Here is a 57,056-nt window from a genome sequence, read left to right on the forward strand (position 1 = left end):
GCGATATTAACTTCGTGGTTTTCTAGACGATTACGCACCAACACTATCGAGCTAAGATATTGTTGTAGCTGTTCTTGTTGCTGACTAATGTTTTGGATGTAATGCGCAGCGAGGGGGTCGTCACTAGGTTTCAGTAACTTTTTCCCTGAAGCAAGCTGCTCTTGGTTGTGGTGAACCTTATTCTCTTGACGACGCAGATCATTTTGTACGGACTGATAGTTATGGAAACTAGAAATTCGGGTTAGCACTTATCTCTTCTCCTTACCTCAGTTGTAAAATGGTATTGAAGGTATCGTTCGCCGCTTGCATCACACGTGATGAAGCCATGTACGCTTGTTGAAACTTCATCATGTTGGCCGCTTCTTCATCGAGGTTAACGCCAGAAATAGAAGCAACGCGCTCTTGCGCCGCTTCATGCTCTAAACGAGCGACGGAGGCTAAACGGTTTGCTGTAGAAGATTTCAGTCCAACTTCAGTATTGAGGTTATGATAAACATCGATCAAGGTACTAGATTTTCCATCCATCATCTTGTCTGTTTGGATCTTCTGCATTTTTCTCAAGTTGCCGTTACCACCTTCAGAAGGCACCAAGTTTGCGGTGAATTTATCATTCATCAGTGCGCCTTCGGTCAACTCAAACACGGTTGCATCGCCGTTTTTATACAGCGGATGGCTTTTCGGCACTGAGATTTCAATCATCGGGTTATCTTTATCTAACGGGTATGAGTATTTGTCCGATAGTAAATTACCCTTGTTATCCGTGATCTTTAACCACGGCTTATCATGCTTCTCGTCGGCTGGTTGTACGGTAACCTCAAACTCTTTAACATCCCCCGCCTCACGAATTTTAAACTTGGCGTTACCTTGTGCAAAAGTGGTTGAGGCTTCATAACTTTGTGCGGCAATAGCTTTTGCATCATTGGTTTCCATCTTTATGATGGCTGCACCACTTCTCGTTGGGCGGAGCAATACGCGCTCACCGGCGGCAAGGCCTTCACCGATTTGCACTTTCATACCATCCAGAACAAACGAAGAATCTGATTGATCAATGTTCAACGACATTTGCTCACCTTTCGGTGTTGTCACGCTATACTGGTCGCCATCATAACGTAGCGAATATTCACCACCTTTGATCGCTGAAATATCATCAATGTAAACCGCAACATCAGCTTGAGAGTCAGGCGCAGCAAAAACTCGAGATTTTGCCACCAGCTCAGAGTTCACGTCGGTAAATACGTCTTTACCTATCTTACCGTTAAGATCCAGACCTTGAGATTGCAGCTGATTAATTTTGTAGGAGAAACCCGTCGCTAAACGGCCCATTTCATCTTGCAGTTGTGGAATGTGTTTGTCGCGCATTTCAAGTAAAGCGCCGATTTTGCCATCCATATCATCAGACTTGATCGCTTTAATGCCATTTCCTTCCACCATTGCTAATCGTCTTTGATGAACATCCGGATAGCCATCGATCATTTTGAGCTGGCTTGCTTCCGTGCCAGAAACAAGTGTGTGTCCATTGCCGATATGAACATTAAACCCTTCTGCATTTTTGCGTGGGGTTACGGTAACTTTGGTGTACTCTGACAGCTCAGTAACCAGCTTTTCATGCTGATCCATCAGGTCATTATGTGGACCGGGAGTACGCATCATCAGTCGATGAATATCGCGAATTTCCAACGCAAGTTGGTTAACGCGCTCAATGCCCATATCCAATTTTTTATTGGTGACATCAGATTGCAGTCGAACGGTTTCATGGAAATCATTTAATGTATCAGAGAAGATTTTCGCCTTTTCCAATACCACTTTTCGTGCCCCTAAATCGTTCGGGGTATCTGCCATGGTTTTTACCGCATCGAACCACTCATTCAGGTTCTCGGGAATTTTCTTCGATGCCACAGAGCTCAACATGCTAGAGAGCATATCAAGATTGTCTTGGATATCCGTTTTGTTGGCATTGTTGGTCGACGACAGGTTCAGTTCATTCACGGCAAACTGATCCCACGAGCGGCGAACATTTTCCACATGCACACCCATGCCGTAGGTAGAACCACCAAACATGCGCGGATCATTCGTGCCTTGGATAACAGACTGACGGCTATAACCCTCTGTATTAACATTAGAAATGTTATGACCAGTGGTGTTTAATTGTCTCTGAGCAGTAAGCACACTTTGAGTACCTACATTCAGAAGATCTGACGCCATACATGCCCCCAAAAACGAAATATAAATCGGCAAAACCGATCACCTAGACACGTTAAAAGCAAAAGATGTGCCAAGTGATAGAAAGGCGTAGATATTCAGATAAAGTGAAGGCTTGCACTATGGCAAGCCTTCGAGAACGTCATAAATTGGCGCAGAGACATTACATACTTTCGATTTTATCCTTCACCTGCAGGACTTTATCTGCGTAGTTCGGATCGGTCGCGTAACCCGCACTGTGGATACCGCGAATAAACGACTCTGAATTCCCGCGTTGCTGCAATGCTGTCTCGTAACGTGGGTTGTCATTCAAAAATCGTACAAAGTCATTAAAGCTGTCTTCGTAACTTGAGTAGGAGCGAAACGCTGCCGTCTCTTTCACTGGCGTGTTATCGTGGAACTCTAAAGTTTGAGTCGTCACTTTGTCACCCTGCCAGCTTCGATCTGCTTTGATATTAAATAAGTTGTTGCTGCTGCCACGCGCGTTCTTCACCACCTTTTGCCCCCACCCCGTTTCCAAAGCGGCTTGCGCAAGTAGCAGAGATGGCTCGACTCCTAGGGCTTTCGCAGCTTTCTCCGCGTATGGCTTCATCGAGTTAACAAAGGATTCTGGTGAATCGAATCGAGTGGGTTCATTGCTTGGTCGAGATAGTTGACCAGATTCAATCAAGCGCTGTTCAATCTCGCGCGCTTTTTTCGGGTCAACACGACGATATTCCGCAGCATTGTTTGCCGCATCACGCATAGCCGTTTCTTTTTTGTCGTTCCCTTGCCCAGCCGTTAATTGCTTAACAATCATATCGGCCAGTCCCATTGAACCAGACGAACTCAATTCACTCGCCATCTGTTCATCCAACATTTGTCGGTAGAACTTCTCGTTTTGGCTGTTCATCATGTTGGACTCAAAGCCCTCATTGGCTTCACGCATGGATTTCAACATCATGGAGGTGAAGATCGATTCGAACTGACGAGCAGCCGCATGCAATGCTTCTTGCTCGCCATCTTTTCCCTCTTTCACTGCTTTTTGACGCAGAGTATCCAGAGAACTGATGTCATGGATAAAACCAATGTCGTTAGGATTGTTCATTATACCTACCTCCTAACCATTAAATGATGATCAACTGGCCTTCAATGGCACCAGCTTGCTTCAATGCTTGTAAAATTGCCATCAAGTCCGAAGGCGCAGCCCCGACTTGGTTCACGGCACGGACCAAATCATCCAACGTTAAGCCTGGCTCGAACTTAAACATCTTGCCCTGCTCTTCGCTGACTTCGATATCCGAGTCTGGTACGACAACGGTTTGCCCACCAGAAAAGCCGTTAGGTTGGCTAACATTCAGGTTTTCTTTGATCGCAACCGTCATGCCGCCGTGCGTTACTGCTGCTGGTTTAAGACGCACATGCTTACCAACTACGATGGTACCCGTGCGAGAGTTAACGATGATTTTGGCTGCGCCATCTGCTGGGTCGAATTCTAGGTTTTCAATTGCCGATAAGAACGCCACACGCTGGCTGACGTCACGAGGAGCACGCACGCGCACTGATGTCGCGTCAACAGCGCTCGCCATTTGTGGGCCAAGGAAGTTGTTTACCGCATCCGCCATACGTTGAGCCGTTGTGAAGTCTGACTCAAGCAAGTTGAACGTGATGTAATCACCACGACCAAATGGGTTTGGAATTTCTCGCTCTACTGTCGCACCACTAGAGATAAGACCAACGGTTGGATTGTTACCTACGATTTTAGAACCGTCAGCGCCTTCAGCACTGAAGCCGCTCACTACTAAGTTACCTTGAGCAACCGCGTAAACTTGACCGTCGAGACCTTTGAGGAACGTTTGCAGCAAGGTGCCACCACGCAAACTTTTAGCACTTCCGATGGAAGAGACAGTCACGTCCACTTGCTGACCCGGTTTAGAGAAAGGCGGCAATTCTGCCGTAACCATGACTGCGGCAACGTTTTTAATTTTTGGCTTTGTGCCCGGCGGCATCTGAATGCCGAAGTTTTGCAGCATGGCGGCGAAACTTTGCTCTGTAAACGGGTTCGCTTCACCCGTACCAGGTAAGCCTGAAACCAAACCATAACCCACGAGTTGGTTGCTTCGTACACCTGCCACTTGCGCGACGTCTTTGATACGTGCGGCTTGGGCTACGGTAGAAAACAGAGCAACGCTCATCAGTACTAAAAGGAGTTTTTTCATGCTTACTTATCTCTTGCAGTCAAATTGCCGTCAGCACGGCGTGTTATAGCGCTACATTAAAGAATCGTGCCAAGAAGCCTGGCTCTTGCATATCTTGTTGCAAACCAGTGCCAGAGTACTGAATTCTTGCGTTAGAAACGCGATTTGATGCAATGGTGTTGTCGAAATTAATATCATCCGGACGAATAGTGCCACTTAAACGTATGTACTCATCACCCGTATTTAGCGTCATCCACTTCTCACCGCGGATCACGAGGTTGCCGTTTGCCAGTACTTCGATCACCTCAACAGTGATGTAACCACTGATGCTGTTGCTCTGCTTTGCAGAAGAGTCACCTGCAAATGAGTTGGAGTTGTTTAAGTCATAAGAGAAATTATATTTTCCGCCAATTTTCAGCTCTTCTCCGCCCACTTGAAGCGGGTCCATTTGCGCTTCATTGGTTTTCGATAAATCGGCATTTGCGCTTTTCGTCGCACTGGTTGTCTCATCAAGTGTTACGGTAATAATGTCGCCAATACCACGTGGTTTAGAATCGTCGTAGAGATCGGTAATGTGCTCGGCGCTAAACAACGAACCTGTTGCAGCAGCGTAATGCTCAGGTTTGTTTTTCGGATGAATTGGAGCCCAAGCAGGGTCGCCAGCAACCGGATCGCTTCTACCACGTAAAGTATCTACAATACCGCTGCTCTCTTCTTTCGATTTATCACCTTCTACTGCGTCGACCACAGTGGTTGCTTGTGTCACTTCATCCGTTTCAATCGGTTCCAACATGGCACAGCCCGACATCGTAGCAATCAAAGCGAGTAGGCAAATACGTTTCATCGTGAGCTCCTCAAATCTTGCTCTTAATCGTTACAATTGCTGGTTAACGAAGCTCATCATCTTATCGACTGACGAGATCACTTTTGAGTTCATTTCGTAAACGCGCTGGGCTTCGATCATGTTGACCAACTCTTCTGTTACATTCACGTTGGACGCTTCCAGCATGGATTGACGAATTTCCCCCAAACCGTCCAAACCGGGAACACCCTCTTGTGGATCGCCACTGGCCCCCGTTGGTAAGTAAAGGTTCTGACCAATTGGCTCTAGGCCACCCGGGTTAACAAAATCTGTAATGGTTAACTGACCAACGACTTGGTTGTCTTGCTGACCTCGGACGCGAACCGACACTTCACCATCCGTACCGACAGTAATAGAAATCGCATCTTCTGGAATCACAATTTCAGGCTCTACAGGGTAGCCAGAACCCGACGTGACTAACGTGCCTTCACCATTGAGCGTGAACTGACCGTTACGGGTATAACCGATGTTGCCGTCCGGCAATGTCACTTGGAAAAAACCGTCGCCTTCCACCATCATGTCCAATGCGTTAGTCGTTGTCTGTGCATTGCCGTGCGTGTGCACTTTTTGCGTCGCAACCACTTTAGAACCCGCACCTAACATCAAACCACTTGGCAGTTCCGTGTTCTGAGATGACTGGCCGCCAGGTTGGTTGATGTTCTGATAGAACAAATCTTCGAATACTGCACGGCTCTTTTTGTAGCCGACAGTAGAAGCGTTCGCCAAGTTGTTCGAAATCGTGGCAATGTTGGTTTGTTGGGCGTCTAGACCTGTTTTACTTACCCATAGTGCTGGATGCATAGTGAACCTCTAACTCTGTTAACTCATACGAAGCAGTGAATCTGAAGATTTATCCATTTCTTCAGCTGTGCTCATCATCTTGACTTGCATTTCAAACTGACGTTGTAAGTCAATCAATGCGGTCATTTCACCTACGGCATTCACGTTACTGCCTTCTATCGCTCCCGTCTGGAGACTAACAGTCGCGTCTGCTTCGTAAGGTTGGTTTGGAGTTTTATGGCGAAATAAGCCATTGGTGTCTTTAAACAAGCTTTGATCATTAGGCTTAACAAGCTTAATGCGATCAACCGCTTGGAATTCTTCTGCCGGGGCACCTTGAGGAAGTACAGAGATGGTGCCATCCCGACCGATTTCAATTTTGGAGAGAGGAATAGGCAAAGTAATCGGCGCGTCGTTTTCACCCAGCACCAAATGACCACTTGCGTTCGTAAGCATGCCATTTTGATCGACTTTTAGGTTGCCGTTACGGGTCAACCCTTCTTTCCCTGTATGATCGAGTACCGATATCCAACCGCTGCCTTCAATCGTCACATCCAGATCACGCCCTGTTGTAATCACGCTACCTTGAGCAAAGTTATGCCCTGGACGCTCTGTCATGCTGAACACACGTGAAGGATGGCCTTCACCATAAGCCTGCATTGAGCGAGCCTGTGCTAAATCAGCCCGAAATCCGGTCGTGCTTACGTTAGCCAAGTTATTAGCGCGCAATTGTAGTGCCTGCATATTTTGCTTGGCGCCACTCATTGCGAGAAACAGTGCGCGATCCATAAATTACTCCAAAAAATCTCTCTGTACACGGAGTAAAAGCAATAGTTATGCCAAAACAAAAATGGACTTATAAATCAATACTTTGAATTAACAATCAACAATTAAAAGAGGTCAATAGGGGCAGAAAACTGTAACGAGAGGCAAGGTTTTGATCCATACGGCGGCAACAGCGGCAAATCGTAGGTCAAAGCATGCTTAGCCTGAGTGAGGTGTATTCAGGCTAAGCATCAGATGAATGTCATGATGAAAGTGAACAAAGCGGTAATTACTAAGAAGCAACCACACGCCATTGCTTACTCAAGCAGAGTATCGAATGACCCAGCTAGTGCTCTAGCGGATCTGTAAGATATTCTGTTGTAGTTGGTTGTGTACTTCTAGCGAACGTGAGTTTGCTTGGAAGTTACGCTGAGCAGAGATCAGGTCCACCAACTCCTGAGTCATATCAATGTTTGATTGCTCTAGCATACCGTTGTTGATAGTACCGAAAGAGCCTTTGTTTGATTCACCCCAGATCTTGTCACCAGAGAACTGCGTTGAATCCCATTGAGTGCCGCCTTTCTTATCCAGACCTTGCTCGTTTGGAACACGTACGAGAGCAACACGACCCAATGTAACGTTTTCACCGTTTGAGTAAGTCCCCAATACGCTGCCGTTTTCATCGAAGTCAACTTTGGTTAGGAAGCCCGTTGTTGCACCGTCTTCGTCAAACTTAGTCAGTTCGAACGGAGCCGCAAACTGTGTTGCTGAGCCTAAGCCGAAGTTAAGCGTCTGCGCAGGATCGGCACCATTCATATCGACTGGTGTCGTGTTCGTCGCCGGATCACCCAGAGCCACAGAAGTGATTGGCTGACCATTGTTCAAGCTCGCCAACGTACCATCGTTGTTGAACTTCATGGTATGCCCCACATGACCTGTTGGCGTTTGCGCATCACCAGCCGCAACATTTAAAGGCTTTTCACCTTCTTTATCTGTCACGGTGTAGTAAGTGTTCCATGTATTTGGCTGAGTCTGATCTTTCAAGTAATACGTCGTTAGCTTGTAAGACTGACCCATCGAGTCATAAATTGTCGAAGAGGTTGAACGGTTGTATGTATCTGGGTCTGAAAAATCAAACTGCGTTGGATCTTTCAAATCGCCGTTCGCTGGCAAGTTCACACCCACTTCAATGTTTGCTGTTTGTTTTGGCTTACCAAATTCAGCAGGAATATTGATGGGTTGTGGCTCGTATGAAGAAACCTCACCAGAGCTTGGGTCCACTTGGTAACCTAACAAGAACTCGTCGTTCGCGGTCACCATGTAGTTTTCTTTATTTAAGTGAAATGCACCATTACGTGTCAGTTCATTCTGTTGTGGAGTTAGACGCTCTTTCGCTACAGCGAAAAAACCTGTCCCCGAAACACGCAAATCCATTGGGTTGTTGGTGTAAATGCTAGAGCCTTCATGGAACTGCTGTGCCACTTGGCTTGCTTGCGCACCACCACCCGGTGTGGTTTTTGCGTTAGTAAATAAAGAGTTAGAGTAGACATCAGCAAACTCAGCACGGGACTCTTTAAAGCCGTAAGTGTTGGCGTTCGCAATGTTGTTACTGGTGGTGTTCAAATCCAGTTGGGCGGCGGACAAACCGCTTAAAGATACATATGACATTCCAAAATCTCCTAATCTAGCGAGCTATGACTACGCTTTGCCGACTTCCAATACTTCTGCAAGTCGAACTGGCGATTCAAAACCAGCCAGATTGAGTAATACGTTTCCGTCACCTTTGCCAAGCAATACGCTGTTTACGTTGGCGTATGTCGATACTGGGAACTCTTGCGACTCCCCTTCAACTAAGCCAGACGCTTTCACTTTGTATTTGCCAGCTGGCAGTGGATTTCCGCTTTCATCTTTACCGTCCCAAAGCACACGCGTGTCGCCGGCTGGTTTCGCCCCTACCTCAAAGGTACGAACCAGTTGGCCAGCTTCATCCTCTACACGAACAAACAGATTATCGATAGATTGTGAAAGCTTAACCATTGCCGCCATTGGTGCGTCGTCCTGCTTCACACCTGCTGCTCCTGGGACCAATACGTCACGCCCTACCAAAGAGGAAGCTTGTAACGCTTGATTTGATGTCATTGACGAATTCAAACTCTCAAACTGAGTGTTCATCTTGCCAATGCCATCAACGGTCGCAAATGAAGCCATTTGCGCAATCATCTGGTCATTACTTACCGGCTTAAAAGGGTCTTGCTGAGACAGTTGCTTCGTGAGCAATGATAAGAAGTCTTCCTGTTTTAGGTCCTGCTTACCCGTGCTCTCTTCCGCTTTCTTGTTACTCTCTTGTAGACTTTTAAGCTGGTCGATATAGGACAAGCCGCTTTGACCAACGTTGTTAATTCCGGCCATACGCTACCCCCTTATCCTTATTGACCCATCTGCAGCGTACGCAGCAGCATTTGTTTACTAGAATCAGCGACCTGTACATTAGTTTGGTATGCACGAGAAGCTGAAATCATGTTTGCCATTTCTTCCATTACATTGACGTTAGGCTTGTAAATGTAGCCTTCTTCGTTTGCAAGGGGATGGTCTGGGTTGTACTCCGCACTCAGCGGTTTATCACTTTCTACAATACCCATCACTTTCACTGGCACCGTATCACCGCCACGCATGGCGTTACTTAACTCTGCACCAAACACTGCATGACGCGCTTTGTAAGTGTCTTTCGCAGAGCTGCTGACACTGTCGGCGTTCGCCAAGTTGCTTGAGGTAGTATTCAGACGAACGGATTCAGCGCTCATTGCGGAACCTGTCACATTGAAAACGTTAAATAAGCTCATCTAAATTATTCCCCTTTGATTGCTTTGGTTAAGTTCTTGAATTTGCTGCCTAGAAAGTCGAGTGATGCTTGGTGTCTGATTTGGTTTTGCATAAACAAGTTACGCTCTAAATCCAAGTCTACCGTGTTGCCATCTCCCGTATCTGGTTGCGTAGGAAGACGATATAACTTGTCCCCAACCAACGTTGTAGTGGCAGGAATATGCCGACCATCTGTGCGACTAAGACCAATGCTTGCCCCAGATGTTGCCGCTTGCAATTCCTTCGCAAAGTCTAAACCTCTTGCTTTGTAACCAGGCGTGTTTGCTTGTGCGATATTGGTGGAAATCACCTCTGCATTGCGCTCACGTACGCCCACCGTGTGCTGGTGGATGCCTAGTGCATTGTCAAAAGATATAGCCATGTTTGCCTCTACAATTAAGAACTGACCGTGATTGATAACCAAAAAGCAATTAGCATGCCAAAACCTAAAGCATTACACCAACCTAGTGGTTACCGTGAATTGAAATAGCAATAAGTGAGCCAAAGTAACTGGAATGTCATGTCGTATCACTTTGTTCACTTAATAAAGATACACCGTGTTGAGGGCACAAGGCAAAAACGCGCTTCAACTAATTGAGTGATACATGAAACGCTCGGCGCAGAAAGGTAACAAGTAAATTACCACCTTCTAAAGAAGGTGGCTTTGTGTGAGCCCCCTAAAAGGGGGCCTTTGTTTAGTCCAGCGCCAATTGCTGCTGCTCTACTCGCTCTTGCTTCTCTTGATGTCTTACATATCGGCGTATTATTTCTTCATTGATTCCAACACTATCGACAAAATAGCCTCTTTGCCAAAAGTGATTACCCCAAAGCCTGTTCTTCCTAAGGTGAGGAAACTTGCTAAATAGCTTTAAGGCTATTTTGCCTTTCAATACCCCCATCAACTTGGATATCGAAAGCTTTGGTGGGACCTTTACAACTAAATGTACGTGGTCAACTTGTACGTTTAGCTCTACGACTTCACATCCAAGTTGATTACAGTAAACATAAATACATCGATAAACTTCTTTACCTATATTGTTCTTCAAGATCCTAAATCGATACTTTGGCGTCCACACTATATGGTATTGACAACGCCAAAATACGTGGGAAGCTTGATTGTATCTACTCATGTTATTTGTCCTCTTTGACTTCTGGAAAAATCAAAGACGCATTTAGCATGAGTAGTTTTACAGGCAAAGCCGAAACGGATGATAACCACCTACTGAAGTAGGTGGTTTAGGGCTGAAAACAAAAAAGCCTGACACGAAGTCAGGCTTTTCTATCAATGAAGAGATACCGCTATTTAAGCTTGTAAATGATGCCAGGATTACAGCGCACCATTTCAAATTTATCAGTCAGACCAGTTAGCGACTCTGATGCCCCTAACAGCAAGTAGCCACCAGGGTTTAAACTGCTCGCCATTTGGTTAAGCACTTTAGATTTCATTTCTGGAGAAAAGTAAATCAATACGTTACGACAGAAAATGATGTCGAACTTACCCATCAGTGCGTAACTGTCCATCAAGTTTTGTGGACGAAAGTTCACCAAACGCTTGACGTTATCTTTGACTTTCATGCGACCACCGTCCGCATTTTCAAAGAAGTTGCGACGACGTTCTGGTGAAAGCCCGCGACCCAAAGCCAAGTTGTCGTACACCCCTGCACGACACATCTCGAGCATACTTGCCGAAATATCTGTGGCTGTAATGGACACGTTTGGTAACAAGCCCGGCTTGCGCTGTTGCGTTTCCAGGATCGTCATTGCAATAGAATACGGTTCTTGGCCCGATGAACTGGCAGCAGACCAGATCTTAATTGGGCGCTTACTTGCCGCTACTTCTGGCAATAATTTGTCAGCTAAAACCGTGAACGGATAAGTATCTCGAAACCACAAGGTTTCGTTAGTCGTCATCGCATCCACAGCGGCGACTCGTAATTCTCGATTACGCCCTGTAACAACATCACGTAGCAAATCTGATAACGATGCGAGCTTAAACTTCGTCACTAAAGGACTCAGTCGGCTACGCACGAGGTATTGCTTGCTATCACCTAACACGATGCCACATTGCGATTCTAGAAAACGGCTAAAGTCACGATACTCTTGATCACTGATTGTAATAGCAGTCATTAATGTCTCTTTTATTGTGTTAATGCAGATTTAACCGCGTTACCCAACTCATCTGGGTTAAATTTCGCAATGAAGGTGTTGGCACCTACACGCTCAACCATAGCTTGGTTGAATACACCACTTAATGAAGAATGGAGGATAACATAAAGGTCTTTCAAATCGGCATGTCTGCGAATTTCAGCCGTTAAGGTATAGCCGTCCATTTCTGGCATTTCAATATCGGAAATAACCAACGAAATTTGATCGTAGATATTGCCTTCTTGAGCCATTTCAATCAACTTATTGTACGCTTCTTTGCCGTCTTTGACAGATACGACCTCAAAACCGATGGATGTAATCGCACGCTCTACCTGTTTACGCGCGACCGTCGAGTCATCAGCAATCAGTATGCGGCGTACAATAGGCTTTTCTTGTTCTGCTTGTGCGATTTCTTCACCAATAGCGGAATCCATCGTTTCATCAACTGGCGCAATTTCTGCCAGGATTTTTTCAACGTCAAGGATTTCAACCAGCTCATTGTCAATGTTTGTCACGGCAGTCAAGTAGTGCGCTTTACCTGCGCCGTCTGGCGGTGGCAAAATCGCTTCCCAATGCATATTGATAATACGCTCAACCGATGATACCAAAAATGCTTGGATCGTACGGTTAAATTCTGCAATAACAACAAAACATTTATCTAAATCAGTGGTTGGGCGACCACCAATTGCCAGGCTCAAATCAATAACGGACACGGTATGGCCGCGGATATGAGCGATACCTTTAACCAGAGGGTGTAGATTTGGCATTGAAGTCAGCTTAGGGCACTGTAGTACTTCTTTCACTTTGAATACGTTAATGCCGTAGCGCTGTCGGCCCATCAGTCGAAAGGTCAATAATTCCAATCGGTTCTGACCGACGAGTTGCGTACGCTGATTCACCGAGTCAAGAATCCCCGTCATATGCTCATCTCCATCTCAAACTTTTTGTTTTTAAATGATACTCTACCACTGGCAAGCACGATACCAGGGAGACAGTATGGCGTATTTCACTTTCACTTCGACACCATTGACTATGACAATATGTAGAGCGCTAATTACAAAGTACGCTAAGTCTATCGGCATTTTGCTCAGTATGTTTAGCTTTTTTGTTCATTCAGCTTCAGATAATCAGATCGAGCAAATAAAAACAGCAGCAGAACAACATATTCTTGCTACGGTTGATCAGCCTGATGGTGGCGAGCTATCTGTTAATGCGGCAGAGATCGACTCGAGAATAAAAGCAACGGATTGCCCTGTTCCGTTAGATACATCTGCCTCTTCCACCAGCAGCACGAGAAGTAACATCAATGTGTTAGTGGAATGCCAACCGGATGACTGGAAAGTCTATGTCCCTGTGAGGATCTCGGTATCAGTACCAATGATCGTCGCTACACGAACACTAGGGAGAGGAGAAATCGTCAGCGCATCGGATGTTACCACTTCCATGATCGAGCTACAGCGCTTTCGTAAAGATGGATTTTCTAGCTACGATCAAGTGGTTGGGGCAAAGCTAAAGCGTAATGTTCGTTTAGGCGATGTCGTAGAGAGAAATGATGTTTGTGTGGTATGCCGAAATGAAAAGGTCATTATCAAAGCGGTGAATTCTGGCATGACGATCACAACGCAAGGCACAGCATTGCAGGATGGTTCAGCTGGCGATCAAGTAAGAGTGAAAAATGATAAGTCACAACGTATAATAGAAGGCATAGTGACTGACATTGCGGAAATCACTGTTAATTTTTAATACCCACTGGTAGCGTGTTTAAACTGATCAATAAAAATGCAAAAAATGACTAAAGTTATTTTTGCGCTGGTCGATAGTCTGGATACCAGTATTACGATACAAGGCAAAGGTTAAACATGGCAGGTATAGATAATATACGTTCAGGGCAAATGATGACGACAACAAGTCGCGCACCTGCACGTAACGATTCCAATGCTACCAGCACGACAGAATCAAAAAAGGCGCCAGCGCAACAAGACGCAGTATCACTCAGCCAGCAAAGTAAAGCCGTCAGTAAACTCCAGAAGGATATGGCAGCTTCTCCGGCATATGACAGCGCCAAAGTTGCAGCAATCAAAGAAGCTATCACAAACGGTTCATACAAAGTCGATCCTGAAAAATTGGCTGACAACATGATTAAGTTTGAAAACGAATTGCAAGGCAAAAGCTAACTGACTTAGGCCGAAGGTAAGTATTTTATGGCAGCATTAGTCGATCTCGTTAATTTCCAGCTAGAAAATGCTAAGGCACTTTCCGCTGTTTTACGCCAAGAAACACAAGCAATCACGGCGCGTGTCTCTACCGAGATTGAGAACATTGCCAAACAGAAGATGACGCTCATTGATCAGCTCAGAACAACTGATCAGCGAATCGCCTCTCACCCGCACGTCAATCAACTTACTGAAGATGAGCACCTAAGTCAGGTTGTTGCTCAGATCCAATCGATCGTCCTCGACTGTCAACAAGTTAACCAAGTAAATGGCGAATCGCTTAGTCGCGCACAGCTGAGCTTCAATAAACTCAACAACATGCTCCAGCGAACTCATGGCAAAGTTGGCATGACCTACAATGCGGGCGGAAAAACCCACACCATCTCGACGCTTGGCACCAATATAAAAGCTTAAACGTCACTCCTACCCTCAATTCCCGCGCTCACGTAGATATAAAAAAGCGACTCATTGTTACCAATCAGCCGCTCAAAAAGATTATCTGTCTAGTGAAATGGTTTAAAACAAAGTTTGCTGACGCTTCTCAGGCACTTGCTGAACTTCTCCATAATCACGTAGCTTATCCATCTTACGGATATCCAGACGCAGCTCAGTCACATAACTGTCTTCAACAAGATAACTACGCACAACTTCTGCACCACGAATTACACCATCGACGGCACCAGTGGTGCTTTCAATACCCAAACGCTGGTCTTGCAGCTCTGCACGTCCACTAACACGCATGCCATAAACTTGCTCTGCTAGCTCACGATAAGCATCAATTTTTGATGCGCGCATTGCTCGTACACGCTTTTCTTCTACTGTGCGGCCTGTTTGCTCACTGACGCTGGCGTAACCCACCGCCACTAAGATTTCATCTTGACGCATCTGTTGTAATGGCTGACACCCCACCAATATCAGTGTGGCAACAATAAATAATAACTTCTTCATGCTTCTATCCTATGGACGGAGAATCACAGTGTACGGCTGACGAATGGTAGGGTCAGAACGAATCAACACACCATCTTGTGTGCGGATGCTATTTAACGTATCTAAGTCACGCCCAATACGGTCAGCCGGAAGGAAACCTTGCGCTGTCGCTACAACTACACGGCTTTGCATGCCAACCACGCGTGCATTGACAAGCACTCCGCCCTCTTGGCGCAGCATTGTTCCGGTCAGTACATACTGAATTTGCTGCTCTTGAGCTAAATCTTGCCAATCACGACTTAAAGCAAAATCGCCCTGCTGCGTCACTTGAATAGAGCCCGTAGTTTTGAAATCAACCACTTTAAACCCTCGGCGCTGAAACTGATGGATAAAACCTTCAGAGACCGAGTTACCTAACCAGTTTGTTGCATCCATATTTTGTAGATCAACAAACGAGGTAATCGCAATCGGTGTCCGCGCTGATACTGCCACATTAGAAACCATCAGGTCTTCTGTCATGCTCTCAATGAAAAAGTCCATCGTATGACGCGGACTATCCATCAGCATGAACTGGCTTCCCGAGTACGGTTCTTTACCATTGTAAATCGGTGAGTACGCGCACGATGTCAGAAGCGTCATCATCGATGCGGCGACAAGCCACTTTTTCATGGTTTGATTCTCCAGATAATCTTAGGTGATACCGTTCTTTATTAATTCCTTTCCAAGAAAGTGAATATTGGAACAGTCTTTGCTTTTCTTTGTTTGCCTAACGAAGAAAAACCCACCAAACTTCACTGAATTTGTTAAAGCAATATTTATACCCGAACGGTTGTAACCAATGAAAAAAATATTAAACAGTCTGTTTTCAATCACTTTAGTGATGCTTGTGCCTTTTAAGGTAATGGCATCTTGGTATGAAGTCACAGGCGTTGCCACCATCGTTTCTTCAGAAGAGACGGCAAGGCTCCATGCGTTGGAAGACGCGCTGTTCAAAGCCGTCAATTTTTCGGGCGCAGATATTGGCAGTATTAGCAACTTGATGCCGCTATTAGAAGAAAGCCGCAACGAATACCAGTTTACCAATCATGAAGTCCGTTACATTTTGGTCGAGTCTGAACGCAAACGTCGCGGTAAAGTCGAGGTAAAAATCCGCGTTGATATTTATCCATCGGCAACGGGTTGCCACACCGATCAATACAAAAAGACAATGCTGGTCGGCAATATTGAGGTCGCATCACCACAACAAGCAGTGATGGGACAAATTTATCAAGTTGGTGACGATTTTAGCCACGTAGTGAACCGTCAACTTGATCAAACCTCACGCAGCTTTGTGTCTGTTGGTACAACGGACTACTCAATAAGCAGCAACTATCCTGCTCGCACTCAAATGATCGCGCAAGACAATGGCGCACAATACATCATTGGAGGGGTCATTACCGATCTCACTGCAACGGTCGAATCTCAACTATTGCAAGATGACATCATCAATCGTCAGTTTGCGTTAGAAATGAAAGTATTTGATGGTAAAACTGGCCATGAAATCTTCAACAAAGCCTACCGTGAGGTCGCGCGTTGGCCATTTGCTAAGACGAGTCAAGTGGACACTCGTAGTGCACGTTTTTGGGCATCGACCTATGGCGAGATGATGCTTCGCGTTAGTCGCAATATTATGTTGGATCTGGAGTCGGAGCTGTCTTGCAAAATTACATTGCCAGAGGTTGTGGCAGTCTTCGGTAATACCGTAACGATGGATCTCGGCCGTATGCACGGCGTAAAAGAGGGAGACAAATTGCAGCTTTGGCACACCGCGTCGTTTATCGACCAAAATGGATTGCCAAGAAACAAAGTCTCGCAAAGCGAAATTACATTAACGGTATCACGCATATACGAACACGAAGCGGAACTGACGATTGATCAGCCAAATTTAGCGTCTAGCGTTCAAATTGGCGACGTAATGAACAAGATCCTATAAAAGCAAACATTAAGTCTTGAGATATGCTCACTTTTGAATATCATAGGCAGCGCATCTTATTTTATTATACCAATGACCGTAGCGAATCGTTCAACGTGATGCTGATACAGATCTGGTAGATTGCTAGATTTGAACTCAGTAAAACAGTGCAATGAACTGCAACTATTGGTATTACGCCCCCATGGCACAGCTGGATAGCGCAGTCCCCTCCTAAGGGACAGGTCGTAGGTTCGAATCCTACTGGGGGCGCCATATCATAGCCTTAGCTCCCACTTGAGCTAAGGCTTTTTTGTATCTTCAATTTCAAGCCTCGCACTGCTCCCCCTAGTACATCGTGTTAGGTAATCTTCCCAGTAATCAATATGATCGGATCAGGTGTTTCGGTTACGGGATAAAGTCTTCTACTGATCTGACTTCTTCCCCTTGAAATCATTTCAACAAGCCCTATTTACAGTTTTGTATTTTATTACTTTAATTATCTATGAGTTTTGCTTACCCTTTTAGCTATTAATAAAATTATTAGTTAGCACTATGTCTAAGAGCAATTTAATAACTAACACTGGACACCGCTTTATTTCTAAAGGCAAGACAGCCTTTAAGATACATATCCATACCCCCGAGGATACGGTACTACACCGCTCGGTAGGATTTGTTCGTATTGGAGAAAAGAAAGGCTTACAAAAAGCCATTAAGCTGAGAAACGAGTTAGGCCGGCAAATGTGGGGCAAATTCTGGCGACGTCTTTTGAAAGACCCTTACCTAATGACTAGGCTTCCACATAGCGTTGAGCCTAAAATCGTTCACAAGCCTAACCCTACTCTTGAAAACCCTGACAACCGAGATACGTGTTACATCGCCAAGTGGCGAGAGTTCAATGATGACGGCGAGTATAAATATAAAACGGTGGTTCGCTCTATTAGTAAGTACGGCAAACTTGCCGCCTACATGCAAACCAAAAAAGCGTTGTTAGAAGCACATAAAGATAACTTGGAGATCCTGACATTTATGGGGCGTTTAAACAGCATTGATCTTAAGTAATACCTAGCCACTTTGAACATTTCAGTCAGTTTTTAAAGAGAAATAAAAAGCCCCAAAGAGCGAACTCTTTGGGGCTTTCAGCTTCAGTCTTCTATACTACGGTCGAATAGGAGCTTATTGCTGAACTTGGTATTCAAATTCTGGAACAACGACTTCTACGCGACGGTTTTGTTGACGACCTTCACGAGTGTCGTTTGAAGCGATTGGGTTGTTTTCACCTTCGCCACGAGCTTGGATACGTGATGAATCAATACCTTTTTCAACGAGTGCGTTAGCAACAGACTCAGCACGTTTTTCAGAAACTTTTAGGTTGTAAGCTGCTGGACCAGACGTATCTGTGTAACCTACAACTTCAACGTTCGCTTGTGGGTGCTCGTTTAGGAAAGCAACTAGGTTATCAAGTTTTGCAGCGCTCTCTGGTTTTAGAGTTGTGCTGTTTAGATCGAAGCTACCTGTACCAATTGTTTGAGTTTCGAATGTTTTCGTAACTACAACTGGCTCTTCTACCACTTCTTCTACAACCACTTCTTCAACAACAACTGGCTCTTCTACGATTACTGGCTCATCGTTGCCGCCGAATTTGAAAGAAACACCTAGTGTTGCAGTGTTACCTGTCGCACGAGTTACATCGTTGCTGATGTCAGTCAGTGTTTGGTATTCCGCACGAGCTGTTACGTTTTGGCTTAGGTTGAATTCAAGACCAGCTGCGCCTAGGTAAGAGTAATCATCTTTGCCATCAAACATTACGTAAGCGCCACCCACTTTACCGTAAAGTGCGATGTCTTCAGTGATTGGTAGGCTAAATTTAGGAGCAAGAGTGATTGCTTCTACGTGGCCACCGAAAGAAGTTTGGTTAAAATCACCGATGTTGTCGAAACCCGCTTCTACTGCGAAGTATTTATTCATTTCGTAACCAACAAAAGCGCCAAGAGTAGAATCGTCTTTGTCACAAGCCTGGCCCGCTACACACGCGTCTTCCATCCATGACTTACCCATCTTACCACCAACGTATACTTCTGCTTGTGCTGCTGAAGCCATAAGTAGAGACGCTGAAATTACCGCTGCTAATTTTTTCATTATTGATTCCTCTAAAGAAGTTCTTTTGTTAGATGCCGAAATGCGCCGTCTGACTGACGTTGTATTTCAATTCTTTTTATTCATTCCTTGAGTGAGATACTTAGTCAGCTTCTTTTTATGCACATGCATTTTTTTTATGGAAGCAACTTACGTATATTTCCTGTTCAGTGATACATATCGCCATCTCGGTATCGCTGACGGGATGAACTATAACGCTAAGAAATCGCGAGAAAAATCCCAATTCTGTCAATTTATTGTCATCAAAAATCTCGACAACATGTGATCTTAAGCAAAAAAATCCCCACGCAATCACCACGCAATCACCACGCAAACGTTTGCTTTGTTTTTTGAAACAAAATAGCTAAAGCAAAGGTTTTTCTTAAAAATGAGACAAACAAAATGGAACTTTAAGGAATATGGATAAAAATCAATCAGATATTTGATATATAATCGCTCGTTTTTTATTCATGCCAACGATATTTGGATTAAAAAATCTTATCCATATTGAGGTAAATTACAGGTGAAACCATCTCTTCATTCACCAATATGAGAGAAAGTTTCTCGTTATCTAAATTGAAGATACAAAAAAGCCGCGGTTGCTCACCGCGGCTTTGTGACTATTTATTCAAAAGAACGTTCAGTTCAAAGCAATTATGCGTTTGCTTCACGCTCAGCAATGAACTCAAGCGCCATCTTAATGCGAGCAATACAACGCTCTTTTCCAACCAGCTCCATTACTGCATCGACAGAAGGAGACTGACCCCCGCCTGTTACAGCAACACGTAATGGCATACCGATTTTGCCCATGCCGATTTCCAACTCTTCACATACTGCTGCGATAACGCCATCTTTGATGTTCGCTGTCGTCCACTCAGTTAGTGCTTCCACTTTCGCTAATGCAAGTTCTAGAGGCTCTTTAGCCACGCCACGTAGGTGTTTCTTCGCTGCGCCCGCTTCAAACTCAGAGAAATCTTCATAGAAGTAACGGATTTGCTCAGCTAGCTCAACTAGTGTGTTGCAACGCTCACCCACTAGCTTGATCACGTCAGTGATAGCAGGACCATTCGTTACGTCTAGTTTTTGTTGATCTAGATGCCATTGTAGATGCTCAGCAACGTACGCAGGGTCTGAGTTCTTGATGTAGTGGTTGTTCAACCATTGCAGTTTGTCAGTGTTAAAAGCAGACGCTGACTTAGATACTGCGTTTAGGCTAAATAGATTGATCATCTCTTCTTGAGAGAAGATTTCTTGGTCCCCATGAGACCAACCAAGGCGCACTAGGTAGTTGTTTAGTGCCGCAGGCAGGTAGCCCATATCGCGGTATTGCATGACTGATACAGCGCCGTGACGTTTAGACAGTTTCGCGCCGTCATCACCCAGGATCATTGCACAGTGTGCAAATGTAGGTACTGGCGCACCTAGTGCTTCGTAGATGTTGATTTGACGAGGCGTGTTGTTGATGTGGTCTTCGCCACGAACAACGTGAGTGATACCCATGTCCCAGTCATCCACTACTACACAGAAGTTGTAAGTAGGTGAACCGTCAGTACGACGAATGATTAGGTCATCCATTTGATCGTTGCGGATTTCAATGCGACCACGGATTTGATCATCAAATACTACGCTACCTTCTTTCGGGTTACGGAAACGGATAACACATGGATCGCCATCTTTTGCCGCTTCGTTTGCTGCTTTGATTTTTGGATGGTTAGCATCGTAGCGAGGCATTTCTTTATTTGCTTCTTGCTCTGCACGGATTTCATCTAGCAGCTCTTTGGACGCGTAACATTTGTAAGCTTTGTCTTCAGCAAGAAGCTTATCAACCATTTCGTTGTAACGGTCAAAACGTTGAGTTTGGTAGTAAGGACCTTCATCCCACTCCAAGCCTAGCCATTCCATGCCTTCAAGAATTGCATCAACCGCTTCCTGAGAGTTACGCTCAAGGTCTGTATCTTCGATACGTAGAACGAATTCACCACCTTGGTTTTTAGCGTATAGCCAAGAGTAAAGTGCAGTACGCGCACCACCAACGTGTAGATAGCCAGTTGGGCTAGGAGCAAAACGAGTTTTAACCGTCATTTGAGTTCCTTAGGGGTAATGAGCAACGAGAGATCTCTCGTTGTAATGTCAAGGATAAAAGTGGCGACATTTTACCACCGTAAGTCAATTCTACAATCGGTTTGACAACAGAAATAAAAACAGGGCAGAACCAAAAAGGCACAGCCCTGCTATTTACTGTTAAAGCACGAGACGAAATTACTTCAGGTTACGCATTGCCCATTGCATAAATTCTTGCTGCTCTTCACGGCTCAATTCATTAAACGATGCTTTGATTGTTTTGGTTTCCGCTGGAGAAGACGCAATGCTTGCCTTAGTCGATTCTTTATTCATTGCGTTATTATAGTCGGCAACTTCTCGTTCGTAATCACGAAAACCTTGCAAACCACCTTTACGAAGTTGAACCATAGAGAATGCCACTTCTTTTCCGTTTTTGTCTTTCAATACCACTTTAGGATCGAGTTCGAAGGCTCTCGCCTCTTCAATAGTACGGAATGTTTGATAAGCCAGAGAAAGCTCGGTGTCTTTTTCTGCATCAAACTCTAATACCAGCGGCTGCGAATCGAATTTACGGCGCTTTCCATCTTCAAATACGATTTGTCCAACCGTTACCGCTAATTGGTTTTCCCCATCCTTTAACTCGATGCTGTTATTCTTGGATATCCACTCAGGGTAGACGAACTCGCCGTTGAGAACGCGAGGAACTAATTCAGATTGCAGAGTGAGTTGAGCAGCAAAAGCTGGCGCCGAAAGCATTGCGCAAAGTCCGAGAAGTGTCGTTGTTTTTTTCATCATGGTTTCTCACTTTATACCAATTTAGATAAGCCTCTAAAACTTACAGGCCAGTCATTTCAAAGGCTTATTTGAATAAGTATCAAGATAAAAAGGGCGTTTCCGCCCTTTTAGCTGCTTCTTTAGTTAGAAGTAGTATTCAACACCTACAGAGAACTCGTCGTAGTCAGCAGACTTCCAACGTGCTTCTGTTGGTTTATCTAATTGAGACGCACCGTCGCCAAAGTCTAGAGTACGAGCACGTACGTACAGCACTGCCGATGGGTCTACGAAATACATAACTTGTGCTGATAACACATCGTCCGCTGTATCGTTAATTTTCTTACCATCACGCTCTAGATCAAAGTTAGCGGCGTAAGCCAGTTTGTATTGCCAATCACCCGTGGTGTACATGATAGCGGCAGACATTGCATCTTGCTTTTCACTCACACCATTGCTTGCGTCCGCCTCCATGTATTTGTATTGGGCGAAGAAAGAGATCCCGTTATCAAACCAGCCTTGTGCCCCTACCAAGTACGTGTTGTTTTCCCACGTTTGGCTTTCCATCTTGATATTACGGTTACCTTCATATGCCGCATCTAACTGGATAGGACCAATTTTGTAGTGTGCTGCGATACCACCCCAGTAGTCATCCCCTTCACCTAGACCTGCTTTATCACCTGCACCAGCTGCGATATCTAGGGAGAATTTGTCAGCAAACATTGGAGAGTCCCAGCGGATAGTGTTTGATTGACGGTCTTGGTACTTGGCGCCACCAATAGCACCACCCCAGTCGTATACATCGCCCAGGCCAGGGTTAGATGCTGGCCAGTCAACCAATTCGTACATAGGTGTCAAAACGCGACCCAGGCGAATTTGCCCCCAAGATGCACGTTCAAAACCGACGAATGTGTCACGTTCACCAAGACCTGCGCCCTCGCCACCAAAGCTAGGGTCTACATAACCGCCTTCGATTTGCCAAATAAAAGTAGGGTCGAAGTTAGCAAATTGTTTCTTACCACGGAAACCGATACGAGATTCGTTGTTTAGCTGCATGCCACCCAAGTCATCGTCCGTTGCTTTGCTGCCAGAATCGTAATCGCGGTACGCGGCCTGCATCGCGATGATCCCGTAAACTTCATAAGAAAATGAATCTTTGGTTAGAAACTCTTTTGCTGCGTCACTGTTTGCACCATCAGCAAATGCAGCACCACTGAACATCATGCCGGTAATTGCCGTGGCAAGTAGGCTTTTCTTTAGGTAAGACATTATAAACCCCTATATTTTTAGTTTTTTCCATTTTCAAATTCACTAACTAGGACATGGCAGGAACTTGAAACAGTGTTTGGACGGGGCAAATATGACAAACTTTTTTCGCACTAAAAAACTTTCCCTACAGCAATCTGAGCGACTTCAAAATGAGAAGTTCAAAAATAAAATAAATCAATAAAAAACAATTATTTAACATCAACTATAAAAAATAAAAAACGTTAAAAGTACGTTTTGACACTGAACTGACATTGAGAGCATCTAAAAAACGTGAGCGACTTCATTCATCTTTTAGGTGTTTTAACGGAACTTTATATTCAAAGAGAAAAAACCTTGAGATCACTCGCAAGTAAAATGACCGTGCACTTGTGGGATTCGAGAGATTTTGACGAAATTGTTGTGAGTAGCAAATGGGTATTGACCTTACCCTTGCAGGAAGGTTTAAGCTCATAGCATCACTACTATTGAGGTGCAGATTATGTATCAGTTAGTTATACCTTTATCAGGGCTCAACTGCATGGGCTGTGCGAGAAAAGTTGAGAAGGCTTTACATGCAAATCACGATGTGGAGATCCTCAATTTGTCCCCGACGCAAGTAGAGGTCAAAACCGAGTCTTCTCTTAAAGAGCTCGTCTCGTCGATTGAATCTCTTGGTTACCAAGCAGGAAATCACTACGAACTAAACCTTTCAGGCTTAAGCTGTGGCGGTTGCGTCAAAAAACTTTCATCTTTATTAGAATCTAATCAAGACGTTATTTCTTTTGAGGCTTCAACAACGCACTTAGAGATTCGTACCCTCCTCTCCGAGCAACAAGTGATCGACTTAATAGCAACACTCGGCTATACCGCCAACCTTGATTCTGTTGAAGTAGAGAACGAAAGCTCACCAGAGACCGAACAGGTAGAACAGCAAAGCAATATTAAAGATACGCAGGTGCCACCAGCGAGTATTCAATTGCAAATGCTGATTCAAGGCATGACGTGTGCGAGTTGCGTATCTTCAGTAGAGAAAGCACTTACTAACGTAGAAGGCGTTGAGAAAGCACAGGTCAACCTTGCAGAACAAAGCGCACTAGTATTCGCAAGCCAAGACTCTGATGACCTCCTTAACGCAATTGTTGAATCGGTAAAACAAGCCGGTTACCAAGCAGAGATCCTACAAGACGCCGCAACCCAACAAGAAAAACAAGCGCAGCAACAACGTCAGCAACAAAAACGCTTTAAACTGGATGCTATTGCTGGCCTTGTCGTCGGTGCTCCCTTAATGATTTGGGGCGTTGCTGGCGGCAATATGATGATTCGCAACACCAACGACCAATTAGCTTGGGGCGCGATCGGTATCGTATGTTTACTCCTTCTTGCCACAGCAGGGAAACACTTCTTCAGTAACGCTTGGTTAGCGACTACTCACAAGCGAGCCACCATGGACACGTTAGTCGCGCTCGGTACTGGCGCAGCGTGGTTCTATTCGATGCTTGTGGTGATTTTCCCAGACTGGTTCCCTCTTGCTTCACGCCACGTGTACTTTGAAGCGAGTGCAATGATCATCGGCTTAATTTCTCTTGGTCACTATATAGAAGCAAAAGCCAAAGCAAACACAACACGCTCATTGCAAGCTCTGATTAACCTGCAACCTCAACAAGCTACGGTAATCACGAAACAAGGCGATCAACAAATCGCGGTTGAGCAAATCACGCTAGGCATGAAACTGCGTATCAAACCAGGCGAGAAAGTGCCTGTTGATGGTGTTGTGATTCAAGGTGAATCATACATTGATGAGTCGATGCTCACTGGTGAACCAGTACCAGTATTAAAAGCGCAAGAGGCTCAAGTGTCTGCCGGGACATTAAATACCGATGGTGGATTAGTCATTGAGGCAACGGGCATTGGCGCAAATACCATGCTGGCTCGTATCATCCGCATGGTGCGCACAGCGCAAAGCAGTAAGCCTGCCATCGCGAAACTGGCAGACCAGATTTCATCGGTGTTTGTCCCTGTCGTTGTTGGCATAGCAATACTGGCCGCGCTCGTTTGGTTTGCCGTTGGCCCAGAGCCAAAAGCGAGTTATATGCTGGTGGTCACCACAACCGTCCTGATCATCGCCTGCCCTTGCGCTCTAGGCTTAGCAACCCCACTTTCTGTCACGGTGGGGGTGGGTAAAGCCGCAGAGCTCGGCATTCTGATCAAAGACGCCGATGCCCTGCAATTGGCAAGCAAAGTCGACACGGTTGTATTCGACAAAACTGGCACGCTTACCCAAGGTAAACCTAGCGTTCAGCAAGTGTTTACTCACGCCACCAGCCAAGAAGATCTATTGGATTTAGCGTATGCGGCAGAGCGTCAGTCTGAGCACCCACTGGCAAAAGCGGTATGTGATTACGCCAAACGACACGACGCAAAGGATGTCTCATTAGACAAGTTTGAGAACGTTCGCGGGCGCGGCATTTGGGCGACGTATCAAGATAAACCGCTACTCATTGGTTCGCTTCAATTTATGCAAGCAGAGAACGTCGAGACCAGCGCACTAAAACCTGCCATCGATGAATGCGCAAAAAATGCGTGGACTCCGGTAGCTGTGGCATTGAACGGCGAACTGATCGGTCTGATCGCCATTGCCGACCCGATCAAATCAGATGCGAAGCAAGCGCTCTCTGCATTAAAATCGCAAGGCATCAAAACGGTAATGCTGACGGGCGATAACCAACACGTTGCCAATGCTATCGGCCAAGAACTTGGTATTGATGAAGTGATTGCCCAAGTAATGCCAGATGAGAAAGCTCAGCACATTGAGCAACTTCAATCTCAAGGACATGTCGTGGCAATGGTGGGGGATGGCATTAACGACGCCCCTGCTCTCGCGTTATCCAACCTAGGTATTGCCATGGGTAGCGGCAGTGATGTCGCCATTGAAAGTTCGCAAATGACCATCCTGAACACGTCACCAATGGCGGTAGTACATGCGATTGAACTCTCTCGCGCTACACTTAAAAACATGAAGCAAAACCTATTTGGTGCCTTTGTTTACAACTCGTTGGGTATTCCAGTTGCCGCTGGCGTGCTTTACCCAGCGTTTGGATTTTTGCTCAGTCCTGTTGTCGCAGGAGCGGCAATGGCACTGTCTTCAATTACTGTCGTTAGTAATGCAAATCGACTACGACTGTTTTCAGTAAAATAACCACTTCTTTTTGAGGGTATTATGAAGTTGAAACTATTGACCTTTGCAATGCTTGCGACCGTGTCCGCCAACGTATTGGCAGCCGATGTCATTAACCATAAATCGCCATACTGTGGCTGTTGTGGAGAATGGACAAAACACATGGAAGAGAACGGCTTTACGGTCGAAGAAAAATTGCACGATGACATGAACGCCATCAAACGCGATCTAGGCATCAAGAATGAACAGCTTTACTCTTGCCACACGGCAGAGATCAACGGCTATCTGTTTGAAGGTCACATTCCAGCCGAAGACATTAAAGCGTTTTTGAAAAATCCACTACGTAACGCAAAAGGCCTATCAGTACCGGGCATGCCAATGGGCTCCCCTGGTATGGAATATGGCGACAAAAAAGACAGCTACACCGTTTACGCCTTTAACGAAAAAGGACAAGTGTTCGAATATAGCCACCACGAAGGCAACGGCAAATAAAAACAAAGCCCAGCGAGACAAACCGCTGGGCTTTTTCTTAATGGATAGTTAAGACAAATATAAAATTAGAAGCCGTAAGAGGCACCAAATACAAAAGCGTTATTCACTAGGCTGTCACCACTCGCGTTTTCTGCACCGTGTGCTTGACTACGGAACTCAAAGTAAGGTTGAACACCTTTACGAGTCCACGTTGCACGAAGCTCGTGGTCCATGGTTTCCGCTTCAATCATGTAGACGTTGTTGTAGCTTAGCGTCACATCCTCATTCATCACGTAACCGATGCGGTTGTCCATGCGGTAATCTGTATCCGCATCTGCGTCTGTCGCATCAATGTGCGCACGAGTACGGTTACTTAAGGAGATGCCGTTATCGAAGTTGTAACCGATCTTAACCAATGGACGGTACTGTACGTTCTCGCCAGCAGAGAATAGGTGTTGGTAACCCGCGGCAACCCATAAATGATCGGTAATATTAAATGACTGCTCACCACCCACAGTGATTGCTGGTGTTGTGTTACCTGCGCCACCGTTTTCTGTTTCCAGTTTACCCAACTGAATACCATCAAATTCGGTGTAAACCGTAAAGCCGCCGAATTGGTTATCAAAAGTATGACCAGCTTCCAGTGTAGACGTAACGTCCGAACCATGAATTCGACCATCATCGTGGAACTGAACATTACCTGTTACGTAAGAGGAACCAGCAAAAGCGCTAGAAGCGAAAGCGAGAGAAAGAGCACTCAGTGCAAAAATGTTTTTCATAATTACTGCCTTTATTTATTCACGTTATGCGATAGTTTTAGAGGGCATCTCTTCCCTTTTATCGCAAACTTTGGAATGTGCCTCCTTGGCGTTCGCAATATTGTTTTAATTAATTCGCGATGGAAAATAAAACATTTTAAAAAGTGATCTTGTTCAAACCGAAGCTCAACAACCCTGATAAAAACATGGAAAATACAGGCACTTATCGTATTTTTATAAAATTATTCAAAAAATAGAAGTGTGATCGTAAACAGATAATTTATTGATATTTAGCAGATTAAGTCGATCAAGTTCACAATAACCTTGACCATTACAACCAAAAACTTATTTATCAATGAAAAATAATTAGACATCGATCACGCTTAATTTCCTCAAAAAATAAAGAAAGCCCCAACATGATGTTGAGGCTTTGCCAAAAAATCAACTTACAAGAATCGAGTTATTTCACGCTGGTCACTCGACTTGCTTTCTCACCGCTTGCTGACACAGAACGGATAAACACTTCACCTTTCACATTTGGACGAGCATTATCTACGTATGTTAGCCAGTTCTTGCCGTCTAGAGAGTATTGAAGCTTCACACCCGGGAACTGAACGTTCATTGCCAGTTTACCCTCTTCAACTTTCGCGCCTGGTACAGGTAGGCGGTAGTCGATACCCGCTTTTTCTAGCTTAGCCAGTTCGCGTTGGCCAAGTACGTTCGCAAAGCGGTTGTAGTCTTGGTTTAGCGCAGCTTTGTTTACTAGGTTAGAGTTTTGCGAGTATTCAACACCCACTTTGTAGTCGTTTTCCCAATCAGCACGGTGCCATGCACGTTCAGCGGCTGCCAGTACGCGAGGGAATACCATGTACTCGTATTGCTCGTCGTTACGTACTGTCTCAGACCACAGCTGTGCTGATAGACCATAGAAAGGTTTCGCTTTGATTTCACCTTTACCAGTGAAGCCGTTACCATCGCGGTCTACAGAGGTTTCTGCGTTCTGAGGCATGTTCTCTGGTGCAAAACCAAACATCTTACGAGTATCTGTTGCACGCGTCGCCCAGTAGTAACCACGCTCTTTCGGGTCAACTTCGTACGGCATGTCCATGTATACGTAGTCTGGGTTAGAAACGATAACGTCGTAACCTTTCTTAGACCATTCGTACACTGATGATGTGCCACCCCAGTAAAGAACGTCCCAGAAGTTAACACGTGTGTTTTCTGTTGCGAACGCTTTCTCACCTTCACTGTACTTAAGGCCATCTTGCCAAGCTTGGAAGTTTGGAATGCCTTTCTCTGCCACCATCTTCGACACTTCTTCTGCAAAGTGGCTTGGTAGATGAGCAAAATCGCTTACCGTACCGTCTGCAATTAGCGTCTGACATTGTGGTGACTGTGCGAATGGCTTGTCTTGCTTAGACAAATCAATGTTACCCTTCCAGCTTACTTTGTCTTCTGCGTTGATGTCTTGCAGACCAGCGCCTAGCTTGATGTTCTTCGCTTCGTCACCACCAAAGTGCCATGTTGTTAGCGGCGTGCCCGCTTCTTGGTGCATTGCTGCTACTTCTGAAATCACTTTATCAACAAAGCGAGTTGAAGATTCCATACATGGGTTGATGAAGCTTTGCTTATTGTAGAACTGAACCGTCGTTACGTTCGATGTATCTTGAGGATCCATCAGGCGGTACTCGTTCGCTTCTGCTTCTTTACCTTCTTCCATTAGACGGTCGTAACGTGCTTCCATTGATACCACTGCTGCACGAGCGTGTGCTGGCATATCGATTTCAGGAATCACTTCGATGTTACGCGCTTTCGCGTACTTCAAGATGTCCACGTAGTCTGCTTTGCTGAAGAAGCCAGAACCAAAGTTGTCTGTCGTTGCACCTGAGCCAAGCTGAGGCAGTAAACAGCTTTTCTCTTCCAAATCGAAACAACGGTTAGCACCCACTTCAGTCAGCTCAGGCAGACCCGGGATTTCTAAACGCCAGCCTTCATCATCCGTTAGGTGAAGGTGTAGTTTGTTCATCTTGTACGCGGCCATTTGGTCAAGCGTTGCAAGAATCGCGTCTTTAGAGTGGAAGTTACGAGCCACGTCCACCATCACACCACGGTAATCAAAACGCGGCGCATCTTTAATAGACAGTTGTGGTAGAGAATCAGCATTTTGGCTATCTACCAGGCCAAAGATAGATTGTACTGCGTAGAAAGCACCTGCTTGGTCAAACGCTTTAATCGCAATACCGTCGCCTTTGATGCTCATTTCGTAAGCACCAGATTTTGCCAATTCACCGGTGAAGTCTGCAGGAACAACAGTGATGCTTACAGGAAGATCACCACGAACATCCACACCTACCACTTCTGCACGACCTTGAATTGCTGCGTATTGAGCCGCATCGAATGCGCCTTTAGGCAGAGCAATACCCGCCGCGATATCTACCGTACCTTTACCTGCTTCAACAGACATTGGCGTTGGTAGTAACGTGGTTGATACGTCTTGTTTTGCTAGATCTTCGTTCTTCTCGAAACGAGACACAGCGCTCGCAAATACGTTGTTGTCATCTGGCGTACGTTTTAGGTTGTTACCCTCAAGGCCAGTCACGAAAGATGCAACGTCTTCTGTGTTAAGAGAAGCGATCATCTTAGGCTCTGCATTTGGTGCAGCAACGAAAGCGCTTGGCATGAAGTCAGTTTCAAATAGCTGCCAGTATTCAGCAACAAGAGGAAGCACAACCTCTTCACCCGCAGCAAAACCATCAAACTTATCTGTTGGTTCTAGTTTGTGTAGATCACCCGTTACGCGAGAGATTTTAAACTGTTCGTTTTCAACATCCAGAATCAGACGAATGCTATGGAAGTAAATAGCCCAATCTTTTGAGTCAACCGCTTCACCTTGGTTAACCAGCGTCATGTTTACCTTGTTACAAGACGCCCACTCAGCCCCTAAGTCCTGACAAGCAAGACCTTCGTTTGCACCGTGGTTAGTCAACACTTGGTATTGAATATCAAGATTATTAGCCAACGAATTTACAACTTGTTGTTCAGAGCTTTGCAGCGCAGAGCAACCTGCTAATGTAGTGATAACAGAAACAGCAATCAGACTAGGTTTAAACATCTTACTTCCCCAAAAAAGTCAGTGGTTCAAAACGACAATGATAAAAATCTCGGCCCCTCAAATGCGAGGTACCTAACCGTTACATTCAACATACAACCTGTTATTTCTAAGCGTAAAATAAATAGAAATAGGAAGTGATCCAGCTCAAAAAATGACACTCAGAAAAAACAATAAAAACCTAATTTTCATAGAGTTACAATACACGTCAAAATCGAACAACTTGTTTTGACGAGTTTGCTGCGATCTAGGTCACTTATATTCATGAGTTACGACTGATTTTGTAAGATTTGGATCACGCCTAATTATTTTGTGAACCATTAGTAAGCGAATTACCTATTTACCTTTCGTGAAGTGACTCTCATTTATTCGTCGTCAAAACTCGTCAATATTTTTAGAAATGACGATTTTGTCGAATACCCCACTGGAGAAATTGCACTTAACCTCACGCTATTTTGCGTATAAAGTTTAAAGGTATCTTATCTGAGGACCATTCTATGTTTCGTCTCTTGACGCTCATATCATCTCTACTTGTTACTTTGACTCCTTTTTCCTCTTATGCAGAGCCACAGCATTGGTTAGCGAAAAAAGGGGAAACCGAACTTATGATTATTGGCTCGGTACATGTGGGGGATAAAACGATGTACCCACTCCCTAGAACGGTCATCCAGCATTTAAGCCAAAGCGCAGGGTTGATTATTGAAGCAGACGTCAGGAATTCTGAAGGCTTGGTTTACCCACAAACAACCATTCTTTCTAAAGATGTTTTAGACAGAGCTCAACGTCGCCACTTAATTGAAATTGCCCAAGATTTAGGTTTGCCAGAAACTCAACTCCTAAATTCCCCACCTTGGATGGCGGCATTCACCATCCAACTCGCTTTAGTCAACAAACTGGGGTATGTCTCTGATAAAGGGGTCGACATGCACTTAATAGGACTCGCTGATAAAAAGCAAATCCCGGTCATTCCACTGGAGTCCGTGCAATTCCAAATCGATTTAATCGCAGGTCAATCAGAAGGCGGTAAAGAGATACTTCTCTCATCAATTGAAGAATATGATGGCGGAGAAGAGTTGGTTCAATGCTTGATAGAGAGTTGGAAGAGTGGTGATGGTAGCATGTTGGTCGAAGCCTCTTTGACCGATCATACAACAGAAGAGTTTAACCAAGCCTTTTTATACGAGCGTAATCGAGATTGGGCTAAAAAACTCGACACTGGCAGTGTTCTACCTCAGCAATCGGGTCGTTACACCGTTGTTGTTGGTGGCTTGCATTTAGTAGGTAAAGATAACCTGATTGAACTGCTTAAAAATCGGGGATTTAACATCAAACCACTGGGTAAGACGCGCCAAGCAAATTGTGATATCTAGTGATTGTTTGAAAAATGCCATTTAAATACAACCATTTAAAATTCATTCAAACTTTCTTATAAAACGCCGTTAAGCTAAGTGGATACAAAACAACTCATATGAAATTTAAATATTTATTCCTATACACGATTGGAATTATGCTCACTTCTTCGCTGTCTTATGCTAAACCGCCATGCAACGTAGAAGCTTTTCAAGCTATTGATATAACTCCGGAAGTAAAAGGCGGTGTTTTAGATAAAGAGAGTGGTCAATTTCTTATTACCGAAAAACCAATGATGCGTTGCGCGAACATCACGTTTTCAACAGCCCACACTCGAAATCGCGTTGCACATATGATGAACCAAGGCTTTGAAGCGGTTTACTATGATGGAAATACAAGCAAATCTCACTCAGTAACGTTTGATGAAGACGATTTAAAAGCGGGTTACGTCAAGATTGGGCCAAATCACCCAAAGACCGCTTATGTCTGTTTCACTACTTCTGAAACTCCTATCAATACTATCTCGTGTGACATCAAGTAATAAATTTACTCGCTCTAAAAAATGAAAAGGCCCTACATTTCTGTAGAGCCTTCCTCTCAATACGTGTCGGTGAAGAGCCATGTTCTAACTTCAAGCGAACCCCATTTGGTTCGATACTATTGAAGTCTAAAATTACTAGCACTAAAAACGACGAAAGCCTGCTCATTGAGCAGGCTTTCTAAAAGTGGTCGGTGAAGAGGGATTCGAACCCCCGACCCTCTGGTCCCAAACCAGATGCGCTACCAAGCTGCGCTATTCACCGAGATGTTTAACTGAGGAATTGTCCCCGTCAACGAGTGCGTATATTACGGATTCTGAACTGTGGCGCAAGTGCTTTTTACAAAAAAACCTTAGGTCTTAATTCGTTTGATGAATAACTGAACACTAGCACGTAAAATGTGACTGATAACTCACAACAAAATACAGTTTATTAACCTTAGCAACATAATTGATCCAGATCAGTGTGCAACAAGACACCGCCATTTAGTTTATTCCTGTCGGGAACATCTTGGAGGAAACGTATGGACTTTTGGCTTGATCTCCTATTTGGTAATGCAGTGGGTCTATCGTCAATGATAGTAATTTTTGGGGCAATTGGTCTGATGTTATTTTACGGCGGTTTCTTCATATACAAGATCATGAACGACAAATCTCCTCACTAGATCTCGCTTAGCTCTAGAAACGCTTTGCACCGGAGTCGGTTACTTGCCTACTCCGGTTTTTTATTTGATCTCAATGCACCACTCATTGATATAATCCTATTATTCTTCCCTGTTCTTAATGAGATTACTGCTATGTCTCACGACGACGATTTTGATCTATTTCAACAGATGATGGGCGATGTAAAGCCAATCACTCAAGACACCACCGAACACAAAAAAGTACACCAAGTAACAGAAGCACAGCTCGCAAAACGAGAAGCAGCAATCTGGTTAACGGAAGATGACCCAGAATACCTATCACTTGATCACGCTGAAATGCTCAAGCCAGAGGACTTTGTTGAGTTCAAACGTGATGGTGTACAGGACGGGGTTTACCGCAAACTTCGCCTTGGTAAGTATCCAATCCAAGCTCGCTTGGATTTGCACCGTAAAACATTGAAAGAAGCACGTGATGAAGTCGTGACGTTTTTAAAGCAATGCCTATCAATGGACATTAGAACGGTCGTTATCGTCCATGGTCGAGGAGAACGCTCAAATCCACCTGCAATGATGAAAAGCTTTGTTAGCAGTTGGCTACGACAAATAAAGGAAGTCCAATGCGTCCATAGTGCGCAACGCTTTCACGGTGGAACTGGAGCCGTTTACGTCCTACTTAGAAAAAGTGCGGAAAAGAAATTAGAAACCCGCGAACGTCACCAAAAACGGTTAGGCTAAATTTCACCCTAATGCTAGAATGCCCGCCCTTATTCTTCCTTCCCCTTAAAGGAAGGGAGCTTCATTCGCCGTTGTGAAACGTTAGGAGACAAAAATGTCACAAGACAACGCTAAACGATTAAATAAATTCATCAGTGAAACGGGGTTTTGCTCACGCCGTGAAGCAGACAGACTAATTGAGCAAGGCCGTGTCACCATTAATGGCAACAAACCTGAAATGGGGACAAAAGTGCTACCTGGTGATGATGTTTGTGTGGATGGTAAGCCAGTGGCAGCAAAAGAGAAGCCGATTTATATCGCTCTCAATAAACCAACAGGCATCACCTGTACAACTGAGAGAGACGTCCCTGGAAACATCGTTGATTTCATCGGCCACCAAAAACGTATCTTTCCGATCGGCCGCTTAGACAAACCCTCTGATGGTCTGATCTTTTTGACCAACGATGGCGACATCGTGAACAAAATCCTTCGCGCAGGCAACAGCCACGAAAAAGAGTACGTCGTACGCGTGGACAAGCCAATTACAGGCGAGTTTCTCAAACAGATGTCGAGTGGCGTTAAGATTCTCGACACAGTCACCCTACCTTGTAAGGTAACAAAAGAGACTAAATTCTCTTTCCGTATTGTGCTCACTCAAGGACTTAACCGTCAGATCCGTCGCATGTGTGAAGCGCTGGGCTATGAAGTATTCAAGCTGCGTCGCGTTCGCATCATGAATATCTCTCTTGATGGTATTCCGAATGGAAAATGGCGTTATCTAAGTGACGAAGAAGTGGCAGAGATCCTAGCAATGTGTGAAGGCTCGGTAGGTACAGAAGAAGCATCAAAAACAGACTCTAGAGGTCGCAACATTCGTAAAGCGACCGACGCGAAGCTGTTTGATAGCCGTGAAGAAAACCAAGATTCTACTGCTCGTCGTAACCAGAAGACACGAACTTTCCGCGGTAACAATGCTGATGAATTCCGTCATGCACCAAACTCGAAAAAAGGTCAACAAAAGCGTCGTCAGCGTGATGATGAAGGCGGACGTCCAGCTAAAGAACATTACAAAGCGAAATCACAAGGTGAACGCAGCAGACCGCAAGGCGAGCATGGTAAATCGCACCGTAAACCAGATGCATCGAGCAATACGCATTCAGCAAACAAGCCTCAATCACTGAGTAAGCCTAAGCAGCATTACATGAACCCAAATGCCGCGAAACCAAGCAAACCAGCTAAACGCACTGGTGGTACATTGAGTCTGAAGAAGTAACGCTTCACTGACAGGCAAGATCAAAAAAGGACGCTCATGAGCGTCCTTTTTATTTGTCATGAGTTTACAAACAAAGAGGTGCAAACTGACCACGAGTTAAGCTCAGCAAATCTCTCGGGGCTAACTCAATTTCTAAACCACGTTTACCAGCACTCACACAGATTTTGTCTTGCTCTGCTGCGCTTTCGTGCAAAAAAGTAGGTAAGGCTTTCTTCTGCCCTAGTGGGCTAATTCCACCAACGACATAACCTGTGGTCTTTTGGGCGATTTCCGGATCAGCCATATCGGCCTTTTTGCCCTTCGCTGCTTTCGCCGCCAGTTTTAGGTTCAGCTTTTGATCAACAGGGATAATCGCAACCGCAAGGTTCTTTGGCTCCCCGTTCAAGCAGAACAGCAAGGTTTTAAATACTGTTTTCGGATCCTGCCCCAGTACTTCAGCAGCCTCCAAGCCATAACTATCGGCTCTAGGGTCATGCTCATACTGATGAATCGTGTGTGGAATTTTTTTCTTTTTCGCAAGATTAATGGCCGGAGTCATCAAGATTCTCCTCATAAAAACAAAAAGCGCAGACTGAATTGGATCTGCGCTTTTAGTTAATGATATCAGCGAGTTTGAGTCAATCGCTTTTTCTCTGTTGGGTTACTGATCAATCGCCGTATCAACTAAATACGTGATTTCACCTGAAGGGGCATACTCATTAACATCAATAGGGCTGTGTGTTTCTAAATAATCCTTCAAAACTTCAGCATCGGTAAAACCTGTATTTACATACCCTGGATGATCGTCGATTTTAGGGTAACCATCACCACCAGCAGCATTGTAGCTTGGTACGGTAAAGCGGTAATTACCATCTAAGCGAAGTTGCTTATTACCAATAAACACATTGGTTACCTCACCATTATTGATACTCATCGCAATGCCGGCAAACTGTGCATAAGCACCAGAGTCAACAGGCTTAGTTGCAACGACATTTAGATAATCTAATACCTCTTTACCCGTCATATCAACGTAAGAAACCATATTGCCAAATGGCTGAACAGTGAGCACGTCTTTATAAGTAATATCACCCGCAGCAATCGAATCGCGAACGCCGCCAGAATTCATTACGGCGAAATCTGCTTTCGCACGTTCCATGTGAGCCGTTGCAATTAATCGACCTAAGTTTGTTTGCTGGTAACGAACCACATTGCGGTCACCCTCAAGCTTACCGTTAGATTCTGCAATCTTCACGTTTAGTTTGCCCTGACCTTTTTCTTGATAAGGACGAAGAAACTCAAGCATCGCTTCGTCTTGTTTAATCTCTTCTTGGATCAAGACTCGTTGCGACTGACCATCAACTTTAACTTTCTTTTTCAAGTTTACTGGGATCAGATCGTAGCTCACCATCGAGAGTTCGCCATTACGAAACTCGTAATCGGCGCGTCCCACATATTTCCCCCACTCATGTGCCTGAACAATAAAGGTACCATTTTGTTTATCGGGCTGACATTCATCACCTGGTTTAAAGTTCTTTTTGATAACGTTTGGCCCTTCCATACAAACAGGCTCTTGTGAGTGTCCTCCAACGATCATGTCGAGATCGCCGTCATTCAAATAACGAGCTAACGCCACATCGCCGGGAGCATTGATGCCTCTATTACCATTTTCATAGTGTCCCATATGCGTGACAGCAAAAATCAGATCTGGATACTCTGTTTCTTTCAGTTCTGCAATCAACTTCTTGGCTTCTTCTTTCGGGTCACGGAAGTCAATTTGTTCAATGAATTCAGGGTTGCCAAGTTTCGCTGTGTCTTCGGTTGTAAGACCAATGACCGCAATTTTAATGCCCTGCTTGTTAAACATCGCGTATGGTTGGAATAAACGCTTGCCAGTATTTTTATCGTAAATATTGGCAGACAACATCGGAAAGTTTGCCCACTCTTGCTGCTTGAATAGCACGTCCAATGGATTATCAAACTCATGATTACCTAGAGCCATCGCATCGTAACCAATTTTGCTCATGCCTTTGAAATCCGGCTCGGCATCTTGTAAATCAGACTCAGGTACTCCTGTGTTGATGTCACCACCAGAAAGCAGTAACACGCTGCCCCCCTCAGCCTGTATTTCTTCGCGCAAATCATCGATTAACGTTTTACGCGCCGCCATGCCATATTCACCGTATCGATTTTGCCAAAAGCGACCATGATGATCGTTAGTGTGCAATACGGTCAATTTATAGGTTGTATCGGCATTCCATTCTGGTGCAGGTTGCGTAGCACACCCAGCTAACGAGGCCAAGATAGCGGCACTCAAAACAGTTTTGATCATCAGACGCTGATTCATTTATTTACCTTTTTCTTATTGGGATTACTGATGCACATTTTAAGCATTGGATCTATTTGAAAACCACGTGCACCCTAACACATTGATTTAATAATTATGATGCATTGTTTAGCAATAACAAATTCATCAGTAACAAGTTTGAGAATTCACGGCTTTTCAGATAAAAAAATAGCCAACACTCGGTTGGCTATAGTATTTGTTACCACCAGTCATCTGGCGTTTACTTGATATCGATATCTGCAAAGCTCTTGATCAGATCATCAAGCGATTTCATTTGTGCTAAGAATGGCTCTAACTTGTCTAGAGGCAGTGCAGATGGGCCATCACAACGCGCTTGGTCTGGGTTTGGGTGCGCTTCGATAAATAGACCTGCGATGCCTGTCGCTAGACCCGCTTTTGCAAGTTCAACTGTCTGCTCACGACGGCCGCCAGATGCTGCGCCTGATGGGTCACGCATTTGTAGTGAGTGCGTTACGTCAAAGATGATTGGGCTACCTTTCGAAGCATTTTTCATCACACCAAAACCAAGCATATCAACCACTAAGTTGTCGTAGCCGTGGCAAGAACCGCGCTCACATAGGATGATCTTGTCGTTACCGCATTCTGCGAACTTCTCAACGATGTTACCCACTTGACCTGGGCTCATAAATTGAGGTTTCTTCACGTTGATAACCGCACCTGTTTTGGCCATAGCTTCAACAAGGTCAGTTTGACGAGCTAGGAATGCAGGAAGCTGAATAACGTCTACCACGTCAGCGACGGGTTGAGCTTGTGCTTCAGTGTGAACGTCCGTGATGATCTTTACACCAAAAGTGTCTTTCAGCTCCTGAAAGATTTTCATACCTTCTTCCAGACCTGGACCACGGTATGAATGAACAGAACTGCGGTTTGCTTTGTCAAACGACGCCTTAAATACGTAAGGAATACCAAGTTTTTCCGTTACTTTTACGTAGTGCTCACAGATCTGCATCGCAAGATCACGAGACTCAAGAACGTTCATACCTGCAAATAGGGTGAATGGCTTGTCGTTAGCAACCTGAATGTCGCCGATATTAACGATTTTCTGTTCCATTTTGATTCTCTTTTTCTGTCCACGATACGCCACAGTTCGGCACATCGATAAAATTAGTGAAGTGTGACGTGCGTTTCACTCATCACATTAACTTGTGATTTTAGTAGCTCGGAAGCCGGATCGTCAGGGCATTGGTCAATAAAGTACTGAAAATCTGATACCGCTACTTGAGGGCACTCTAGCTGTTGGAAAATAAAACCACGGTCACGAATTTCGTATGGATCATCTGGCACAAACGTTAGAGCAAGATTCGTACAACGTAATGCCAACGTATAATGCTCTTCACGCAACATCGCACTTTTAATCAATGCCAACCAGCGACCAATAATTGTTGGGTTGTCAGCTTCCTCAAAATGTTCAGGCTTTAGCTGAGCTAGCGGTCCTTCCTGGCCAATAAGCCAAGCTTGAAGAATCCTTTCACCTACATACTCACCATTAAATGGATTGATGTAGTCTGGCTTCTTATGCATCCAGTCGACTTTTAACAAGAACTGAGTAGGGAAAGTAACTCCCTTCAGCGGGAAACCCAGCTTTTTGCCTAGGTATAACAAAATCGAACCTAAGCTCACAGGAATACCTTTTCTGCGCTCCAACACTTTATCGATGAAGCTGTTGTCCGAAATAAAGTATTCCTGCTCGTCGCCTTTGAATCCCCACTCGTGGAAAAACAGTCGTAGGAATGCATCAAATCGTTGCTCTTCATCGGTTTCATGAACAAGCGTGGCTTCTGCATCTTTGTAAAGACGCTCTAACTCTTGTTTCGCCCAATGTACTTTGGTTTCTGGGTTAATCGCTTTGTTTAGCTCAAGCGCACCTTCCACCAACGGTATATTGTCAAAATCTTCGTCAAAAAACTCTAACATGACGTCTATCCAAATAACGTAGGGCTCTTAGACACAGCAATGTTTGCAGCCATGACCAACCAACCTAATGCGCCGAAAAAGCCAAATATCTTCAGTAGGTTGTTTTTCGCAAGTTTCAATGAGAAGAATCCAAGCGCAATGTACGCCAGTACGCAGGTGATTTTGTTTGTTAACCACGGTGCGGCATCGGTAAACGGGATGAAACCCGTAATGAAAATAAGCGCGATACCTGACACTAGCAATGCAGTATCAACGATGTGGGGAAACACTTTCAAAAAGCGATTATTTCGCTTCGGTGAGTTCATCATCATTAACACGAATCGGATCGATAGTAGCGTCGCGCTGAGAGCGATCGTCACTAAGTGTATGTGTTTTAGAGCTACGTACATTTTTCTTCTCTTTTTAGTTAGTGTTTGCTGACTTCCATGATTAACTGGCCAGACAACCAAGTGTTACTCGATCGTTACCGCCATAATCTTTTTCCGTAGCGACCTGTTGGTAACCAAAGCCACGCATTATCTCACGCACCGCCTCACCTTGATCATAACCATGTTCAAATGCCAGCCAACCGCCCACTTCAAGATACTGACGAGCAAGATCCGAGATATGACGAATATCAGCTAAGCCATTCTCTTTAGCAACTAATGCAGATTTTGGCTCAAAGCGCACATCACCTTGGGATAAATGTGGATCTTTTTCATCAATATATGGCGGGTTGGAGACAATTAAAGCAAACTTCGTACCTTCTGTAATAGGCTCAAACCAACTGCCTTGAGCAAAGGTCACATTTTTGATGTTTAGCTGCTCAGCATTGTACTCTGCAAGTGCTTTCGCTTCTTGCTTAAGGTCTACGCCCATCACTTGACGCTTTGGCATTTCAGATGCAAGCGCGATGGCGATAGCTCCCGTCCCCGTTCCAAGATCTAAAATAGGCCCAGTTTGCTCGTAGGTCTTATCGAGTGCAACTTCGACCAAACGTTCTGTATCCGGTCTAGGTATCAGGGTAGAAGGAGAAACTTTAAACGGTAAAGACCAAAACTCTCGCTCACCAATAATATAAGCGACGGGTTCACCAGTTAAACGTCGTTCAAGTAGAGCATCAAACTGAGATTTTTGCTCTGCTTCTAACGCTTTTTCTGGCCAGGTCAGCAGGTAAGTTCGTGGTTTGCCAAGGACATGGCAAAGGAGTACAGCTGCATCGAGAGAAGGCGACTCTTTGCCGCCTTCTGCCAGTTTCGCCGTCGCACTTTTCAGTGCTTGCTCAATCGATTGAACTTGGCTCATCGATTAGCCGTTCTCTGCGAGCGCCGCAAGTTGGTCTGCTTGGTGCTCTTGAATCACAGGATCAATCAAGCTCTGCAGGTCACCTTCCATCACTTCGTTCAAACGATAGATGGTCAGGTTGATACGGTGATCAGACACACGACCTTGTGGGTAGTTGTATGTACGAATACGGTCACTACGGTCACCAGAACCTAGAAGGTTACGACGTGTATCAGACACTTCTGCGGCACGACGCTCTTCTTCCGCTTGAACGATACGAGCAGCAAGAACCGCCATTGCTTTCGCTTTGTTCTTGTGCTGTGAACGCTCATCCTGACACTCTACTACCGTACCCGTTGGTAAGTGGGTAATACGGATTGCAGAATCCGTGGTGTTAACGTGCTGACCACCCGCGCCAGATGCACGGAACGTATCGATTTTCAGGTCTGCTGCTTTGATTTCTGGCAGATCCGCTTCAGGGATTTCCGCCATTACTGCTACTGTACAAGCAGAAGTATGCACACGACCTTGAGACTCTGTTGCTGGAACACGCTGTACACGGTGACCGCCTGACTCAAATTTCAACACGCCGTACGCACCGTCGCCGCTTACTTTCGCGATCATCTCTTTGTAACCACCGTGCTCTGCCTCGTTTGAAGACATGACTTCGATGCGCCAGCCACGCTTTTCTGCGTACTTGCTGTACATACGGAATAGATCACCCGCGAAGATACCCGCTTCGTCGCCACCCGCACCTGCACGAATTTCTAGGAAACAGTTACGATCATCGTTCGGATCTTTTGGCAGAAGAAGAATCTGTAACTCATCAGTAAGACGCTCAATCGTCGCTTTCGCTTCTTTGATTTCTTCTTGCGCCATTTCACGCATTTCTTCGTCGTCTTCGTTTGCCATCTCTTCAGCGGCGACAAGATCTTCTTGTGCTTGTTGATAAGCTTGGAAGCACTTGGTTACTTCTTCTAGCTGAGAGTACTCTCTTGATAGAGCACGGAATTTGTCCTGATTTCCAATTACATCAGGATCACCAAGAAGATGTTGAACTTCTTCGTAACGTTCTACTAGCGTTTCTAGCTTAGTCAGAATAGAGGCTTTCATAGTGTCGTTTTCTTAATAAAAAGCGTGAGTTATAGATCATCCAAGCCAAGTGTTTGGCGGATAATCGTTAATTTTGCTGGTTCGCCTTGCTCTGCTGCACTTTGCAATGCGCGAGTTGGAGCGTGAATCAGTTTGTTGGTGAGTTTATTACTCAGCTCGCGCAGCACTTTCTCCGGATCTGCGCCTGCCGCTAAAGATTGCAAACTTTTGCTCAGTAACTCTTCACGAATTTCGTTGGCTGATTTGCGATAGTCGCGAATACTATCGACGGCTTGCAGTGAACGCAACCATGTCATAAACGCAGCGCTTTCTTCACTAACAATCGCTTCAGCTTGAATCGCTTCGACTTTACGCTGCTCAATGTTGCTGTCGATGATAGATTGCAAGTCATCAACAGAATACAGATATGCGTCGTTCAGTTCACCGACTTCCGACTCTACATCTCGCGGCACCGCAATATCGACTAACAAGATAGGTTGATGTCGGCGCTGCTTTAGAGCCGTTTCGACCATACCTTTGCCAATAATAGGCAATGGGCTCGCCGTTGAGCTAATCACAATATCCGCTTTCGCCAAATGTTCAGGAATTTCGTTCAAACTGATCACTTCTGCGCCAAATTGGTCCGCTAAGCCTTGCGCGCGCTCTTTAGTGCGGTTCGCGACAATCATTTTTGTGCAACCGTTGGACGCTAAATGCTTCGCGACCAATTCAATCGTCTCACCCGCACCAACTAAAAGCACGGTTGAATCTGATAACGACTCAAAAATATGTTTTGCCAGTGTACATGCCGCATAAGCCACGGACACGGCATTACCACCAATATCTGTCTCTGTTCTCACCCGTTTGGCGACTGAGAACGTCTTTTGAAACAGTTTATCAATCGAGGCATCGACGGCTTGATGATCTCGCGAGTCAGAAAATGCTTGCTTTACCTGCCCTAAAATTTGAGGCTCACCCAACACCAGAGAGTCAAGACCGCACGATACGCGCATCAAATGCTTTATTGCAGCTTGTTCTTCATGAACATACAAACTCGGCATTAAATCTTCGCGGCTCACTTGATGAAATTGAGCAAGCCAATCGATCAACTTGTTTCGCGCTCCTTGCTTAACATCGCAGTACAACTCAGTTCGGTTACAGGTTGAAACAATCACACTGCCGTTAACCGCTTCGTGCTCTCTAAGTTGCTCGAGTGCAGGGCCGAGTTTATCCGGACCAAACGCCACCTTCTCTCGCAAGTCGACAGACGCTGTATTGTGATTAATTCCAATAGCAAGCAAGGACATCTAACGTGGTATCTCTGGGATAGGTTATAAAATAGGTCCAGAATTTTACTGTAAGCACGCATTTATTGAAAGGGTAAGCCGGATTTGTTTTCCTAAGTGCGACTTTTCAATGCTATAGTTGTGAGCGATTCCCGATGAAACTGATTAATAAGCCATCAAACATGACGTTACGCTCCTTTATTCTTTTTTTCTTGTCGAGCTTACTGCTCGCTGGTTGTTCGTCCGTTCCTGAAAGTGTTACCAGCGTTGAATGGCAAGCTCATGAGCAGCGACTCGAAACCATCCAAGATTTTCAAGCAACGGGGAAACTTGGTTATATTGGCCCAGACCAAAGACAAAATTTAAACTTCTACTGGAAACATTCTTCAGCACTAAGCCAGTTGCGTTTAACAACGATTCTCGGACAAACGGCATTAAAGCTCACCATCACCCCACAAGGCGCCACAGTAGAAACTTACGATGATCAGGTCCTTTCTTCTCGCAGTGCTAACCAGCTGATTTACCGTCTTACAGGGTTGATGATGCCCGTCGATCACATGCCTGACTGGCTATTAGGTCTACCGACCGATGCCGACAAATTCCAACTGTCTCCAACCAATACACTGCAAGCGTTAAACAAACAAATTGGTTTAAATGATTGGAGTATCGCTTATCAACGATATGGCGACGTTCAATGGCATGAACAGTCTCTCCCTCTGCCAAATAAGCTGAAACTCACCACAGCTGATGTCAAAATAAATCTAGTGATCACAAAATGGAACATCACCCAATGATTGAACTTTCAACACGCTGGCCATCACCAGCGAAATTGAATCTCTTTCTATATATCAACGGCCGTACAGAGAATGGCTACCACGAGTTACAAACCTTATTCCAATTCGTCGATCACGGCGATGAGCTCACCATTCAAGCGAACCATTCTGGTGATATTACGATTTCTCCAGAGATAGAAGGTGTGCCTCTTCAAGACAATTTAATTTGGAAAGCAGCAACCGCGCTTCAAGCTTACTCAAACTGCCCTTTTGGCGCGCATATTGAGCTACAGAAAGTGCTGCCTATGGGTGGAGGCATTGGTGGGGGCTCATCGAATGCAGCTACAGCATTAGTGGCACTGAATTACTTATGGCAACTGAATCTAACTGACGACGAACTGGCTGAAATAGGTTTAAAACTAGGCGCAGACGTGCCCGTATTTGTGCGCGGATTTGCAGCTTTTGCTGAAGGCGTTGGTGAAAAACTCTCTCCTGCTTATCCCGAAGAAAAGTGGTATTTAGTCGTCAGACCGAATGTATCTATCGCAACCGTCGACGTTTTTTGTCATCCAGATCTAACGCGAAACACCCCAAAACGAGATCTAGAAACACTTTTAAATACGCCAAGCGTAAACGATTGCGAAAAAATTGTACGAATGCTCTACCCAGAGGTTGATAAGCAACTTTCTTGGCTGCTACAATACGCGCCGTCAAGATTGACGGGGACAGGATCTTGCGTTTTTGCTGAATTTTCGAGCAAATCTGAAGCAGAAACTATCCTTGCACAACTCTCTGATAAAGTCTCGGCATTTGTCGCTCAAGGGCGCAATATTTCGCCATTAAAAGAGACTTTGGCTGAATACCAATCAGCCTCACACCGACCTATTTAAACTGGACGCAAACCCGAGGTTTCCACCGTGCCTGATATGAAGCTATTTGCTGGTAACGCAACACCTGAACTAGCCCAACGTATTGCTGATCGTCTTTACATCTCTCTTGGTGATGCATCTGTTTCTCGCTTTTCTGATGGCGAAGTTGCAGTTCAAATCAATGAGAATGTTCGTGGTAGCGATGTTTTCATCATTCAATCCACTTGTGCACCGACTAACGACAACCTAATGGAATTGGTTGTTATGATTGATGCAATGCGCCGTGCTTCAGCAGGCCGTATCACTGCAGTTATCCCTTACTTCGGCTACGCTCGCCAAGACCGTCGTGTACGTTCTGCGCGTGTGCCAATTACTGCAAAAGTTGTTGCTGATTTCCTATCTAACGTTGGTGTTGACCGCGTTCTAACTATCGACCTACACGCAGAGCAAATTCAAGGCTTCTTCGATGTACCTGTAGACAACATCTTCGGCACGCCAGTGCTACTTGAAGATATGCAGGCTCGCGGTCTAGATAACCCTGTAGTGGTATCTCCTGACCTAGGTGGCGTTGTTCGTGCTCGTGCAACAGCAAAAGCACTAGGCGACATCGACATCGCAATCGTAGATAAGCGTCGTCCACGTGCAAACGTTTCTGAAGTAATGAACCTAATCGGTGATGTTGAAGGTCGTGACTGTGTGATCGTTGATGACATGATCGACACAGGTGGCACACTATGTAAAGCAGCTGAAGCACTAAAAGAGCGCGGTGCTAAGCGTGTATTCGCTTACGCTACTCACGCAGTATTCTCAGGCAACGCTGCGGATAACATCAAGAACTCAGTTCTTGACCAAGTTATCGTAACTGACTCTATCTCTCTGTCTAAAGAGATGGCTGCAACAGGTAAAGTGACAACACTAAGCCTATCTCGCATGCTGGCTGAAGCGATTCGTCGTATCAGCAACGAAGAGTCAATCTCTGCAATGTTCAACTAATACGAACATTTCAGTTACACTGATTTCAAAAGCACCCCTCTTTGGGGTGTTTTTTTATTTGTACTGATAACTAGAAAATCCCTTGGTCGCCCACCGCGAGTTTTCTGTGCTATTATACTGCGCTTTTTGAGATTCCAGAGAGATCCTAACCTTGAGTCAACAAATCAAACTTCTTGTTGGTCTTGCTAATCCAGGACCAGAATACGCCAGAACTCGTCACAATGCGGGCGCTTGGGTTGTAGAAGAATTAGCACGCGTTCACAACGTTACACTGAAGAACGAACCAAAGTTTTTTGGTCTAACAGGACGCATTATGGTCAATGGCCAGGATCTCCGTTTGCTTATCCCAACCACCTTCATGAATCTATCAGGTAAATCGATCGCAGCGCTTGCGAAATTTTATCAAATTAAACCTGAAGAGATCATGGTTGCTCATGACGAGCTAGACTTACCGCCAGGTGTCGCTAAGTTTAAAAAAGGTGGGGGTCACGGTGGACACAACGGTCTGCGTGACACCATTAGCAAACTGGGCAATAACAAAGATTTTTATCGTCTTCGTATTGGCATTGGTCATCCGGGACACAAAGATAAAGTGGCGGGTTTTGTATTAGGTAAAGCGCCAGCTAAAGAGCAAGAGCTTTTAGATGCAGCAGCTGATGAGGCTGTTCGTTGTCTAGATATCCTGATTAAGGATGGCCTATCTAAAGCACAAAATCGCCTCCACACGTTCAAAGCTGAATAAGGTTACTATCATGGGTTTTAAATGTGGCATCGTTGGTCTACCTAACGTAGGTAAATCAACTCTGTTCAACGCACTAACTAAAGCGGGTATCGAAGCAGCAAACTTCCCGTTCTGTACCATTGAACCAAACACTGGTGTGGTTCCTGTGCCAGATCTACGTCTAGACGCACTAGCTAAGATCGTTAACCCACAGAGAGTTCTTCCAACGACGATGGAGTTCGTGGACATCGCTGGTCTTGTTGCTGGTGCATCACGTGGTGAAGGTTTAGGTAACAAATTCCTAGCTAACATCCGTGAAACAGACGCGATTGGCCACGTTGTACGCTGTTTTGAAAACGAAAACATTGTTCACGTTTCAGGTAAAGTTTCACCTATCGAAGATATCGAAGTGATCAACCTTGAACTTGCAATGGCTGACCTTGATTCTTGTGAGCGAGCGATTCAACGTAACGCGAAGAAGGCAAAAGGCGGCGATAAAGACGCAAAATTTGAACTAACCGTACTAGAAAAACTGTTACCAGTACTAACTGAAGGCGGCATGGCACGCACAGTTGAGCTATCTAAAGAAGAGTTAGCAGCAATCGGCTACCTAAACTTCCTAACACTGAAGCCAACTATGTACATTGCAAACGTAAACGAAGATGGCTTCGAAAATAACCCATATCTAGATGCGGTTCGTGAGTTCGCAGAAAAAGAAAACAATGTCGTTGTACCTGTATGTGCAGCTATCGAATCTGAACTATCTGAACTAGAAGATGAAGATCGCGAAGAATTCCTAGCAGATATGGGGATCGAAGAGCCGGGCCTGAACCGTGTAATTCGCTCTGGTTACGAACTACTGACTCTACACACCTACTTCACAGCAGGTGTTAAAGAAGTACGTGCTTGGACAATCCCTGTTGGTGCAACTGCGCCTCAGGCGGCAGGTAAGATCCACACTGACTTCGAGAAAGGCTTTATTCGTGCAGAAGTAGTTGGTTACGACGATTTCATCCAATTCAATGGTGAAAATGGCGCAAAAGACGCAGGTAAATGGCGTCTAGAAGGTAAAGACTACATCGTAAAAGATGGCGATGTTGTACACTTCCGCTTCAATGTTTAATTAAATGAATGAATTCTAAACACTTCATTTACACTAAAAGCCAGCTGTTAAGCTGGCTTTTTTAATACCTTAAGTAAATGAACAAAAATAAATTACGCAACTGCAAGCTAATTTATTTCCAGTTTTAGATCATAAACACGCCTCTTTGTTTAAAAAGGAAGCGAACGAGGTTTTTTCCGAAATTTATTAAAAAAAACTGTTGACGGATCTCACTCAACTTCGCATAATGCGCGCCGTTCCCAACGACAAGGCAACAAAGCGTTGAGAACAAAAAATATGGTTTTGGCTACGTAGCTCAGCTGGTTAGAGCACATCACTCATAATGATGGGGTCACAGGTTCGAATCCCGTCGTAGCCACCATTCCTAAATGTTCTTTTTATCAGAGCAGTTAGGAATAGATGCGGAAGTGGCGGAATTGGTAGACGCACCAGATTTAGGTTCTGGCGCCGCAAGGTGTGAGAGTTCAAGTCTCTCCTTCCGCACCATATTTTAAATAGTCATTGTGACTATTGCCTGCAGGTCTATCGCCAAGCGGTAAGGCAGCGGCTTTTGATGCCGCCATTCCCTGGTTCGAATCCAGGTAGACCTGCCATTATTCAAGTGAGATTCCTTTATAAAAGGGGTTGTCACTGAGAGCGTGAAGGTTTATATTGTCTCGCTCCAAAAGATGGCTACGTAGCTCAGCTGGTTAGAGCACATCACTCATAATGATGGGGTCACAGGTTCGAATCCCGTCGTAGCCACCATGAACAACGTTATTTAGGTTTTTACCAATTACCTTGATAACTACAGAATAAGTTGCGGAAGTGGCGGAATTGGTAGACGCACCAGATTTAGGTTCTGGCGCCGCAAGGTGTGAGAGTTCAAGTCTCTCCTTCCGCACCATTATTAAAGTCTCTTTTATTAGAGCAATGTAGGGCTATCGCCAAGCGGTAAGGCAGCGGCTTTTGATGCCGCCATTCCCTGGTTCGAATCCAGGTAGCCCTGCCACATACAATGATATTGAGATTTTACCAATTATCTTGATATCTACAGATCAAGTTGCGGAAGTGGCGGAATTGGTAGACGCACCAGATTTAGGTTCTGGCGCCGCAAGGTGTGAGAGTTCAAGTCTCTCCTTCCGCACCATTATTAAAGTCTCTTTTATTAGAGCAATGTAGGGCTATCGCCAAGCGGTAAGGCAGCGGCTTTTGATGCCGCCATTCCCTGGTTCGAATCCAGGTAGCCCTGCCATATACAATGATATTGAGATTTTACCAGTTATCTTGATATCTACAGAATAAGTTGCGGAAGTGGCGGAATTGGTAGACGCACCAGATTTAGGTTCTGGCGCCGCAAGGTGTGAGAGTTCAAGTCTCTCCTTCCGCACCATTATTAAAGTCTCTTTTATTAGAGCAATGTAGGGCTATCGCCAAGCGGTAAGGCAGCGGCTTTTGATGCCGCCATTCCCTGGTTCGAATCCAGGTAGCCCTGCCACATACAATGATATTGAGATTTTACCAATTATCTTGATATCTACAGATCAAGTTGCGGAAGTGGCGGAATTGGTAGACGCACCAGATTTAGGTTCTGGCGCCGCAAGGTGTGAGAGTTCAAGTCTCTCCTTCCGCACCATTCTTGATCAAAGTTTTAAAATGGCTACGTAGCTCAGCTGGTTAGAGCACATCACTCATAATGATGGGGTCACAGGTTCGAATCCCGTCGTAGCCACCATAAACAACGTTATTTAGGTTTTTACCAATTACCTTGATAACTACAGAATAAGTTGCGGAAGTGGCGGAATTGGTAGACGCACCAGATTTAGGTTCTGGCGCCGCAAGGTGTGAGAGTTCAAGTCTCTCCTTCCGCACCATTATTAAAGTCTCTTTTATTAGAGCAATGTAGGGCTATCGCCAAGCGGTAAGGCAGCGGCTTTTGATGCCGCCATTCCCTGGTTCGAATCCAGGTAGCCCTGCCACATACAATGATATTAAGATTTTACCAATTATCTTGATATCTACAGTTCAAGTTGCGGAAGTGGCGGAATTGGTAGACGCACCAGATTTAGGTTCTGGCGCCGCAAGGTGTGAGAGTTCAAGTCTCTCCTTCCGCACCATTCTTGATCAAAAGTTTAAAATGGCTACGTAGCTCAGCTGGTTAGAGCACATCACTCATAATGATGGGGTCACAGGTTCGAATCCCGTCGTAGCCACCATTGATTGGATTGCTAGCATAAGCTATCAGTCACGTAGATTTAAGATGCGGAAGTGGCGGAATTGGTAGACGCACCAGATTTAGGTTCTGGCGCCGCAAGGTGTGAGAGTTCAAGTCTCTCCTTCCGCACCATCTTAAATTAATCTACACTATGAGAATACGCGGAAGTGGCGGAATTGGTAGACGCACCAGATTTAGGTTCTGGCGCCGTAAGGTGTGAGAGTTCAAGTCTCTCCTTCCGCACCATTCTTTCTCTCGATAAGAGAGGTTAAGTAGTCTTTGACTATTTACGCTGTAGGGCTATCGCCAAGCGGTAAGGCAGCGGCTTTTGATGCCGCCATTCCCTGGTTCGAATCCAGGTAGCCCTGCCATATACAACGATATTGAGATTTTACCAATTATCTTGATATCTATAGATTAAGTTGCGGAAGTGGCGGAATTGGTAGACGCACCAGATTTAGGTTCTGGCGCCGCAAGGTGTGAGAGTTCAAGTCTCTCCTTCCGCACCATTATCGGAAAACCCAGCATGACTTTGCTGGGTTTTTTCTTTTTTTGGTTCTGGACTCGGGAAATCATTAGATTTGCCGAATTAAAAAAGCGAGCTCATGGCTCGCTTTTTTTCTATCTGTGATTTGAGTAGCTTACTACATACCTAACGCGTATTTCAGTACTTGAGCCTTAATTGGCCCTGAGTTTTCAGCAAGCTTCAATGCAGCATTACGTACGAACTTCAATGGCCCAAGATCGTTGCTAAAACCTTTATAGAAAAAGTCCATGCCCGTCTGCATGAGTAAGTTGTCAGGTCGACGTGCGCGTTCGTATTTCGCGAGTAAGGTATCTTCCAGCTTTTCTTGGTGTTCTGTTACCGAAAGGAGAACGTCTACATCTTTGAAGCCTAAGTTTACCCCTTGCCCTGCAAGCGGGTTGATCGTATGAGCAGAGTCACCCACTAACACGCAATTTTTGCTTGAGTAGCTTTGCGCATGACGACGAGTGAGTGGGAATGAGCCAAACTGTAAAACTTCAATATCGCCTAATTCAGCAGGGAAATGACGTAAAATTTCTTCCCTTAGTTGAGGTTTACCCATCGCACACAGTTGTTTAATACGTTTAGGCGAGTCATACCAAACCAAAGAACCTTGGCCTACTACTTGACCATCGTCGTTACTCAAAGAGCACAGAGGTAAAAATGAACGTGGGCCTGAAGGTGTAAATTGTTGCCAAGTAATATCTTGCTGAGGCAATTCTGTTTTCACGTTAATCAACATGCAGTGTTGTCGGTAATCCCACGCAGTTACACCAATTCCAGCCAATTGACGAACTTTAGAGTTTGCACCATCAGCACCAATCACCCAGTTAGCTTCAAACTGCGCCCCACTTTCTAGTGTCACAAGATTTACATCTGCAAACTCAATGGATTTTAATCGCTCAGGACACATCACGGTTAGATTTTCATACTGAGAGAAGACTTGCCAAAGACCTAATTGGATTAGGCGGTTTTCAACGATGTAACCTAGCTGATCCAATGACAATTCATCAGAGTGAAAACGAGTACGGCACTCTGGGTGCTCCCAAGTTTCTAACCGCCGATAAGGACAAACTCGCATGCTCTTGATCTCTGACCATGCTCCGAGTGAATCAAGTAACTCCACCGACTGGTGCGAGATTGCAGATACACGAATATCCATCGCCTGAGCGGCATCAAAAACTTTAGGTTTTGTACCTTCAACCAAGACAACGCTTCTGCCCTGCTTGGCAAATCCAACAGCGACGGCTGCCCCGACCATACCGCCACCGATCACGGCGATGTCATACTTGTTCATTTTTCACTCTTCATCGTGCTGATTAATTGGCGTTTTTTATTGTACTTTCCATGGCTATTTTTACAAAATTGTTTAACAAAAAACCTTGTTCTGCATAGGGCGAAAAACTAGATTTCATCAGGCTTTGCAGAGAATTAGCTAGATCACTAGTCAGGTGCTTTTTAAAGCAGTACAATACGCCGCTTACCGCCGTGATGGCGGCTATAATTTGAGCAATAGCTCTCCGATTTAAGTACAACTGAACGAGCGAAAGTGAGATGAGTAAGAAACTGCTAATTAAAACCTGGGGCTGCCAGATGAACGAATACGATTCATCAAAAATGGCCGACCTGCTTAATGCTGCAAACGGCTACGAGCTGACGGAAGAGCCAGAGGAAGCAGACGTACTTCTACTTAACACCTGTTCGATCCGTGAAAAAGCGCAAGAGAAAGTTTTCCACCAGCTAGGCCGCTGGAAAACACTAAAAGATAAAAAACCTGGCGTAGTTATCGGTGTAGGTGGTTGTGTAGCAACGCAAGAAGGTGACCATATTCGTGAACGTGCACCATACGTTGACGTTATTTTTGGCCCACAAACTTTGCACCGCCTACCTGAGATGATCAAACAATCTCAGTCCGATGATGCACCAGTTATGGACATTTCGTTCCCAGAGATCGAAAAATTCGACCGCCTACCTGAACCTCGCGCAGAAGGTGCGACAGCATTCGTTTCTATTATGGAAGGCTGCTCTAAGTACTGTACTTACTGTGTCGTACCGTACACTCGTGGTGAAGAAGTAAGCCGTCCAATGGATGACGTACTGTTCGAAATCGCCCAACTTGCTGAACAAGGCGTACGTGAAGTAAACCTTCTGGGGCAAAACGTAAACGCGTACCGTGGTCCTATGCACGATGGTGAGATCTGTTCATTTGCAGAACTGCTTCGTTTGGTTGCGTCTATCGATGGTATCGACCGTATTCGTTTCACGACGAGCCACCCGTTAGAATTCACAGACGACATCATCGCAGTATACGAAGATACGCCAGAACTTGTGAGCTTCCTGCACTTACCTGTGCAAAGTGGTAGTGACCGTATCCTAACGATGATGAAACGCCCTCACACCGCTATCGAATACAAATCGATCATCCGTAAACTGCGTAAAGCTCGTCCTGATATTCAAATCAGTTCAGACTTTATTGTTGGTTTCCCTGGTGAGACAGACAAAGACTTCCAAGACACCATGAAGCTAATCAAAGATGTAGACTTTGACATGAGCTTCAGCTTTATTTTCTCTCCACGTCCAGGTACGCCAGCAGCGGATTACCCTTGTGATGTGTCAGAACAAGTGAAGAAAGAGCGCCTTTACGAACTACAGCAAACTATCAATGCTCAAGCGATGCGTTACTCTCGCTTAATGCTTGGCACAGAACAACGTGTTCTAGTTGAAGGTCCTTCGAAGAAAAACCTAATGGAACTACGCGCTCGTACAGAAAACAACCGTGTAGTAAACTTTGAAGGTAGTGCAGACCTAATTGGTCAGTTCGTTGATGTGAAGATCGTAGACGTATTTGCAAACTCACTGCGTGGTGAGCTAGTACGTACTGAAAAAGACATGGATCTTCGTAGTGTGATTTCCCCAACGCAGATGATGGCGAAAACACGTCGCGAAGATGAGCTGGGTGTAGCTACTTTTACGCCGTAAGCTCGTATAAATAGCCATGGAGAGCCTGGTCGTTATCAGGCTCTCACTAAGTGGCAAAAAATGAGAGGCAACATTGAGCAATAAAATCGTAACTCTAGAAATTAACCTAGAACCTTCAGACAACCGCCGACTAGCTAGCCTGTGCGGTCCATTCGATGACAACATCAAGCATTTAGAACGTCGTCTAGGCGTTGAAATTAACCACCGTAGTGACCACTTTACGATTGTCGGTAAACCTCATACCGCATCAGCCGCGCTGGATATCCTGAAAACTCTATATGTTGATACCGCACCTGTACGAGGTGAGATCCCAGATATTGAGCCTGAGCAAATCCACCTAGCGATCAAAGAGTCTGGTGTTCTTGAGCAGAATACTGAGTCTAATATCGAGCATGGTAAAGAAGTCTTCGTCAAAACCAAGAAAGGTGTGATCAAACCACGTACGCCAAACCAAGCGCAGTACTTGGTTAACATGGTCACGCATGATATTTCTTTTGGTATTGGCCCGGCTGGTACAGGTAAAACCTACCTTGCTGTAGCAGCAGCTGTTGACGCACTAGAGCGCCAAGAGATCCGTCGTATTCTTCTTACTCGTCCAGCGGTTGAAGCTGGTGAGAAATTGGGCTTCCTACCTGGTGATTTAAGCCAAAAAGTCGACCCATACCTACGTCCGCTATACGACGCCCTATTTGAAATGCTGGGCTTTGAGCGCGTAGAGAAGCTGATTGAACGTAACGTGATTGAGGTCGCCCCTCTTGCTTACATGCGTGGTCGTACTCTAAACGACGCCTTTATCATTCTTGATGAGAGTCAGAACACCACTGTTGAGCAGATGAAGATGTTCCTAACGCGTATTGGTTTTAACTCTCGCGCGGTTATCACTGGTGATGTCACGCAGATTGACTTACCTCGTGGTGCGAAATCGGGTCTTCGTCATGCTATTGAAGTACTAAGCGAAGTTGACGACATCAGCTTTAACTTCTTCTTGGCCGACGATGTTGTACGTCACCCTGTGGTTGCTCGTATCGTTAACGCGTACGAGAAGTGGGAAGCACAAGACCAGAAAGAGCGTAAAGAGTTCGAGAAACGCCGTCGTGAAGAACGCGATGCGAAGTTACTAGAAGCAGCAAAAGCCGAACTGAATGCACAAGTTGCTTCAACTAAGGAATAATCATGGCGATTGAACTTGATCTGCAACTGGCAGTCGAAAATGAAGAAGGTCTGCCTTCGCAGCAAGATTTCCAATTGTGGCTAGATAAGACAATCCCTCTCTTCCAGCCACAAGCCGAAGTCACCATTCGTATTGTTGATGAACAAGAAAGTCATACGCTCAACCATGAGTATCGCGGCAAAGATAAACCAACTAATGTGTTGTCGTTTCCATTTGAAGCACCTCCTGGTATGGAAATAGATTTACTTGGTGATTTGATTATTTGCCGCCAAGTTGTTGAAAAAGAGGCGGTTGAACAGAGCAAGCCTCTGCTAGCACATTGGGCGCATATGGTTGTACATGGCAGCTTGCATCTGCTAGGTTATGATCATATAGAGGATGACGAAGCCGAAGAGATGGAGTCCCTCGAAACCGAAATCATGCAAGGTATGGGTTATGAAGATCCTTACATTGCTGAAAAAGAGTAGCTATTGGCCACTCGACAGGGAAAGGCGAACCACCTAAATGACTCTCGTGTTCGCCTCTCTATGTGTGCTATCACACTTCTGATAGCGTTACTTAATTGAGAAACAATGAACGAAGATAATTCTCCCTCTTCTAACGAAGATAAGAAAGAAAAGGCAGAAGGTCCGAGTAGAAAGTCCTTCTTTGAACGTCTAGGTCAACTATTTCAGGGCGAACCAAAAGATCGCCAAGAGCTTGTGGATGTTATCCGCGACTCTGAAGTTAACGACCTGATTGACCATGACACTCGCGATATGCTTGAAGGTGTTATGGAAATCTCCGAAATGCGTGTGCGTGACATTATGATCCCGCGTTCGCAAATGGTTACCGTTGAGCGTACTCACGACCTTGATACCTTGGTTGCTTTGATTACCGATGCTCAACACTCTCGCTACCCTGTGATCAGCGAAGATAAAGACCATGTGGAAGGCATACTTCTAGCGAAGGACTTACTTAAATACTTAGGCTCAGGCAGTAATCCATTTGATATCGAAGAAGTCATTCGACCAGCGGTTGTAGTACCGGAAAGTAAACGCGTTGATCGACTGCTGAAAGAATTCCGTGAAGAACGTTATCATATGGCCATTGTTGTCGATGAATTCGGTGGTGTTTCTGGTCTTGTGACCATTGAAGATATCCTTGAGGAAATCGTCGGGGATATTGAAGATGAATTCGATGAAAGTGAAGAGACGGACATTCGTAAACTAAGCAAGCATACGTTTGCTGTCAGAGCGCTGACAACCATCGAAGAGTTTAATGAGACATTCGGAACCAACTTCAGCGATGAGGAAGTTGATACCGTTGGTGGTATGGTCATGACTGCCTTTGGTCACTTACCTTCTCGTGGTGAACTGGTTGAAATTGAAGGCTACAACTTCAAAGTCACCGCTGCCGATAACCGTCGTGTCATTCAACTCCAAGTGACGATCCCAGACGAAGAAACCCTGGTTGAAGCCACTCAAGAGTAACGCGATACCCATTGGGAATCTCAGAAAATTACAATGATGAATGAACTCTTTCATCGCCTTAAGCGGCCCTCAGTGGCCGCTTTTGTTGGCGCCTCTACTACACTCGCTTTCGCTCCTTACCAGCTGTGGCCTATTGCCATTCTTAGCCCAGCAATTCTACTGATTCTTCTTGCTAACCAAACTCCGAAACGCGCACTATGGATTGGTTATGCTTGGGGGTTAGGTCAATTTGCAACTGGCGTTAGCTGGGTTTACGTCAGTATCTCCGGTTTTGGCGGTATGCCGCTCATTGCCAATTTATTTTTAATGGGCTTACTTGTTGCCTACTTGGCTGTTTATTCAGGCTTATTTGCTTGGCTCAACAACAAGCTGTTTCCTCAATTTACGCTCACAAAAGCACTTCTCGCTGCACCTGCTTTATGGCTGATCAGTGATTGGTTGCGTGGTTGGGTGATGACCGGCTTCCCTTGGTTATGGCTAGGCTATAGCCAGATAGATGCTCCACTCGCAAGCTTTGCACCAATTGGCGGCGTAGAACTGCTTACTCTATTTATCCTTATCAGCGCAGGGGCGTTAGCCTATGCATGGATTCATAAGCAGTGGCTGGTGGCGATTATCCCTGCGGTGCTACTCAGTACTGGCTTTGGGATTCGCAACTACGATTGGGTAACACCCCGACCAGAAGACACGACTAAGCTCGCGCTGATTCAAGGTAACGTAGACCAAAACCTAAAGTGGCTACCAAGTCAACGCTGGCCAACCATCATGAAGTACGCTGACTTAACTCGTGAAAACTGGGATGCTGACATTATCGTTTGGCCAGAAGCAGCAATTCCCGCTTTTGAAATTGAAGTGCCTTCATTTTTGAGCAATATCGACAGCGCTGCAAAAATGAATAACAGCGCAATCATCACCGGTGTCGTCAACCAAGCTGAAGATCGACAGTTCTACAACAGTATTCTGTCCCTCGGCATCACACCATACGGTGACTACAGCTTCGATTTAAGCGAACGTTACCATAAGCATCACCTACTACCGTTTGGTGAGTTTGTACCATTTGAAGATATTTTGCGCCCATTAGCGCCATTCTTTAACCTACCGATGTCGTCGTTTAGCCGTGGGGCTTTTGTGCAGCCAAACATCGTTGCGAATGGCATGCACATGGCACCAGCGCTTTGCTATGAGATCATCTTTAATGAGCAAGTGCGTCAAA

At 45.1% G+C, this 57,056-nt stretch carries 53 protein-coding genes and 22 tRNA genes (2 of these 75 running past the window's edge); 43 read left to right on the top strand and 32 right to left on the bottom strand.

Going from position 1 to position 57,056, the window contains the following annotated elements; genetic code table 11:
- The 14 genes from flgL to J4N43_RS11785 all read right to left on the bottom strand — a co-directional run.
- Window positions 1–248, bottom strand: the start of a protein-coding gene (gene flgL / locus J4N43_RS11720) for a flagellar hook-associated protein FlgL (protein ID WP_005382037.1). The gene continues 946 nt to the left of window position 1, outside the view; only the first 248 of its 1,194 coding nucleotides appear in the window; it begins with the start codon at window positions 246–248; its stop codon lies off the left edge, out of view.
- Window positions 249–261: 13 nt separating this feature from the next.
- A complete protein-coding gene (gene flgK, locus J4N43_RS11725) occupies window positions 262–2,202 on the bottom strand; it encodes a flagellar hook-associated protein FlgK (RefSeq protein ID WP_158159581.1) in 1,941 nt (646 codons plus the stop codon).
- A gap of 160 nt (window positions 2,203–2,362) precedes the next feature.
- Window positions 2,363–3,289 carry a flagellar assembly peptidoglycan hydrolase FlgJ gene (flgJ, locus tag J4N43_RS11730; protein ID WP_031779079.1) on the bottom strand — a complete coding sequence of 309 codons (927 nt, stop codon included), beginning with the start codon at window positions 3,287–3,289 and terminating at the stop codon, window positions 2,363–2,365.
- Window positions 3,290–3,305: 16 nt separating this feature from the next.
- Window positions 3,306–4,397 carry a flagellar basal body P-ring protein FlgI gene (locus tag J4N43_RS11735; protein WP_005393118.1) on the bottom strand — a complete coding sequence of 364 codons (1,092 nt, stop codon included), beginning with the start codon at window positions 4,395–4,397 and terminating at the stop codon, window positions 3,306–3,308.
- Between the two features lie 43 nt (window positions 4,398–4,440).
- Window positions 4,441–5,220 (bottom strand): flagellar basal body L-ring protein FlgH, encoded by a 780-nt coding sequence (gene flgH, locus J4N43_RS11740; protein ID WP_017634834.1) that lies wholly within the window; start codon window positions 5,218–5,220, stop codon window positions 4,441–4,443.
- Window positions 5,221–5,250: 30 nt separating this feature from the next.
- On the bottom strand, window positions 5,251–6,039 hold the full coding sequence (gene flgG, locus J4N43_RS11745) for a flagellar basal-body rod protein FlgG (protein WP_005382032.1): 789 nt from the start codon (window positions 6,037–6,039) through the stop codon (window positions 5,251–5,253).
- 18 nt (window positions 6,040–6,057) lie between these two features.
- Complete coding sequence (gene flgF / locus J4N43_RS11750) at window positions 6,058–6,807, bottom strand: flagellar basal-body rod protein FlgF (protein WP_005382031.1); 750 nt, start codon at window positions 6,805–6,807, stop codon at window positions 6,058–6,060.
- A 330-nt stretch (window positions 6,808–7,137) separates the two neighbouring features.
- Window positions 7,138–8,451: a flagellar hook protein FlgE gene (flgE, locus tag J4N43_RS11755; RefSeq protein ID WP_005382030.1), complete on the bottom strand. Its 1,314-nt coding sequence runs from the start codon at window positions 8,449–8,451 to the stop codon at window positions 7,138–7,140.
- Window positions 8,452–8,481: 30 nt separating this feature from the next.
- On the bottom strand, window positions 8,482–9,192 hold the full coding sequence (flgD, locus tag J4N43_RS11760; protein ID WP_005382029.1) for a flagellar hook assembly protein FlgD: 711 nt from the start codon (window positions 9,190–9,192) through the stop codon (window positions 8,482–8,484).
- Window positions 9,193–9,209: 17 nt separating this feature from the next.
- Entirely contained in the window at window positions 9,210–9,623 is a 414-nt protein-coding gene (gene flgC, locus J4N43_RS11765) for a flagellar basal body rod protein FlgC (protein WP_005393132.1), read from the bottom strand.
- Window positions 9,624–9,628: 5 nt separating this feature from the next.
- Window positions 9,629–10,024, bottom strand: coding sequence for a flagellar basal body rod protein FlgB (gene flgB / locus J4N43_RS11770; protein WP_005382026.1), 396 nt, complete (start codon window positions 10,022–10,024; stop codon window positions 9,629–9,631).
- A gap of 313 nt (window positions 10,025–10,337) precedes the next feature.
- A complete protein-coding gene (gene tnpA, locus J4N43_RS11775; protein ID WP_017633711.1) occupies window positions 10,338–10,772 on the bottom strand; it encodes an IS200/IS605 family transposase in 435 nt (144 codons plus the stop codon).
- Between the two features lie 169 nt (window positions 10,773–10,941).
- Window positions 10,942–11,769, bottom strand: coding sequence for a CheR family methyltransferase (locus J4N43_RS11780; RefSeq protein WP_053350772.1), 828 nt, complete (start codon window positions 11,767–11,769; stop codon window positions 10,942–10,944).
- A gap of 11 nt (window positions 11,770–11,780) precedes the next feature.
- Window positions 11,781–12,707 carry a chemotaxis protein CheV gene (locus tag J4N43_RS11785; RefSeq protein ID WP_005382022.1) on the bottom strand — a complete coding sequence of 309 codons (927 nt, stop codon included), beginning with the start codon at window positions 12,705–12,707 and terminating at the stop codon, window positions 11,781–11,783.
- Window positions 12,708–12,783: 76 nt separating this feature from the next.
- Here J4N43_RS11785 and flgA point away from each other — a divergent pair, with 76 nt between their 5' ends.
- From flgA to J4N43_RS11800, 3 genes are all read left to right on the top strand, one after another.
- Window positions 12,784–13,530 (top strand): flagellar basal body P-ring formation chaperone FlgA, encoded by a 747-nt coding sequence (gene flgA / locus J4N43_RS11790; RefSeq protein WP_005382020.1) that lies wholly within the window; start codon window positions 12,784–12,786, stop codon window positions 13,528–13,530.
- 116 nt (window positions 13,531–13,646) lie between these two features.
- Window positions 13,647–13,961, top strand: a complete 315-nt coding sequence (gene flgM, locus J4N43_RS11795) for a flagellar biosynthesis anti-sigma factor FlgM (RefSeq protein WP_005382018.1) — start codon at window positions 13,647–13,649, stop codon at window positions 13,959–13,961.
- Window positions 13,962–13,988: 27 nt separating this feature from the next.
- The gene (locus J4N43_RS11800) at window positions 13,989–14,414 is read left to right on the top strand and encodes a flagella synthesis protein FlgN (RefSeq protein WP_005382015.1); all 426 of its coding nucleotides are present in this window, start codon (window positions 13,989–13,991) and stop codon (window positions 14,412–14,414) included.
- Window positions 14,415–14,516: 102 nt separating this feature from the next.
- On the opposite strand, the gene flgP is transcribed toward J4N43_RS11800, so the two are convergent.
- Both flgP and J4N43_RS11810 read right to left on the bottom strand, forming a co-directional pair.
- The gene (flgP, locus tag J4N43_RS11805; protein WP_005382014.1) at window positions 14,517–14,948 is read right to left on the bottom strand and encodes a flagellar assembly lipoprotein FlgP; all 432 of its coding nucleotides are present in this window, start codon (window positions 14,946–14,948) and stop codon (window positions 14,517–14,519) included.
- Window positions 14,949–14,957: 9 nt separating this feature from the next.
- On the bottom strand, window positions 14,958–15,596 hold the full coding sequence (locus J4N43_RS11810; RefSeq protein ID WP_005382013.1) for a FlgO family outer membrane protein: 639 nt from the start codon (window positions 15,594–15,596) through the stop codon (window positions 14,958–14,960).
- Between the two features lie 169 nt (window positions 15,597–15,765).
- Between J4N43_RS11810 and J4N43_RS11815 the strand changes: the two genes are divergently transcribed.
- The 3 genes from J4N43_RS11815 to J4N43_RS11825 all read left to right on the top strand — a co-directional run bounded on the left by J4N43_RS11815 (window position 15,766) and on the right by J4N43_RS11825 (window position 17,937).
- Window positions 15,766–16,899, top strand: coding sequence for a flagellar assembly protein FlgT (locus J4N43_RS11815; protein WP_005382012.1), 1,134 nt, complete (start codon window positions 15,766–15,768; stop codon window positions 16,897–16,899).
- A gap of 175 nt (window positions 16,900–17,074) precedes the next feature.
- Window positions 17,075–17,151: transfer RNA gene (locus J4N43_RS11820), tRNA-Arg, on the top strand.
- Window positions 17,152–17,430: 279 nt separating this feature from the next.
- Window positions 17,431–17,937 carry a hypothetical protein gene (locus J4N43_RS11825; protein WP_005382011.1) on the top strand — a complete coding sequence of 169 codons (507 nt, stop codon included), beginning with the start codon at window positions 17,431–17,433 and terminating at the stop codon, window positions 17,935–17,937.
- Between the two features lie 114 nt (window positions 17,938–18,051).
- Here J4N43_RS11825 and J4N43_RS11830 read toward each other — a convergent pair whose 3' ends face one another.
- The 4 genes from J4N43_RS11830 to chiP all read right to left on the bottom strand — a co-directional run bounded on the left by J4N43_RS11830 (window position 18,052) and on the right by chiP (window position 23,112).
- The gene (locus J4N43_RS11830; protein WP_005382010.1) at window positions 18,052–19,014 is read right to left on the bottom strand and encodes an OmpA family protein; all 963 of its coding nucleotides are present in this window, start codon (window positions 19,012–19,014) and stop codon (window positions 18,052–18,054) included.
- 651 nt (window positions 19,015–19,665) lie between these two features.
- Window positions 19,666–21,093 carry a glutamate--tRNA ligase gene (gltX, locus tag J4N43_RS11835; protein ID WP_005384075.1) on the bottom strand — a complete coding sequence of 476 codons (1,428 nt, stop codon included), beginning with the start codon at window positions 21,091–21,093 and terminating at the stop codon, window positions 19,666–19,668.
- 177 nt (window positions 21,094–21,270) lie between these two features.
- Window positions 21,271–21,867 carry a YccT family protein gene (locus tag J4N43_RS11840; protein ID WP_031780870.1) on the bottom strand — a complete coding sequence of 199 codons (597 nt, stop codon included), beginning with the start codon at window positions 21,865–21,867 and terminating at the stop codon, window positions 21,271–21,273.
- Between the two features lie 123 nt (window positions 21,868–21,990).
- Window positions 21,991–23,112, bottom strand: a complete 1,122-nt coding sequence (chiP, locus tag J4N43_RS11845) for a chitoporin (RefSeq protein WP_053350771.1) — start codon at window positions 23,110–23,112, stop codon at window positions 21,991–21,993.
- A gap of 478 nt (window positions 23,113–23,590) precedes the next feature.
- Here chiP and J4N43_RS11850 point away from each other — a divergent pair, with 478 nt between their 5' ends.
- Window positions 23,591–26,287 carry a heavy metal translocating P-type ATPase gene (locus tag J4N43_RS11850; protein ID WP_053350770.1) on the top strand — a complete coding sequence of 899 codons (2,697 nt, stop codon included), beginning with the start codon at window positions 23,591–23,593 and terminating at the stop codon, window positions 26,285–26,287.
- A 21-nt stretch (window positions 26,288–26,308) separates the two neighbouring features.
- Entirely contained in the window at window positions 26,309–26,758 is a 450-nt protein-coding gene (locus J4N43_RS11855) for a DUF411 domain-containing protein (RefSeq protein ID WP_017819980.1), read from the top strand.
- A gap of 65 nt (window positions 26,759–26,823) precedes the next feature.
- Here the strand turns inward: J4N43_RS11855 and J4N43_RS11860 are convergent, their stop codons facing one another.
- Together J4N43_RS11860 and J4N43_RS11865 are read right to left on the bottom strand one after the other, a co-directional pair.
- A complete protein-coding gene (locus J4N43_RS11860; RefSeq protein ID WP_005382004.1) occupies window positions 26,824–27,516 on the bottom strand; it encodes an oligogalacturonate-specific porin KdgM family protein in 693 nt (230 codons plus the stop codon).
- Between the two features lie 439 nt (window positions 27,517–27,955).
- Window positions 27,956–30,607, bottom strand: coding sequence for a beta-N-acetylhexosaminidase (locus J4N43_RS11865; RefSeq protein WP_053350769.1), 2,652 nt, complete (start codon window positions 30,605–30,607; stop codon window positions 27,956–27,958).
- A gap of 494 nt (window positions 30,608–31,101) precedes the next feature.
- Here J4N43_RS11865 and J4N43_RS11870 point away from each other — a divergent pair, with 494 nt between their 5' ends.
- Entirely contained in the window at window positions 31,102–31,974 is an 873-nt protein-coding gene (locus J4N43_RS11870) for a TraB/GumN family protein (protein ID WP_005382001.1), read from the top strand.
- Window positions 31,975–32,111: 137 nt separating this feature from the next.
- Entirely contained in the window at window positions 32,112–32,495 is a 384-nt protein-coding gene (locus tag J4N43_RS11875) for a hypothetical protein (RefSeq protein ID WP_005384085.1), read from the top strand.
- A 185-nt stretch (window positions 32,496–32,680) separates the two neighbouring features.
- Here J4N43_RS11875 and J4N43_RS11880 read toward each other — a convergent pair.
- Window positions 32,681–32,757 (bottom strand) — tRNA-Pro (locus J4N43_RS11880).
- Between the two features lie 259 nt (window positions 32,758–33,016).
- On the opposite strand from J4N43_RS11880, the gene J4N43_RS11885 reads away from it, so the two are divergent.
- The 3 genes from J4N43_RS11885 (at window position 33,017) to rluF (ending at window position 35,123) form a co-directional block, all read left to right on the top strand.
- Window positions 33,017–33,157 (top strand): DUF3149 domain-containing protein, encoded by a 141-nt coding sequence (locus tag J4N43_RS11885; RefSeq protein ID WP_005382236.1) that lies wholly within the window; start codon window positions 33,017–33,019, stop codon window positions 33,155–33,157.
- A 132-nt stretch (window positions 33,158–33,289) separates the two neighbouring features.
- Window positions 33,290–33,871, top strand: a complete 582-nt coding sequence (gene smrA / locus J4N43_RS11890; protein WP_005382233.1) for a DNA endonuclease SmrA — start codon at window positions 33,290–33,292, stop codon at window positions 33,869–33,871.
- Window positions 33,872–33,965: 94 nt separating this feature from the next.
- Window positions 33,966–35,123: a 23S rRNA pseudouridine(2604) synthase RluF gene (rluF, locus tag J4N43_RS11895; protein WP_017634839.1), complete on the top strand. Its 1,158-nt coding sequence runs from the start codon at window positions 33,966–33,968 to the stop codon at window positions 35,121–35,123.
- A 64-nt stretch (window positions 35,124–35,187) separates the two neighbouring features.
- Here rluF and ybaK read toward each other — a convergent pair whose 3' ends face one another.
- The 8 genes from ybaK to hemA all read right to left on the bottom strand — a co-directional run bounded on the left by ybaK (window position 35,188) and on the right by hemA (window position 43,043).
- Window positions 35,188–35,661 (bottom strand): Cys-tRNA(Pro) deacylase, encoded by a 474-nt coding sequence (gene ybaK, locus J4N43_RS11900; RefSeq protein WP_005384092.1) that lies wholly within the window; start codon window positions 35,659–35,661, stop codon window positions 35,188–35,190.
- A gap of 102 nt (window positions 35,662–35,763) precedes the next feature.
- Window positions 35,764–37,446: a bifunctional UDP-sugar hydrolase/5'-nucleotidase UshA gene (ushA, locus tag J4N43_RS11905; protein WP_025768955.1), complete on the bottom strand. Its 1,683-nt coding sequence runs from the start codon at window positions 37,444–37,446 to the stop codon at window positions 35,764–35,766.
- 220 nt (window positions 37,447–37,666) lie between these two features.
- Window positions 37,667–38,518, bottom strand: a complete 852-nt coding sequence (kdsA, locus tag J4N43_RS11910; RefSeq protein ID WP_005384095.1) for a 3-deoxy-8-phosphooctulonate synthase — start codon at window positions 38,516–38,518, stop codon at window positions 37,667–37,669.
- A gap of 53 nt (window positions 38,519–38,571) precedes the next feature.
- Window positions 38,572–39,381, bottom strand: coding sequence for a SirB1 family protein (locus tag J4N43_RS11915; RefSeq protein WP_005384098.1), 810 nt, complete (start codon window positions 39,379–39,381; stop codon window positions 38,572–38,574).
- Window positions 39,382–39,386: 5 nt separating this feature from the next.
- A complete protein-coding gene (locus J4N43_RS11920; RefSeq protein WP_005382225.1) occupies window positions 39,387–39,770 on the bottom strand; it encodes a SirB2 family protein in 384 nt (127 codons plus the stop codon).
- A gap of 40 nt (window positions 39,771–39,810) precedes the next feature.
- Window positions 39,811–40,665, bottom strand: a complete 855-nt coding sequence (prmC, locus tag J4N43_RS11925) for a peptide chain release factor N(5)-glutamine methyltransferase (RefSeq protein ID WP_017634841.1) — start codon at window positions 40,663–40,665, stop codon at window positions 39,811–39,813.
- Window positions 40,666–40,668: 3 nt separating this feature from the next.
- Window positions 40,669–41,757, bottom strand: coding sequence for a peptide chain release factor 1 (gene prfA, locus J4N43_RS11930; protein ID WP_005382222.1), 1,089 nt, complete (start codon window positions 41,755–41,757; stop codon window positions 40,669–40,671).
- Between the two features lie 29 nt (window positions 41,758–41,786).
- Window positions 41,787–43,043 (bottom strand): glutamyl-tRNA reductase, encoded by a 1,257-nt coding sequence (gene hemA / locus J4N43_RS11935; protein ID WP_005384104.1) that lies wholly within the window; start codon window positions 43,041–43,043, stop codon window positions 41,787–41,789.
- A gap of 134 nt (window positions 43,044–43,177) precedes the next feature.
- Here hemA and lolB point away from each other — a divergent pair, with 134 nt between their 5' ends.
- The 25 genes from lolB (at window position 43,178) to J4N43_RS12060 (ending at window position 50,204) form a co-directional block, all read left to right on the top strand.
- Window positions 43,178–43,816 carry a lipoprotein insertase outer membrane protein LolB gene (gene lolB, locus J4N43_RS11940; RefSeq protein ID WP_017634843.1) on the top strand — a complete coding sequence of 213 codons (639 nt, stop codon included), beginning with the start codon at window positions 43,178–43,180 and terminating at the stop codon, window positions 43,814–43,816.
- On the top strand, window positions 43,813–44,685 hold the full coding sequence (gene ispE / locus J4N43_RS11945) for a 4-(cytidine 5'-diphospho)-2-C-methyl-D-erythritol kinase (RefSeq protein ID WP_005384108.1): 873 nt from the start codon (window positions 43,813–43,815) through the stop codon (window positions 44,683–44,685). Before lolB ends, ispE begins: the two co-directional genes overlap by 4 nt.
- A 27-nt stretch (window positions 44,686–44,712) precedes the next feature.
- Window positions 44,713–45,657 (top strand): ribose-phosphate pyrophosphokinase, encoded by a 945-nt coding sequence (locus J4N43_RS11950; protein ID WP_005393176.1) that lies wholly within the window; start codon window positions 44,713–44,715, stop codon window positions 45,655–45,657.
- A gap of 151 nt (window positions 45,658–45,808) precedes the next feature.
- The gene (gene pth, locus J4N43_RS11955; protein WP_005384112.1) at window positions 45,809–46,399 is read left to right on the top strand and encodes an aminoacyl-tRNA hydrolase; all 591 of its coding nucleotides are present in this window, start codon (window positions 45,809–45,811) and stop codon (window positions 46,397–46,399) included.
- 10 nt (window positions 46,400–46,409) lie between these two features.
- Window positions 46,410–47,501, top strand: coding sequence for a redox-regulated ATPase YchF (gene ychF, locus J4N43_RS11960; protein ID WP_005393178.1), 1,092 nt, complete (start codon window positions 46,410–46,412; stop codon window positions 47,499–47,501).
- A 284-nt stretch (window positions 47,502–47,785) separates the two neighbouring features.
- A tRNA-Met gene (locus J4N43_RS11965) sits at window positions 47,786–47,862 on the top strand.
- Window positions 47,863–47,902: 40 nt separating this feature from the next.
- A tRNA-Leu gene (locus J4N43_RS11970) sits at window positions 47,903–47,987 on the top strand.
- 32 nt (window positions 47,988–48,019) lie between these two features.
- Window positions 48,020–48,094: transfer RNA gene (locus tag J4N43_RS11975), tRNA-Gln, on the top strand.
- 77 nt (window positions 48,095–48,171) lie between these two features.
- Window positions 48,172–48,248: transfer RNA gene (locus J4N43_RS11980), tRNA-Met, on the top strand.
- A gap of 54 nt (window positions 48,249–48,302) precedes the next feature.
- A tRNA-Leu gene (locus J4N43_RS11985) sits at window positions 48,303–48,387 on the top strand.
- Between the two features lie 30 nt (window positions 48,388–48,417).
- Window positions 48,418–48,492: transfer RNA gene (locus tag J4N43_RS11990), tRNA-Gln, on the top strand.
- 53 nt (window positions 48,493–48,545) lie between these two features.
- Window positions 48,546–48,630: transfer RNA gene (locus tag J4N43_RS11995), tRNA-Leu, on the top strand.
- A gap of 30 nt (window positions 48,631–48,660) precedes the next feature.
- Window positions 48,661–48,735 (top strand) — tRNA-Gln (locus J4N43_RS12000).
- A gap of 53 nt (window positions 48,736–48,788) precedes the next feature.
- Window positions 48,789–48,873 (top strand) — tRNA-Leu (locus J4N43_RS12005).
- A gap of 30 nt (window positions 48,874–48,903) precedes the next feature.
- A tRNA-Gln gene (locus tag J4N43_RS12010) sits at window positions 48,904–48,978 on the top strand.
- 53 nt (window positions 48,979–49,031) lie between these two features.
- Window positions 49,032–49,116: transfer RNA gene (locus tag J4N43_RS12015), tRNA-Leu, on the top strand.
- A gap of 22 nt (window positions 49,117–49,138) precedes the next feature.
- Window positions 49,139–49,215 (top strand) — tRNA-Met (locus J4N43_RS12020).
- A 54-nt stretch (window positions 49,216–49,269) separates the two neighbouring features.
- Window positions 49,270–49,354 (top strand) — tRNA-Leu (locus J4N43_RS12025).
- A 30-nt stretch (window positions 49,355–49,384) separates the two neighbouring features.
- Window positions 49,385–49,459, top strand: a tRNA-Gln gene (locus J4N43_RS12030).
- 53 nt (window positions 49,460–49,512) lie between these two features.
- A tRNA-Leu gene (locus tag J4N43_RS12035) sits at window positions 49,513–49,597 on the top strand.
- A 22-nt stretch (window positions 49,598–49,619) separates the two neighbouring features.
- Window positions 49,620–49,696: transfer RNA gene (locus J4N43_RS12040), tRNA-Met, on the top strand.
- A gap of 46 nt (window positions 49,697–49,742) precedes the next feature.
- Window positions 49,743–49,827 (top strand) — tRNA-Leu (locus J4N43_RS12045).
- A 29-nt stretch (window positions 49,828–49,856) separates the two neighbouring features.
- Window positions 49,857–49,941 (top strand) — tRNA-Leu (locus J4N43_RS12050).
- A 50-nt stretch (window positions 49,942–49,991) separates the two neighbouring features.
- A tRNA-Gln gene (locus tag J4N43_RS12055) sits at window positions 49,992–50,066 on the top strand.
- Window positions 50,067–50,119: 53 nt separating this feature from the next.
- Window positions 50,120–50,204 (top strand) — tRNA-Leu (locus J4N43_RS12060).
- 135 nt (window positions 50,205–50,339) lie between these two features.
- Here J4N43_RS12060 and J4N43_RS12065 read toward each other — a convergent pair.
- Window positions 50,340–51,518 (bottom strand): 2-octaprenyl-3-methyl-6-methoxy-1,4-benzoquinol hydroxylase, encoded by a 1,179-nt coding sequence (locus J4N43_RS12065; RefSeq protein ID WP_053350768.1) that lies wholly within the window; start codon window positions 51,516–51,518, stop codon window positions 50,340–50,342.
- A gap of 257 nt (window positions 51,519–51,775) precedes the next feature.
- Between J4N43_RS12065 and miaB the strand changes: the two genes are divergently transcribed.
- From miaB to lnt, 5 genes are all read left to right on the top strand, one after another.
- Window positions 51,776–53,200 carry a tRNA (N6-isopentenyl adenosine(37)-C2)-methylthiotransferase MiaB gene (gene miaB, locus J4N43_RS12070; RefSeq protein ID WP_005373038.1) on the top strand — a complete coding sequence of 475 codons (1,425 nt, stop codon included), beginning with the start codon at window positions 51,776–51,778 and terminating at the stop codon, window positions 53,198–53,200.
- A 73-nt stretch (window positions 53,201–53,273) separates the two neighbouring features.
- A complete protein-coding gene (locus J4N43_RS12075; RefSeq protein ID WP_005373033.1) occupies window positions 53,274–54,371 on the top strand; it encodes a PhoH family protein in 1,098 nt (365 codons plus the stop codon).
- Window positions 54,372–54,373: 2 nt separating this feature from the next.
- Window positions 54,374–54,838 carry an rRNA maturation RNase YbeY gene (gene ybeY / locus J4N43_RS12080; RefSeq protein ID WP_005373030.1) on the top strand — a complete coding sequence of 155 codons (465 nt, stop codon included), beginning with the start codon at window positions 54,374–54,376 and terminating at the stop codon, window positions 54,836–54,838.
- A 105-nt stretch (window positions 54,839–54,943) separates the two neighbouring features.
- Window positions 54,944–55,843: a CNNM family magnesium/cobalt transport protein CorC gene (gene corC, locus J4N43_RS12085; RefSeq protein ID WP_005384118.1), complete on the top strand. Its 900-nt coding sequence runs from the start codon at window positions 54,944–54,946 to the stop codon at window positions 55,841–55,843.
- A gap of 33 nt (window positions 55,844–55,876) precedes the next feature.
- Window positions 55,877–57,056 carry the 5' portion of an apolipoprotein N-acyltransferase gene (gene lnt / locus J4N43_RS12090; protein ID WP_053350767.1) on the top strand. Its footprint extends 338 nt past the window's final position, so only the first 1,180 of its 1,518 coding nucleotides appear in the window; the start codon lies at window positions 55,877–55,879; its stop codon lies off the right edge, out of view.

This window comes from Vibrio sp. SCSIO 43009 (genome assembly GCF_023716525.1).
GTDB lineage: Bacteria > Pseudomonadota > Gammaproteobacteria > Enterobacterales > Vibrionaceae > Vibrio > Vibrio alginolyticus.

Bases quoted from the DNA above. Each gene is read 5' to 3' on its own strand.
- flgK (WP_158159581.1), bottom strand. From the start codon at position 2,202: ATGGCGTCAGATCTTCTGAATGTAGGTACTCAAAGTGTGCTTACTGCT.
- J4N43_RS11735 (WP_005393118.1), bottom strand. From the start codon at position 4,397: ATGAAAAAACTCCTTTTAGTACTGATGAGCGTTGCTCTGTTTTCTACC.
- flgH (WP_017634834.1), bottom strand. From the start codon at position 5,220: ATGAAACGTATTTGCCTACTCGCTTTGATTGCTACGATGTCGGGCTGT.
- flgG (WP_005382032.1), bottom strand. From the start codon at position 6,039: ATGCATCCAGCACTATGGGTAAGTAAAACAGGTCTAGACGCCCAACAA.
- flgF (WP_005382031.1), bottom strand. From the start codon at position 6,807: ATGGATCGCGCACTGTTTCTCGCAATGAGTGGCGCCAAGCAAAATATG.
- flgE (WP_005382030.1), bottom strand. From the start codon at position 8,451: ATGTCATATGTATCTTTAAGCGGTTTGTCCGCCGCCCAACTGGATTTG.
- flgD (WP_005382029.1), bottom strand. From the start codon at position 9,192: ATGGCCGGAATTAACAACGTTGGTCAAAGCGGCTTGTCCTATATCGAC.
- flgC (WP_005393132.1), bottom strand. From the start codon at position 9,623: ATGAGCTTATTTAACGTTTTCAATGTGACAGGTTCCGCAATGAGCGCT.
- flgB (WP_005382026.1), bottom strand. From the start codon at position 10,024: ATGGCTATATCTTTTGACAATGCACTAGGCATCCACCAGCACACGGTG.
- tnpA (WP_017633711.1), bottom strand. From the start codon at position 10,772: ATGAGTAGATACAATCAAGCTTCCCACGTATTTTGGCGTTGTCAATAC.
- J4N43_RS11780 (WP_053350772.1), bottom strand. From the start codon at position 11,769: ATGACTGCTATTACAATCAGTGATCAAGAGTATCGTGACTTTAGCCGT.
- J4N43_RS11785 (WP_005382022.1), bottom strand. From the start codon at position 12,707: ATGACGGGGATTCTTGACTCGGTGAATCAGCGTACGCAACTCGTCGGT.
- flgA (WP_005382020.1), top strand. From the start codon at position 12,784: ATGGCGTATTTCACTTTCACTTCGACACCATTGACTATGACAATATGT.
- flgM (WP_005382018.1), top strand. From the start codon at position 13,647: ATGGCAGGTATAGATAATATACGTTCAGGGCAAATGATGACGACAACA.
- J4N43_RS11800 (WP_005382015.1), top strand. From the start codon at position 13,989: ATGGCAGCATTAGTCGATCTCGTTAATTTCCAGCTAGAAAATGCTAAG.
- flgP (WP_005382014.1), bottom strand. From the start codon at position 14,948: ATGAAGAAGTTATTATTTATTGTTGCCACACTGATATTGGTGGGGTGT.
- J4N43_RS11810 (WP_005382013.1), bottom strand. From the start codon at position 15,596: ATGAAAAAGTGGCTTGTCGCCGCATCGATGATGACGCTTCTGACATCG.
- J4N43_RS11815 (WP_005382012.1), top strand. From the start codon at position 15,766: ATGAAAAAAATATTAAACAGTCTGTTTTCAATCACTTTAGTGATGCTT.
- J4N43_RS11825 (WP_005382011.1), top strand. From the start codon at position 17,431: ATGTCTAAGAGCAATTTAATAACTAACACTGGACACCGCTTTATTTCT.
- J4N43_RS11830 (WP_005382010.1), bottom strand. From the start codon at position 19,014: ATGAAAAAATTAGCAGCGGTAATTTCAGCGTCTCTACTTATGGCTTCA.
- gltX (WP_005384075.1), bottom strand. From the start codon at position 21,093: ATGACGGTTAAAACTCGTTTTGCTCCTAGCCCAACTGGCTATCTACAC.
- J4N43_RS11840 (WP_031780870.1), bottom strand. From the start codon at position 21,867: ATGATGAAAAAAACAACGACACTTCTCGGACTTTGCGCAATGCTTTCG.
- chiP (WP_053350771.1), bottom strand. From the start codon at position 23,112: ATGTCTTACCTAAAGAAAAGCCTACTTGCCACGGCAATTACCGGCATG.
- J4N43_RS11850 (WP_053350770.1), top strand. From the start codon at position 23,591: ATGTATCAGTTAGTTATACCTTTATCAGGGCTCAACTGCATGGGCTGT.
- J4N43_RS11855 (WP_017819980.1), top strand. From the start codon at position 26,309: ATGAAGTTGAAACTATTGACCTTTGCAATGCTTGCGACCGTGTCCGCC.
- J4N43_RS11860 (WP_005382004.1), bottom strand. From the start codon at position 27,516: ATGAAAAACATTTTTGCACTGAGTGCTCTTTCTCTCGCTTTCGCTTCT.
- J4N43_RS11865 (WP_053350769.1), bottom strand. From the start codon at position 30,607: ATGTTTAAACCTAGTCTGATTGCTGTTTCTGTTATCACTACATTAGCA.
- J4N43_RS11870 (WP_005382001.1), top strand. From the start codon at position 31,102: ATGTTTCGTCTCTTGACGCTCATATCATCTCTACTTGTTACTTTGACT.
- J4N43_RS11875 (WP_005384085.1), top strand. From the start codon at position 32,112: ATGCTCACTTCTTCGCTGTCTTATGCTAAACCGCCATGCAACGTAGAA.
- J4N43_RS11885 (WP_005382236.1), top strand. From the start codon at position 33,017: ATGGACTTTTGGCTTGATCTCCTATTTGGTAATGCAGTGGGTCTATCG.
- smrA (WP_005382233.1), top strand. From the start codon at position 33,290: ATGTCTCACGACGACGATTTTGATCTATTTCAACAGATGATGGGCGAT.
- rluF (WP_017634839.1), top strand. From the start codon at position 33,966: ATGTCACAAGACAACGCTAAACGATTAAATAAATTCATCAGTGAAACG.
- ybaK (WP_005384092.1), bottom strand. From the start codon at position 35,661: ATGACTCCGGCCATTAATCTTGCGAAAAAGAAAAAAATTCCACACACG.
- ushA (WP_025768955.1), bottom strand. From the start codon at position 37,446: ATGAATCAGCGTCTGATGATCAAAACTGTTTTGAGTGCCGCTATCTTG.
- kdsA (WP_005384095.1), bottom strand. From the start codon at position 38,518: ATGGAACAGAAAATCGTTAATATCGGCGACATTCAGGTTGCTAACGAC.
- J4N43_RS11915 (WP_005384098.1), bottom strand. From the start codon at position 39,381: ATGTTAGAGTTTTTTGACGAAGATTTTGACAATATACCGTTGGTGGAA.
- J4N43_RS11920 (WP_005382225.1), bottom strand. From the start codon at position 39,770: ATGTACGTAGCTCTAAAACACATACACTTAGTGACGATCGCTCTCAGC.
- prmC (WP_017634841.1), bottom strand. From the start codon at position 40,665: ATGAGCCAAGTTCAATCGATTGAGCAAGCACTGAAAAGTGCGACGGCG.
- prfA (WP_005382222.1), bottom strand. From the start codon at position 41,757: ATGAAAGCCTCTATTCTGACTAAGCTAGAAACGCTAGTAGAACGTTAC.
- hemA (WP_005384104.1), bottom strand. From the start codon at position 43,043: ATGTCCTTGCTTGCTATTGGAATTAATCACAATACAGCGTCTGTCGAC.
- lolB (WP_017634843.1), top strand. From the start codon at position 43,178: ATGAAACTGATTAATAAGCCATCAAACATGACGTTACGCTCCTTTATT.
- ispE (WP_005384108.1), top strand. From the start codon at position 43,813: ATGATTGAACTTTCAACACGCTGGCCATCACCAGCGAAATTGAATCTC.
- ychF (WP_005393178.1), top strand. From the start codon at position 46,410: ATGGGTTTTAAATGTGGCATCGTTGGTCTACCTAACGTAGGTAAATCA.
- J4N43_RS12065 (WP_053350768.1), bottom strand. From the start codon at position 51,518: ATGAACAAGTATGACATCGCCGTGATCGGTGGCGGTATGGTCGGGGCA.
- miaB (WP_005373038.1), top strand. From the start codon at position 51,776: ATGAGTAAGAAACTGCTAATTAAAACCTGGGGCTGCCAGATGAACGAA.
- ybeY (WP_005373030.1), top strand. From the start codon at position 54,374: ATGGCGATTGAACTTGATCTGCAACTGGCAGTCGAAAATGAAGAAGGT.
- corC (WP_005384118.1), top strand. From the start codon at position 54,944: ATGAACGAAGATAATTCTCCCTCTTCTAACGAAGATAAGAAAGAAAAG.